Here is a 57671-nt window from a genome sequence, read left to right on the forward strand (position 1 = left end):
GCAACGACCGCGTGGGGTGGGCGACCGACGCGGGCGACGTGAACGGCGACGGGTACGCCGACCTGCTCGTGGGCGCGCCGACCAACGACACGGCGGGCACCGACTCCGGGGCGGCCTACCTCTTCTACGGACCGGTCAACCGGAGCGAAATCGACGTGTCCGAAGCCAACGTGACCTTCCGAGGGCGGGCGGGCGGCGAGCGCGCCGGGTTCTCGGTCGAAGTCGGCGACCTGAACGACGACAACTTCTCGGACGTGGTCGTCGGCGCGCCCCTCGCCGACGAGAACGGCCGTAATTCGGGCGCGGCCTACGTCGTCTACGGCGACGAGGAACTGCCCGAGCGCGTCGACCTGCAGTACGCTTCCGCGACGTTCTTCGGGGCCGAGAAGGGCGACCGCGCGGGGTGGTCGCTGGCGACGATGGAGAACGCGAGCAACGGGAGCGCGGGCCTGCTCGTCGGCGCGCCACAGCACGACGGCGTGGCGAAGGACTCGGGCGCGGCCTACCTCTCGTACATGCCCCGCGTCGGGACGTTCGACCTCGCGAGCGCGAACGTGACCTACCTCGGCGTGGCGAAAAACGACCTCGCCGGGACCGCCGTCGCTGCGCTCGACGCCGACGGCGACGAGGTCAGCGACGTGCTCGTCGGCGCGCGCGGGAACGACTCGCAGGCCGTGGACGCCGGGGCGGCGTACCTCCAGTACGGCCCGCAGTTCGAGGGGACCTCGCTGCTGGTGAACGCGCCGGTCACGTTCAGAGGGTCCGGTGAGGGCGACCAAGCCGGGTTCTCGGTCGCCAACGCGGGTGACCTGAACGGCGACGGCCGCGACGACGTGGTGGTGGGCGCGCCCTTCCACGACGTCCCGGCAAAGGACGCCGGGGCGGCCTACGTCGCCTACGGCGGCGACCTCTCGCGCTCGGTGAACCTCTCGACGGAGGCCGACGCGGCGCTCCCCGGCGAGTCGCGCAACGACTACGCCGGGTGGTCGGTCGCCGGCGCGGGCGACGTCAACGACGACGGGTACGCCGACCTGCTGGTCGGCGCGCCGTTCGACGACGGCACCTCGGAGAATACGACTGCGGGAGGCGATAGCGCGGAGGACGAGGGCGCGCAGAACGACAGCGCCCAGAACGACACCGCGGAGAACGCCACCGTCCGAGACGTGGGGTCGGCCTACCTGCTCTACGGTTCTCGAATCGCGGAGCGCCACTCGCTGACGGGTTCCCACGCCAAGTTCGAGGGCGAGTCCGAGGGCGACCTCGCGGGGTACGCGCTGGCGGGCGGCGACGCCAACAATGACGCGGCGACCGACCTGCTCGTAGGCGCGCCCTTCACCGACGGCAGCACGAACGTCGGGTCGGCGTACCTCGTGGCCGGCGACTGCCCGCAGAAGGCCGAGACCGGGACCGAGACGACGACCACGACCGAAACCACCACGACCGAGACGACGACTACCGAGACCACCACCGAGACGCCCGAACCTCTCCGGGTGCGGGTCTCGTTCGACTGTCGGCAGGTCACGGTCGCGGCCGAGCAGTACACGCAAGTCGTCCTGACGTTCGCCGACGGGAGCAAACAGACGTTCACGAGCATCTACAGCGGGACCAACACCTTCGCGGGTACCGGGTCGAACGCCGGCAAGGTCGTGAAGCAGGTCAAGGTGTTCAACGGGCCCGACCGGTTCGAAGTCCAGCGCAACGACACCAGCGGCTGTGAACCCGCGACGCAGGAACCCGACGAACCGTTCGCGCCGAAGATATTCTTCACGAGTTGCGAGAAGGCCGTGGTGCAGGCCGACGAGTTCCGGTCCGTGACGCTGGTGTTCGAGGACGGCGACCGCCAGACCTTCCGCGGGGACTTCCGGGACCGCGCGCAGTTCGTCGGCACCGGAGACAATCAGGGCGAGGTTCTGAAGGCCGTCGTCGTGAGGGGACCGGACGGCGAGTCGGTGACGCGCCGGAATCCGAGCTTCGAGGCCTGTGCGGGGCCGGACACGACCACTACCACGGAGACGACGACCACCACCACGACGGAGACGCCCGGACCGCTCGAACCCACCTACGACTTCGCCTGCACGAAGGTCGCAGTGGACGCCCACCGCTACGACTCGGTGACGCTGGTGTTCGAGGACGGCGACCGCCAGACCTTCCGCGGGCGGTTCCGAGGTCGAAACGTGTTCTTCGGGACCGGTGAGAACCGCGACGAAGTCATCGAGCGCGTCGTCGTGAGACGCGGCGACCGGACCGCCTCGCAGCGCAACCCCGACTTCGAGGAGTGCGTCGAGCGCGAGACGCCGACCACGACCACCACGACGACGCTGGAACTGCCGACGACCACCACTACCGAGACGACCACCACCACCACGACCACGGAGGAACCGGGGCCGCCGCCGAACGGGAAAGCGGCGAGTCCGTCCTGCGAGCGCCTCCGACTGTCGAACCCGACCACCGAGCGGTTGACCTTCTCGGTGACGGCGGAGTCCGGACTGACGCGCGTCGTCATCCTGAACCCGGGCCAGACCGAGACGTTCGCCATCCCGCCCGGCACCTACCGGGTGCAGGCGAAGGCGGGCGGACTGGTCGAACCGACCCGGCCCGCGACGGTCAACGGCGTCGAGATAGAGAACATCCGGGTCGAGGCGTGCCCGACGCCGACGACCACGACGACCACAGAGACCACTACCACGACGGAAACGGACACGACCACCACCACGGAGACGCCGACAACGACGGAGACGCCAACCACGACGGACACGACCACCACGACGACCGAGGAACCCGCGGAACCGACCACGACGACGACGGAAACCGCGACTACCACGACCGAAACCACCACGGCGACGGAAACGACGACCACCGAGACGACTACCACGACAACGACGACTGCCACCGCTACGACTACCACGACAACGACGACTGCCACCGCTACGACTACCACGACAACGACGACCACGACAGCGGAACCCCGACCGCCGAACCTGACGGCGCGCTCGGACGCGTGCGAGGAGTTGACCGTCGAGAACCCGAGCGACGAGAACGCGACGGTCAACGTGACCGGACCTGACGACTTCGCGCGGGAGTTCGCGGTCGGTCCCGGCGAGAACCGGACGCTGGCGAATCTGACGCCCGGCGACTACGAGGTTCGGGCGTGGGTGCCCGGCGGCGACCAGACGGCGGCCGACGACGAGACCGAGCGCCGGAACGCGACCGTCAACGGCGACGCGGCCGGGACGGTGAGCGTCGCCGACTGCCCGAACGTCGTGGTCTCCTCGGCGGACCCCGGGACCTTGAGCGTCGAGAACCCGACCGACCTGAACGTGACGGTCAACGTGACCGGGCCGGACGACTTCGCGCGGACGCTGGAATTGGTCCCCGGCGACGAGACGACGCTGGACGAGTTACCGCCGGGGAACTACTCGGTCCGAGCGCGGACCGGGTTCGTCGGCGAGGAACCCGGCAAGGCGACCGTCAACGACGGGGCGAACGTCACCGTGAGCGTGGCCGGCCGGCCGACCACGACCGAGACGACGACAACGACCGAGGCGACCACTGCCACGACCGAAACGACGGAGACCACGACCACAGCGACTACGACCACCGAGACGACTACAACGGAAACCACGACGACAATAGAGACTACGACCACCGAGACGACTACAACGGAAACCACGACGACAACAGAGACTACGACGACAACGGAGACCACCACCACCGAGACTACCACCACAGAGACCACCACCGAAACGACGACGGAAACGACCACCACGACGGCAGAACCGGAACCGGCCGCCGTGAACGTCGTGGCGACCAGTGAGGAGTGCGAAGCGCTCACTCTCGTCAACGAAGGCGAACGCGAGGTCACGGTCGAAGTCGTCGGACCCGACGGCTTCGAGGAGACGGTGACGGTCCCGCCCGGTCGAGTGCGCGAACTCTCGGACCTCCCGTCCGGCGAGTACGAGGTCCGGGCGACCGGCGAGGGCGTGACGATAAACGAAACTGAGAGCGCTGCGGTCGAAGTCGCGGACTGTCCGGCGGCCGCTGAACAGTCGCCGACCACGACCACTACTGAGACCACCACTACCACGGCTACTGAAACGACAACGACGACGGAAACGACCACGACAACCACCGAGACTACGACCACCAAAACCACCACCACCACGACGACGGAAACCACGACTACCGAGACGACCACCACCGAGTCTACGACCACCACGACGGAGACGACCACGACAACTACTGAAACGACTACCACAACGACGACCACCACGACCACCGAGACGGCGCCGACGCCGAAGGTCGAACCGCGGCCGGTCGCCGGATTCCCGAGGTGCGAGGACTTCGGGTTGGAGCGCGGCCTACTGTTGACCTACGAGGACGGTGAGTTCACCAGCGAGAACGCCACCCGAGTCGGGCCGAACACCTTCCAGTTCGAGGCGGGCGGCGATAGCTTCGAGATAGAGTTAGGGGTCGCCGAGCGCGACGACGACGGCCAACCCGTCGCGGTGACGTTCGACTCGACGCTCCGCACGGCCGCGGCCATCGTCTACGGCGGGCCGGGCGGGAACGTCTACGTCTTCCCCGAGGGCGTCTCGGCGCGAGCGGAACTCACCGCGCCCGACAACCCCGGCGGGAATCCGTTCCCCGTCGAGCAGTTCGCGGTGTGCTACGACCCCGGGACGCCGAACCGGGCCGAGAGCGTCGGCGAGTCGGCGGGGTCGGCCGACTTCCCGCTCGCCGGTCGGAGTGCGACCGCGCTGGTCGGGTGCGCCGCGGTCGGGATGCTGGTCGCACGACGGCGGCGGTAACTAGGCGGCGAACCTCCGGACGACGCGGTGGCGCTCGAAATTTGCCAAGGACGCGTTCCGTGCCGTTTGGGCAATCGCGACTATCAGGAAATCGGCGGGAGGACTCGACGGTGATTCCCACTGGCACGTCGGCGGTTCGATTCCGACTGGCGGGACGGCGACCGGGCGAAGTGACGGCGGAATCGAAGCTCTGTTCAGACAGACACGTCCGCATCTCGAATCAGGCGTCTGACGTGGCCGAGCGAGTAGGAGACGCCGTACTCGCGCTCGATGAGTTCCCGGACGAGTTCGGGCGTCCACGACGAGGCCTCGAAGTCGTAGGCGGCGGGCGAGTCCGCGAGCGCGTCGAACACCGCCTCGCGCTCGTCGGCGGCGAGTTCCGAGGGCCGGCCCGGCCGGTCGTCGTCCTCGACGGCCTCGGAGAGGGGTTTCTCGGCGATGCGGTCGAGCCAGTAGTAGAGCGTCGATTCCGGAACGTCGTACCGCTCCGAGAGGACCGAGACCGACACGCCGTCCTTGTACGCGATGGCCACCATCAGGCGCTTGGTGGCCTTCGCGCTCTCCGCCGCGTCGAGTTGGTCCTGCAGGGCCGAGAGCGGGACACCGTCGAGCTTGTCCATCGGGTAGAATTTTCATATTTCTTGTTATTAACTCTATCTGTTCTTATATGATTTCAGACTTGACTGTTCCGCCGACGGTGTGGACGACCACGTTGCCAGTTCCCCGGGGGTTTAGACAGTCGCCCTCGTACGGCCGGCCATGGAAGTCACCGACTACGAGTTGTTCGAGGTACCACCGAGATGGCTGTTCCTGCGCCTCGAAACCAGCGACGGGACCGTCGGGTGGGGCGAACCGGTAGTCGAGGGCCGGGCCCACACCGTCCGGGCCGCCGTCGAGGAGTTGCTCGACGGCTACCTGCTCGGCGAGGACCCCCTCAGAATCGAGGACCACTGGCAGGCGCTCTATCGCGGCGGGTTCTACCGGGGCGGCCCGGTCCTGATGTCCGCCATCGCAGGCATCGACCAAGCGCTCTGGGACATCAAGGGCAAGCACTTCGGCGCGCCGGTCTACGAACTCCTCGGCGGGAAAGCCCGCGACCGAATTCGGGTCTATCAGTGGATCGGCGGCGACCGGCCCGCGGACGTTGGCGAGGCCGCCCGCGAGCAGGTCGAGGCCGGATTCACGGCGCTGAAGATGAACGCGACGCCTGAACTGGAGCGCGTCGATTCGCCCGCGAAGATTCGGCAGGCCGAACAGCGACTCGCCGAGGTCCGCGAGGCGGTCGGCGAGGACGTGGACGTGGGCGTCGACTTCCACGGGCGAGTCGCCAAGCCGATGGCGAAGCGACTCGTCGCGGCGCTCGAGCCCTACGAACCGATGTTCGTCGAGGAACCGGTCCTGCCGGAACACAACGACGCGCTCCCCGAAATCGCGGCCCACACCACCACGCCAATCGCCACGGGCGAGCGTATGTACTCCCGGTGGGACTTCAAGGAGGTGTTCGAGTCGGGGGCCGTGGACGTGATTCAACCCGACCTGAGCCACGCCGGAGGAATCACCGAGGTCAAGAAGATAGCCTCGATGGCCGAGGCCTACGACGTGGCGCTCGCGCCCCACTGCCCGCTCGGCCCGGTCGCGCTGGCCTCCTGCGTGCAGGTGGACGCCTGCACGCCCAACGCCCTGATTCAGGAGCAGAGCCTCGACATCCACTACAACGAGACCAGCGACGTGCTGGACTACCTCGCCGACCCGTCGGTCTTCGAGTACGAGGACGGCTACGTCGAACTTCCCGAACGACCGGGTCTCGGCATCGACATCGACGAGGAGGTCGTCCGCGAGCGCGCCGGCGAGGTGAACTGGCACAACCCCGTCTGGCGACACGACGACGGGAGCGTCGCGGAGTGGTGAGATGGCGGCCCCGCTCGACGCGTTTCCGGACCTGACGGACGAGACCGACCGCGAACTCGTCGCGCGCCACCAGCGAGTCGTGAGGGAGTTGGAGGGCGTCGGCGTCGACGGCCTCGTCTACGAGTACCGGACCCAGTTCCACCGCGACCCGCTCGTGACCCAAGACCGGACGGCCTACTACCTCTCGGTCAGGAGCCACGTCTGGGAGGAGTTCGCCGACCGGATGGACCTGACCGACGACGAACTGGCGCGACTGAAGCGGTGTCACGCCGAGCAGTTCGCGGCGAGCGTCGGCGAGGCGGCGAGCGCGGACGCGATGATTCTGACGAAAGAATAGGTGCGTTATCTTGTAATTCCTGGCTTCAGATAGGAAGAACGGATTCGAACCGAAGGATAATCTGTCGTCAGGAGGCGACGATTTTCCGTCGCTAAATCGAGTATTTTTTATGACAGGGGCCGACTTAACCGGTATACCGATAGTGGGAGTCGGTGGCAGTAATCTACACTCATGAACTGGGATACCGAGGACTTCACGGAGCGTGCGCCGTCGCTCGACCGAGACGGGCGCGCGGCGTATCGGATAGTATCGAACGGGTTAGACGTCAGCACCGCGGTTATCGAGGCCGTGACCGAGGTGGCGGACTGCGACCGCCTCGCCGACGAGTGCATCCTGTACGACGTGGTGGACCCGGACGCGCTGAACCGCCTGTTCGAGAACCGGAGCGGCGGAACGGCGGGTGCGACCGGACGAATCGTCTTCGAACTCAACCGCTGTCGGGTCGAAGTGCGCGCGGACGGCAACCACGTCGTTTACGAACCCGACAACTCCGGCGACTCGTCGGCGTCCACCGCGCAGTCGGCGTGAAGTTCGGCCTTCTCCAGACGGGCGCGACGTTCGTTTCCTCCGGAACGGGCCCTGCCGTCGGATACCGCACGGGAACGGTCCGAATCAACACACGAAAAGGTAATCAAGGCGTGTTCGCATCCTCAGTTAAGGAGCGATTACCGAATGGCCGTCACCGACAACACGACGTTTTGGGAGATGTATCGCGACCTGCCCGTCCGCACGACGGTCGCGACCGTCGTCCCCGTCTTTCTCGCCTTCGCACAGTTACTCAACGGATACGTCCACGGGATTCCTCTCGTTCGAATCGCGGGGTTCACCGCCGGAATGGTCGTCGCCGCCGTGCTGGTGACTCAGTACCACCTCGTGGAGTACAACCGCGAGGAACTCCAGCGCGAGGTCTTCGGCGACGAGTGAGCGCCGAGTGAGTCCGCTCACGACTCGGGGTCGTGGCGCTCGAACCACTCGGTCAGTTCGCCGAGGCGGTGAGTCGCCCGGTCGGGGTCGCCGATGTTGTGGTGTTCGTCGGGGTAGACGACCAGTCTGGCGGGGACGCCTTGCTTCTTGACGCTGACGTAGAGTTGCTCGCTCTGGGAGGGCGGACACCGCCAGTCCTCGCCGCCCGCGGTGACGAGCAGGGGCGTCTCCACGTCTCCCACGTCGAGGATGCTCGACGCGGCGTCGTAGCCCTCCTCGTTCTCCCACGGCAGGCCGAAGTCGTTCTCCCACCAGACGTGACTGTCGTCGGTCCCGAACGCCGACCGGAAGTCGTAGACGCCGTGTTCGGCCGCGGCGGCCGCGAACCGGTCGGTCTCGGCGACGAGGTATCCCGTGGTGATACCGCCGTAGGAGAACCCGGTGGCGAACAGTCGGTCGGAGTCGGCCCAGTCGCGGGCGACCAGTTCCTCGACGCCCGCCAGCACGTCGGCGGTCTCGCGGGGACCCCACTCGCCGCGAATCTGCTCGCTGAACTCGCGGCCGTACGAGGAACTGCCGCGGTAGTTGGTCCGGAGGACGACGTACCCCCGGCCGGTCCAGTAGGAGAAGTCGAACGAGAACGTCGGGGCGTCGTAGGAGATAGGACCGCCGTGGATGGACGCGACGACCGGGCGCGGGTCGGGGTCCTCGGGGTCGAAGTCGTCGGGCAGGTACGCCAGCGTCTCGATTTCGTCGCCCTCCGAGTCGACGGTGACGCGGCGACACTCGGGCGTCCGGCGGTCCGCGAGCAGGTCGTCGTTGAGCGCGGTGAGGCGAGTGGGGTCGGCGTTGTCTCCGAGACGTCCGGCGTCGAGGGCGTGGAGGTCCTTGCCACGTTCGGGCTCTGCGAGCGCGACGACTGCGCGACCCCCGCGGAGGTCGAACCCCTCGACGGTGCGGTCTCTGCCCTGTGCCTCGAACGTCCGCTCGGGGTCCCCGTCCTCGCCGAACCTGACGAGGCGAGTCAGACCCTCGTCGCCGACCGCGGCGTAGACGTCGTCGCCGTGCCACCCCAACGCGCCGTACCGGGCGACCGTCCGGTCGAGGTCGCCCGACCGGGACTCGTAGCGCTCGTCCCCGGACTCGCCGGTCGCGTCGGCGACGTACACTTCGGACGGACGATACCAGTTCTCGGGGTCGCTGCCGACGAACGCGAGGCGGTCGCCGTCGGGATGCCAGCGCGGTCGGCCGGCGGTCAGGTCCGAGTCGGTCAGTTTGTGCAGGTCCGACCCGTCGGGCGAGACGGTGTAGAGGTCCATCACGTAGTTGTCGTCGGGGCGCTCGGTCCGATTCGAGAGGAACGCGATGCGGTCACCCGAGGGCGACCACGCGGGACTCAGGCCGGTCGCGGGTTCACGCGCGCCGCCGCCGTAGGCGTCGTCGAGGCGGGTCGTCTCGCGGGTCTCGCAGTCCACGACGAACAGGTAGGTCCTCACGTCGTCCAACCAGCCGTGACCGTCGAACTTGTGCTGGAGGCGTTCGGTCTCTATCGGTCCGTCGTCCTCCCGGCGACTTTCGAGGTACTCGCGCTGGTCCTCGGTGGGGTCGCGGGCCGCGACGACGAGGCGGTCGCCCTCCGGCCCCCAGTCGAAGCCTCGCGCGCCCTCCTCGAAGTCGGTTATCTGGCGGGCGTCACCCCCGCGTTCGAGGTCGAACGCCCAGATTTGGGGCTTCGGTTCGTCGTCGGTTCCGTTTTCGCCGTCCGCGTCTTCGCCATCGCGGTTTTCCGCGTCGGCGTCGTCGCGCGTCACCGCGATTTCGGCGTCGGTGTCGCGGGCCGCCGAGAACGCGAGTTTCGAACCGTCGGGACTCCACGAGGGCGCGCTGGCGTCGGAGGCCCGCGAGAGGCGATGCGGGTCGCGCGAACCGTCGGTCGGCGCGACGAACAGCGAACTCCGGCGCTCGTCGTCGGCGCGGTCGAACTCGTCGGCGACGAACGCGACGCGTTCGCCGTCGGGCGAGACGGCGAGGTCGGTCACGAGCGTCAGGTCGTAGAAGTCTTCGACTTCGAAGGGGTCGCTCATGCCGAAAGCGTTGCGGGCCGCCGACTTGAGCGTGTGGGCACCGGAAAGGCGGAAGACAGCGGCCGGTGGAGAGAGCAGAAGGGACAGCGGAGGGTGAGCGGAAGAGTCCGCCGATAGCAGTAGAAATCGGGGTCCGAGGAACGCGAACGATGACAGGGGACTGCATCGCGAGGAGTTTACCATCCGGTAAGATTATTGTTCTCGCTCCGTATAGTCGATACTGGCATCGAGAGGATGCCCGGGAGTGGACGAGAGGCCACGCCACTAGTTCACAATCGAGGTATTCTACGGCGTTCCGTCCGCTCCTTCGAGGGGACCGGCAGAAACGGTGAGAGAGAGCATCGGCCGAGCGTAGACTCAGTCGTGCTGACTCAGTTCGAGCGAGTCGAGAATGAACTGGTCGATGGCTTGGCGCGCCTCTTCGGGTGCGTCCTCGTGACCGAGGGAAATCCGTCGCTCCCGGGAGGCGTGAATCACGTCGGTGATAAGTTGCCCCATCCGCTCGGCGTCCACCTCGCGGAAAACACCGTCCTCGATTCCGTCCTCGATAACGTCCACGATGCTCCCCCGTATCCGCTCGTAGTGGCTGTTGAACAGTTCTCGATGCCGGTCGTCGTTCTGAGCGTACGCGTACAGTTCGTGGTACACCCTCATCCGGTCCCAGTGCGTGAACTCGTCGAACTCGGGACCGAACAGACACTGGTCGATGCGCGCGTCGAGTTCCGACCGCGGGTCAGCCTCTTCCTCGACCTCGACACTCCCCTCGTACTGTTCGATGATGTACTCCAAGAACGAGGAGAGCAGGTCGTACTTCCCGTCGAAGTGGTAGTGAATCACTTGCCGGGACATCTCCATCTCCTCGCCGATGTCGCGCACTCGCAGGTCCTTGTACCCGTGCTTGCTCAGTGCGCGAAAGGTCGCCTCCATGATTACCTCGCGAGTGTCTTTGGAGTCGACCTCCGCGCTCGGTTCACTCATGCTACGGTCCACTTGACGGGGGTGACTCATATCGGTTTCTCCCTGCGAGACCTGCGAGCGTCGTACTCGACTCGGCGAAGCGGGTTTCGGTAACGAGCGACCGAGTGAGACGAAACGAGAAACCGGAAGGCCGCTCTCGCGTTTCCATCGAGGAGCGAGCGCACGACGGGGTTGGAGGCCCGTTGGGAGAGGCTACAGTTCGGGAACGTCGGACGGCATATCGAAATCGTGGTAGTACTCGCCTTTCTCCTTCGAGAGGATGTCGAGGACGGCGGCCGCGCCGTCGCCGGCCGCGATGACGGCCTGCCACTTCTCCGCCCGCCCCATCGCGCCGGTCGCGTACACGCCCTCGACCGTCGTCTCCATATCGACGTTCACGTCGACCACGTCCTCGTCGGTGAACTCGCACCCGAGTTCTTCGGCGAGGCTTCGGTCGCCGCCGGTAGCGAGGACGACGTACTCCGCAGTGTACTCGTCTTCGGCGGTCGTGACGGAGAATCCGTCGCCCGTCTGCTCGACGCCAGTTACTTCCTCCTCGCGAAGCGTCGCGCCGCGGTCGCGGACCTGACCGCGAGTTACTTCGAGGAACTCGTCGCCGCTGATGCTTCGAACCGCGGGGTAGTTGAAGAGGTGGGCCTTGTGCATCCACGACTCGTCTGTGTCGAACACGACGGTGTCGAGGTCGTTCTTCGCGGCGTACAGTGCAGCACTCAGTCCGGCGGGACCGCCACCGATGATCGCTACGTCTACCATACTCGACGCAACGAACGACCCCTAAAAGTATCTTACCATCTGGTAAAATCAGGTTCCGTCGGGCGTTCGTCGTACAGTAGTCCTTCTGAGAGCCTCGATGTGAGGGACAGTTACAGCACCACCGGGCCGCGTTGTCGGATGGGTTCACGGTGAGGGCGACCGGTGACGACGACGACGCGGAGAGCGTTCTCGCTCCGGAGTTCGACGTTTCGAGCCTCGGTCATCGGGAGGACGTCGCCCTCGGTGAACGCGTTCCCATCGACCATACCGTCGCCGGCGACGCCGTAGAGGAACCCCGACCATCCGTCGGGAATCGACCGCGACCAGACGTCGGACACGGTGACGTCGAGGTACTCCATCGGCGTGGAGAGTTCGACCGGTGACCCGTCGCCGACGACTGTGGTCACAGTCGCGCCGTCCTGCGTCTCCGTGGGGAGTTGCTCGGCGTCCGCGTCCACGTAGTTCGGTTCGACGTCCTTCCGTTCGCGCGGGAGATTCACCCAGAGTTGTAGTCCATTGCAGGCGCGACCGTCGGCAGAGAACTCGGAGTGTCGGATACCGCTCCCGGTAGTTATCCTCATCGCGTCGCCCTCGTACGCGGTGTTGGAGACGCCCAGCGAGTCCTCGTGGTCCATTCCGCCGTCGAGAATGTACGAGACGATTTCGAATCCCCGGTGGTGGTGCATCGGGAACCCGTCGTCGGGGTCGATGTAGAACCGCTCGAACAGGACGAACGGGTCGAGGTGAGACGGATAAGTACTCGTCGGGAAGGCGCGGTTCGAGTTTACGCCGGGTCCGTGTCGAACCGTCTCTCCAGAAATGGGGCTACGGAGGTCCTCTCCCGTTCGGTCGAACTGACTCATATCTGTGCTTAGTTTACCAGGCGGTAAAACCCATCGAAGTCGGCGATTCCGCCGCTCCGTCTCGTAGCACGCTTTCGGTCGGGGGAGCGGAGAATCGGCCCGGAGTTAATTTTTCTACCGCCTGTCGGGGAACTGCGAACCGGAAGCCCTCTCCGTGTTCGCGTCCCTTTTACATCGTTCTACCGTTTGGTAAAACGCACATGACCAACGACCTCTCGATCGACGCCGATTGGAACGCACTCTACATCGACGGTGAGTGGGTTCCGGCCCAGAGCGACGAGACCATCACCGTCGAAGACCCCTCCACCCGCGAAGCGGTCACGGAGGTTCCGTCGGCGACCGAATCAGACGTCGACGCCGCCTACGAGTCGGCCGCGGACGCACAGACCGAGTGGGGAGACCAACCGCCCGCACGGCGACAGGAGGTCGTCCAACAGTTCCTCCAAGCCCTTCAGGAACACAGCGACGAGGTTATCGACCTCCTGAGCCACGAGGTCGGCGGGTCCCGCATCATGGGCGAAACGTCCGTCCAAATCGCGTCGGACCACGCCAGCGAGGCCGCGACGCTACCGCGTCGGATGAAGGGCGAACACGCCGACTCGAACATCCCCGGCAAAGAGAACGTCGTCCAGCGCGGACCGAAGGGCGTCGTCACGGTCATCTCGCCGTGGAACTTCCCGCTCAACCTCTCGATGCGAGCGGTCGCCCCCGCCATCGCCGCCGGGAACAGCGTCGTCCTGAAGCCCTCTACGGAGTCACCGATTACCGGAGGCCTGCTGTTCGGGAAACTCTTCGAGGAGACGGACCTCCCCGACGGCGTACTGAACGTCGTGACGGGACGCGGGTCCGACATCGGGGACCGCGTCGCAAGTCATCCCGAGAGCGACGTCGTCTCCTTCACCGGTTCGACGGAGGTCGGCCGACACGTCGCGGGGCTCGCGGCCCAGAATCTCGCCGTTCCCGCCATGGAACTGGGCGGCAACAACGCCTTCGTCGTCACCGACGACGCCGACATCGACCGAGCCATCGACGGTGCGACCTTCGGGTCGTTCGTCCACCAAGGGCAGGTCTGCATCTCCATCAACCGCCACATCGTCCACGAGGACGTGTACGACGAGTACGTCAAGCGCCTCACCGAGCGCGCGGAGTCGCTTCCCGTCGGGAGCGCCCACGAGGAAGACACCGTCGTCGGTCCGATTATCAACGAGTCACAGCGCGACGAGATGCTGGACTACGTCGAGAAGACCGTCGAGGCGGGTGCCACCCTCGAAACCGGCGGGGAGACCGTCGACGTGGACGGTGCCGGCGACTCGTTGGTCGTCGGACCGACGGTCCTCTCGGACGTGGAAAACGACATGGCCGCGGCCTGCAACGAACACTTCGGCCCGATTGCCCCGGTCATTCCGTTCTCGGACGTCGACGAGGCAGTCGAAATCGCGAACGACACCGAGTACGGCCTGTCGGGTGCCGTCCACGCCGGCGACCTCGGAACCGGAAAGCGAATCGCCGAGCGGATGGAGACGGGGAACGTCCACGTCAACGACCAACCTATCAACGACGAGGCGCACGTTCCCTTCAGCGGAACCGGCGCGTCCGGCATGGGGACGTACAACAGCGACGCGTTCCTCGAAGAAATCACCGAGATGAAGTGGATTTCGCTCCAGCGCGAACCCCGCGACTATCCCTTCTAGGGAAGTCGAGGGAAGCCAATCACTCGGTTTCGGCAGGGGTCGGTCATAGAGCCGTCGTCTTCGCGCGTGTCGTCTACGCGCGATTCGCTCAGGTCGTGCGCGGTTCGCGGAGGTCCTGCGCGGTTCGCTCAGGTCGTGGTCGAGGTGGACACGACGTAGACGCCGAGAGCCATGACGAGTCCACCGACGACGAAACCCGGCCCGATGGCCTCACCGAGCAAGACTGCTCCGAAGAAGGCCCCGACGAACGGTTGGACGAAGAAGAAGACAGCGACCGTCCCCGCGTCGACGTACTCCAGTCCCTTGTACCAGAGGTACCACGCGGCCGCCGTGCTGGCGACGCCGAGGTAGAGGACCGCACCGGCGACGGGGATCGAGAGCGTCGCGTCGGCGAGAGCGCGGTGGGTCAGCGCGAGTTCCGCCGCGGCGAGAACCCCGAGCATCGGCACCGCGGCGACCGTCGAGTAGGTCGCGGTCTCCAGCGCCGAGTAGGCCCGGACGAGCGACTTCCCGTAGACGGTGTAGCCGGCCCACGCGAAACTGGCCGCGAGGAGGGCCGCGACCCCGACGGCGTTCCCGGTCGAGACGCGGTCCACGTCGTACCGACCCGCGAGGACCAGCAGGGTGCCGACCGACGCGAGCGCCATCCCCGCGGCCTTCCGGCGAGTCAGGGGTTCCGACAGCACCGCGACTCCGAGCAGGAGGGTGAACACGGGCGTCAACACCGTCAGGAGCGCGCCCTGACTCGCGTTCGTGAGGTCGGTGCCGACGAACTGCGTGACGATGGTGAGCGTGACCCACCCGCCGAGCGCCAGAAATCCGCGTCGGTCGCTCGCCGAGAAGTCGCGGTCCGGGTAGGTCCGCCGGACCACCGCGAGCAGGGTCGCGGCCCCGAGCGCGACCCGGAGGAAACCGAGCGTGACGGGGGGAATAGAGGCGAATCCCCACTTGCTCACGACGTACATCCCGCCCCAGAGGGAGGCCGCCGCGAGCGGTGCGAGCGCGGCGGTCGGTGTCCTCGCCATACGTGAGCGTCCCTGCGTACGGCGGGTATTTGAGTGTTCACGACTCCGGACGAGCGTTCCGAGCGCGAAGCCAGTATTGCACGCCACCTACAAAATAGTTAAAGCCGTGGAGCGACAACTTCGACGCGATGAGCGAAGACAAACTCGAATCTATCCGCGAGCGAAAGCGAGACGACCTCCTCGGAGCGCAAAACGAGGAGGGCGACGGAACTGGCGTTACGCCCGAGAGCGACGCCAGCGCCGAGTCCGAACCGGCACCGACCGAACCCGTTCACGTCGAGAGCGTCGAACAGTTCTCCGACGTGACCACTCGATACGACGTGACGCTGGTCGACTTCTACGCGGACTGGTGCGGACCCTGCAACATGCTCGAACCGACGGTGGAAGCCATCGCGCGGGACACCGACGCCGCGGTGGCGAAGGTAGACATCGACGAGCATCAGGGTCTCGCCGCGCAGTACGGCGTCCGGAGCGTGCCGACCCTACTGCTGTTCGCCGACGGCGAGCAGGTCGAGCAGATAGTCGGCGTGCAGGACGAGGCGACCCTGACGAAGTTGGTCGAGCGACACGGCTGAGCAGTACTTCGGTTCTCGATTCTGGCGGCGACCGTTTCGGAGTCTTGTCCGTTTTGGGCACGACTCATAGTCGTTAAGGGGTTCGGCCACCGATTCGGAAACCATGGGCTTTCACACCTTCGACCCCGCGTCGGCCGACAAACTCGAAGACGAGTCGCGGTACCGGTACCTCTCGCGCGAGGAGTTGGTGGTCGCGCTCGCACTCGACGCCGACGGGAGCGACGCCGTCGCCGACTTCGGGAGCGGGACCGGGTTCTACACCGACGACGTGGCCCCGTTCGCGGGCGAGGTCCGGGCCGTGGACGTGCAGGAGGAGATGCACGAACGCTACCGCGAGAAGGGAGTCCCCGAGAACGTCTCGCTGGTGACCGCGGACGTGGACGACCTCCCGTTCGGCGACGACGAACTCGACGCCGCCTTCTCGACCATGACGTTCCACGAGTTCGCGGGGAGCGGCGGTGGCCAAGACAGCGATGGTGAGAACGGAAACGGCGAAAGCGGAAGCGCCGAAAGCGAAAACGGCGGGAGCGGAGACGACGGGAACGGGGCGGAGGCCGAAATCGCGCGCGTCCTCCGAGACGGCGGCCGCTTCGTCGTCGCCGACTGGACCGCGAACGGCGACGGCGAGAGCGGTCCGCCGGTCGGCGAGCGGTACGACCGCGACGAGGCGGTCCGACTGCTCGAAGAGGCGGGATTCGAGGTCGTTCGGGCCGACGAGCGACCCGAGACGTTCCTCGTCGTCGCCGAGCGCTGATTCCGAGCTAGGTCTCGAATCGTTCGCACCGTTCCTCGAAAAGGAGAGGGAGCGAAACAGGAGGAAGAAAGAGGGGGAGAGGGAAAGAGGACGAGAAGGAGGAAAAGGGAGTAGAGAGGGCAGAAGTAGAGGAGGAGAGAGAAGAAGGGGAGAACCGAGACGACCACACGCAAAACTAAGTCCGTGGCGCTCGTGTCGGGCGTTCGCAACTATGGGGGAACGGAATCCGGGAGACGGAGGCTCGGAACGGACGCGAGACGGCGACGGTTCCGAGCGCGGAGAGCGCGGAGCGGTCGGACGGACCCGAGCGCACGAGCGCACGAGCGCCCTGTCGCGCGTCGGCGAGGCGGTCGGCGAGACCCTCGGCCGAGTCTCCCTGCGGCGAAGGTGGGTCGGCGGAAACCGGCCGTGGCGGGTCTCGGCGTCGGCGTTTCCGAGTGCAGGGACGCTCGAAGAGCGCGCGCGATTTCTGATTCGGTTCGCGGTGCTGGCACCGTCGAGTCACAACACCCAGCCATGGCTGTTCACCGTGGACGAGGGCGAAGTTCGGTTGTTCGCCGACCTAGACCGGTGGCTCAGCGTCGCGGACCACGACAAGCGCGAGTTGTACCTCAGCCTCGGGGCCGCGCTGGAGAACCTGCTCGTCGCGGCCGAACACTTCGGACTGGGCCACGAGGTGACGTATCTGCCGGGGAGCGACGGCACCCACGCCGCGACGGTTCGACTGTCGGAGTCGCCGTCGGCGGACAGCGACTCCGGGAAACAGTCCGCCGAGGTTCGGAGCGAACACGGCGAAGTGCCGAACGAACACGACGAAGTGCCGAGCGGGTACCGGGGTTCACGACTGTTCACCGCGATTCCTCACCGCCGGACCAGTCGTGGACGATTCCGCGACAAATCGATACCGACGGCGGACCTCCGGGCGCTCGAACGTCACTGCGTCGAGGACGACGTGTCGCTCCAGTTGGTCGCGGACCCCGAGACGCTGGAGAGCATCGCGGACCTGACCGCTCGCGCGAATCGGCGACTGTACGCCGACTACGCCTACCGGCGGGAACTCGGTCGGTGGGTCGGTCGCGGCGCGTTCGGCGACTTGTGGCCCGTCGCGAAGGTCGGGAAAGTCGCGGTCACCTATCTGAATCTCGGTCGCCAGCGCGCCCGGAAGGACGGGCGGGCGATACGCGAGGCCCCCGTCGTCGCCTTCCTCCGGACCGACGGCGACGACCGCCGGTCCCGGATTCGGGCCGGACAGGCGTACGAGCGCCTGAGTCTGCTGGCGACGGCGCTCGGCGTCGGTAACCACCCGGTGAGCGCGCTGCTCGAGGTCGAGAACCTGCGTCGGGAGTTGACCGACCTGCTCGGTCGGTCCGACCGGCCAGTCCAGCACTTCTTCCGACTCGGGTACCCCGAGCGAGCGGGCGACTCGCGACTGTCGCCGCGGCGTCCGGCCGAAGCGGTGGTGGTCGATTGAGACGAGTCGTCCCCTGCACGAGACGAGCGGTCGCGACGAGGAGTCGAACCCCGGTGTTTCCGCTGTCTTTCGAGGTTTCGGGAACGGGATTGAGTGGCGTACGCGGGCCCAGCGAGCGAGACGGCGTTCGAAACTTGTCCGTTCGGCAAGAAATCAACCCCACAGTTTCCGCTGTTTCGCGTTCTGCCGTTTGGGAGTCGGTACGACGGTATGGCGGGACGAAAATTGAGGTTCGGCACGGTGGAAACGAGGAAATCAGCGCGACGAGACGACGATTCGGAACTGACTCTGGACACCACCATTTCCGTTGTCTCTACCTCGGCCGACAGGCACTGCTTGGCGGATTCCGTGATAGATGGTTTCGGGAGTCTGGCCGATGATTCCGCCGTGAACTTTGCGAGACAGTTGACGCGTGCGGCGTGAGCAGCGAGAAAATGTGGGACACAGCGGATATGATAAAATCCGGCCAGTGTCTTTTTTCATCCTACACTCACCCCACTGTTTCCGTTGTTTTAGCATTCGGGGGAAGGTTCGGAGGATTTCGGCCAAGTAGCGGATTTCGAACGGCCGATTTGTTCCGTCTGCGACACACCCACCCCATCGTTTCCGCTGTTTTGGCGAAGAGAGAGAAGGAGGGTAGGGGTGACAGAAAGCCAGCGGGCGGAAAATGGAGGCGAATAAACCGGTAGCCCTCCCTCCGAGTCGATTTTCGATTGTGACGCGCAGGGAGAACACGATACGCTGTTCGGACGAGAAGTGGCGAATGACCCGGTGAACTTCTCTCACACGCTAGGAAGAAGCTACATTACCTTCCGCCATCTCTATAGTCTATTTCGCCTATTTGTACTACGGATATGGTTTCATCGTTACCTGTATAAAACTTTCCTTTCTAAAGAGTGTCTGCGGTCACCCCTCCTCCCTTGTCGAAAGACACCGGAAACGGTGGGGTGAGTGTGTGTTTAAGTCAATCGGGACTCCGGAAACGACGCCACCGACCGGAACGACCGAGACACAAAAGGCTTCGGGACAGAAGAAACAACGGACGCCCCAGTAACCACGTGGGTTTATAACTTCGTCCGTCAAACGACTCCACACCGACAATGTCATCGTTCAGTTTCGACCGGGACAACTCTCTCTACAAGAACCGCGACGCCCTGTTGGAGGAGTACACCCCGGACAACCTCGTCGGCCGGGACGAGGAGTTGGAGGAGTACCACGCCGCTCTCCAACCCATCATCAACGGCGAGGCCCCGTCGAATATCTTCCTCTACGGCAAGAGCGGCGTGGGCAAGACCGCGGCCACCCGTTTTCTGCTCAATCGGCTTCAAGACGACGCCGCCAAATACGACGACATCTCGCTCAACGTCATCGAGATCAACTGCGACGGTCTCAACTCCAGCTATCAGGTCGCCGTCCGACTCGTGAACACGCTCCGGGACCCGTCCGAACAGATCAGCAACACCGGGTATCCCCAAGCACAGGTCTACAGCTTCCTCTGGGAGGAACTCGACAAAATCGGCGGCACGGTCATCGTGGTCCTCGACGAGGTCGACCACATCAACGACAACTCCATCCTCTACCAGATTCCGCGCGCTCGGAGCAACGGCTACCTCGAAGACGCGAAAATCGGTCTCATCGGTATCTCCAACGACCTCTCGTTCCGCGACTCGCTTTCCGCCAAAGTGCGCTCCTCGCTCTGCGAGAAGGAGGTCTCGTTCCCGCCCTACGACGCGACCGAGCTCCAGAAGGTCCTCAGCCAACGCGAACAGGTGGCGTTCCACGACGGGGCGCTCGCCGAGGACGTGATTCCGCTCTGTGCGGCGTACGGCGCGCAGGACGCCGGTGACGCCCGACAGGCGCTCGACCTCCTGCTCGAAGCGGGCGACTTGGCCAGGAAAGAAGCCGTCGAGCAGGTCACGGACGACCACGTCCAAGAGGCCCGCGAGAAACTCGAACGCGACCGAATCATGGAGGGCGTCGCCGACCTGACCGAACACGCCCGACTCGTCCTCTACGCGCTCACGTCGCTCGAAGCCGAGGACGAGACGCCCGCTCGCTCGCGGGACATCCGCCCGCGCTACGAACAGCTCTGCAACCACGTCGGCACCGAACCGCTCACCAGCCGCCGGATGCGCGACCACCTCGCCGACCTCGCGATGCTCGGGGTCATCTCCTCGACGGAGAAGAACGAGGGCATGTCCGGGGGCAAGTACCGCAAGCACGCTCTGAAGCAGGACCTCCAACTCGTCGTCACCGCGCTCGAAGACACCATCGAGTTCGCGGGCGTCCACGAGAGCATCCGTCCGTACTACCAGACTACCTTCGAGGACGCCGAGAGCTAACGCTAATACTCCGGCGTCATCGACGATTGACGCTTCTGAGTAGCCGAGGGTTGATGTTCTGAGAAACTGGGGAACGACACGCCCGGACGTCAAAACGTGACTCTTCCGAAGCGCCAAACCCTACCCCCGCCCGTTTCTCTCGGCCTACCCCACCGTTTCCGCTGTCTTTGCTCCGACGAGTCGTGTCTCGACTTCGACCGATTTTGCGACTATCCGGCGCTCCCGTGGCTTCAGTCCGCCCATCGCGGTCACTCCGATTTCGGCAACACCGGAGTTTCCGCTGTCTCGACGGTGAAATCTGACCGCGACGACACCGATATTTCCGCTGTTCTGGCGAACGTCCCCTCGAACGCCTACCCCGTCGTTTCCGCTGTCTTTTACGCACGAGCGTCTATCGTGCGGACGAAATCGACGGGAACGAATGAACGGTGCGCTACCAAGGAGTTACCGGTCGCCGAGACGGACAAACAGCGGAAACGCCGGGGTCGGTTCGGACCTCGATTCGGGGGAACGACAGCGGAAACCGCGGGGTCGAACGAAGAACGCGGACCTTCGACGACTCGCGGCGAATCGCGTCACCCATGTGAGAACGGTTATGAAACGACGGAAAAAGGGGACGACCGTCGCGTCGAGTTCGACCGCTGTACTGGGTTTGGCCGCTGTACTGAGTTTGACCTCTGTACTGGGCTTGACCGCTACTACTGGTCGTGTTCGACTTCTAGAATCCGGGAGTCACACTCCGAACAACTGACTGCCACCACGTCCATCGTTCGACAGCAGGACTCGACCGTCTCCTGTTCCATCTGGACCGCACCGCCACACTCGGGGCACGTTTCCAGAAAGATGCGCAGGCCGCTCAGGACGCGACTCTGGTTCGTGACCGTCAGGTCGTCCCAGTCGGCGTAGCGGTCCTCCAGCACCGTCGCGGCCGCGAGGTCGGCGACGAGCGCCGCGCGGGACTCCCACTGCCCGAGGCGGCCGTTGTCGTACTGAGCGACCATCGCCTCGTCGTGTTCCTCGAAGGTGAGTTTGTCCTCGTCGACGTCGAGGACGCTACTCAGGAGGCTCTTCTCGGAACCGTCTTCTTTGATGGAGTCCATGTTGTCGCGCCACTCGGTGCGGAACGATTCGGAGAGACAGAGGTCGTCCATCTGCTCGCAGGGTTCGACCGCGCCGGCGTCGGCCAGCACCGCCTCGGGTTCGCGCTCCTCCTCGCCGACTTCGACCTGTTCGTCTTCGAGTTTGTCGAACTTCGCCAGCACCCAGTCGGGGAAGTACCGCTTGGTGAGCGTCGGGGTCCCCGGCACGAGGTAGCCGCGGAGGTAGATAGCCGCCAGCGACAGGGCGAACGCCACCGCCCCGCCGACCGGCGTGAGGACGTACGAGACCATCGCGCTCCCTACCGCTGCGATGACGACGTTGACGATGGTACACGGCGTACACCGGTTCTCGCCCGTGTACTCCGGTTGGCGGAATCGGTCCAGTAGCCCCGTCGATTGAGTACTCATATGTTTAGTTGCTTGTTTAATACCTATATATCTATTGCTGAAGTAAGTGGACAGCTTCGGAGGGTTCCGCTCGACGGCCAACTAGTCTTCTCGCTGCTGGCGCTGAACCTCCGTGTACCTCCCAGCGCTGAATCGCTGTCTTTCTCCGAACGCAGAAACCGGTTCACTCCTCGCCGAGCGCGGAAATCTCGTGCCACGGCGACACGTCTTCGACCGCGCGCTGGAGTCGCAGCGTCACCGCACCGCCGTCGGTGTGGTAGTCCTCGAAGGCGAGTTCGCCGCCGAACTTGCCGACTATCCAGTGGGAAAGCCAGAGTCCGAGACCGCTCCCGTGGTGGAGCGCGGTCTCCTCGCCCTCGGTCAGCACCTCGCGTTCGTCCTCCGGGATGCCCGGCCCGTCGTCCAAGACCGTCACCTCGACCCACTCGCCGTCGTCGCCCGTGGCGGAGACGGTGACTCGCACCGACGGCCGGTCGTCGTTGTGTTCGATGGCGTTCTCGACGACCTCGCCGATTGCCGCTTCCAGCGTCTTGTCGGCGTAGACCCGCGCGCTCTCCGGGAGGGTCGTCGCTATCTCGGCGTCGGGGTACGACTGGCGGAACTCCTCGCAGGTCCGCTCGACGCAGTCGGTCACGTCGATCTGCTTCTTCGTTCGGTCTTCGCGGTCGAGCGTCTTGCCGACCTCGCGGGCCTTTTCGCTTATCTCGATGAGTTCGCTCGCCTTCTGTTCGATGACGCGGGCCTCCCCGGCGGCGGGCGGGAACTCCTCGCCGATGTTCTGTGCGCGACCCAACACGACGTTGAGGTCGTTTCGGAGGTTGTGCCGGAGGATGCGATTGAACACCTGCAGGCGCTGTTCGCGCCGGACGAGTTCCTTGCGAGTCTGGACCGAGTCGATGGCGTACGCGACGTTGTTCCCGAACTTCGAGAGGACGCGGCGCTCGGTCTCGCCGAAGGCGTGACGGGCGTCCGACCAGACGCTCAGGACGCCGTAGGCCCGGTCCTCGTAGACGAGCGGAATCGCGGCGACCGCGTAGCGCTCGCCCTTTCCGTCGGCGTTCAACCCGAAGCCTTCTTCGAGCGTCGTGGCACGCTCGACCTGCACGGACCGTGTTTCGACCGCTTCGCGGACCGGCACGCGGTCGCCCGCTTCGCGGTCGTCCACCTCGCGGCCGTCCTCCGCGGGACCGCCCTCGGCGCCGGCGGCGCTCTCGCGGTCGGGGTCGAGGACCACGGCGTCGAGATACCGTTGTTCGACCCCGGCCGACACCTGCGGGCGGACCGCGGCCGCGTCCTCGTCCACCTTGCCGACCCACGCGAGGACGTAGGGGTCGGAGTCGGCGAGTTGGCCGCAGACGGTCTCCTCGATGTCCTCGCGAGAGGACGCCCGTAAGACCGCTTGGCTCACGTCCCAGATGAGGTCGTTGACCGCTATCTGGCGGTCGGCCAATCGCTCGGCCCGCCGTCGCGTGACGGCGTTCTCGATGCGGTTTGCCAACACTGCGAACTGGTCTTTTCCCTCGCCTTTCTGGAGGTAGTCGGTGACGCCCGCCGAGACGGCCTCGCTGGCTATCCGTTCGTTTCCGCCGCCGGTCAGCAGGACGAACGGCACGTCGGGATAGCTCTCGCGAACCGCGTCCAGAAACTCCAAGCCGTCCATCCCCGGCATCTCGTAGTCGCTGACGATGCAGTCGAACTCCTCGGCGTCGAGCCGTTCGAGGCCCTCGCGTGCGCTCCCCACCGTGTGTACGCTCATGCCGTAGTCGTCGCTGAGGACGTCGGCGGTGACGCTGGCGAAAAAGTCGTTGTCCTCGACGTGCAGGACACGGTGGCGCGCGTCTGCCATTCTACGTCCTGCCGGTTTCGCCGCTCCCTAATAAATGGTTTCGTTCTTTTAACTTTAGCCGCTCAAATATCAGAATTGATGCCCGCGTATCAGACGTGATTACGCATCCGAAAACGACGGACTCAATCTCTCTCCGGCGGTTCCGGCACGTGGCCGGTCGAAGGTACCGTTCCTCCGACAGGAGACGCCCACGACACGGCGTTGGCGAGCACTTTCTGTATCTCCGGCTGGTGATATATCGGGTACGTCTCGTGACCCGGTCGGAAGTAGAAGACGCGCCCCGCCCCGCGGCGGTAACAGCATCCGCTCCGGAACACCTCGCCGCCCTCGAACCAACTGTTGAACACGAGCGTGTCCGGGGCGGGCACGTCGAACCGCTCGCCGTACATCTCGGCCTCGGGAACTTCGATGGACTCCTCGACGCCCTCGGCGATGGGGTGGCCGGGTTCGACCAACCAGAGGCGCTCCTTCTCGCCCTCGTCGCGCCACTTCAAGTCGCAGGTGGTTCCCATCAGACGCTTGAAAATCTTCGAGAAGTGGCCCGAGTGGAGGACCAGCAGGCCCATCCCCGAGAGGACTCGCTCGTGGACGCGTTCGACCACCTCGTCTTCGACCTCGTCGTGGGCCTCGTGACCCCACCACGTCAGCACGTCGGTGTCGTCCAGCACGGACTCGGTCAGTCCGTGTTCGGGTTCGTCCAGCGTCGCGGTCCGGGTGTCGAACCCCTCGTCGGCGAGGAATCCGGCGATGGTCTCGTGGATACCGTCGGGGTAAACTTCGCGGGCCTCGTCGTCCTCGCGTTCGTGGCGGTACTCGTTCCAGACTGTGACTGTCGTCACGGGTCAGTCCTCCGTGGTCGCGCCCGTCACCGGTGATTCGTCGCCCTCGTCGCCGTACTCGAACATCGCGTCGAGGTCCGGGTCGGACTCCACGAGTTCGTACCTGCCCTCGCCGTCGCTACGCTCTACGACGCCCTCCCGTTCGAGGTGGTCGAGGTGCGCCCACGCCTCGCCCGGTCCGTGCATGATGTGGATGTTCGACAACTCGCCGAAGAGGTCGGCGCTGACGGTCCACGCGTCGGGGGCGTCTCGCTCGCGGAGGACCGACAGTACGCGCTCGGTTCGCTCGCGGTGGTGGACCGCGATTTCGCGCGCTCGCCCCGCGGGGTCCTTGATGGAGTCGCGGTGCCCCGGCCACGCGCGGTCGTAGTCCGCTTCGACGATACGAGCGAGCGAGTCGAGGTAGGTCCCCAGCGGATCCTCGACCCGCGGGTCCGCGCCGCCGACGTTCGGGGTGTACTTCGGCAGGAGCGCGTCGCCCGAGAGGAGGTGGGTCTCGCCGTCCTCCGCGAACTCGAACCCGGTCAGGCCGGCGGCGTGGCCCGGAAGGTGGACCGCGCGCAACTCGACGCCGCCGAGGTCGAACGTCTCGCCGTCGGTGAACGTCTCGACGGTCGGCGAGTCGCCCTGAATCTCGTCGTGGAGTCCGAGGAATTCGAGCAGTTCGGTCGCCTTCTCGTCGGGCACTCCCCACCGCTCGAAGAGGTCGCGCTCCTCGATTTCGGCCCTGTGGTTCGCCCCGTCGCCCGTGACCATCGGCGCGTCGTCCTCGTGGACGTACACGGTCGCGCCGCTCTCGTCCTGAATCTCGCCCGCGAGTCCGGCGTGGTCGTGGTGCCAGTGGGTCAGCAGAATCAGGTCGAGGTCGGCGAACTCCCGGCCGTACTCCGCGAGTCCGTCACGCAACTGTTCGCGGGCCTCGTCGGTGGCGACGCCGGTGTCCACCAGCGCGGTGGGTCCCGACTCGCGGTCGAACAGGTAGGCGTCGTTCTGGCCCTCGAAGACGGTGTTCCCGAGCTGAATCCGTTTCACGTTCGTACTCCGGTCCTTCGGGATAAGTCGTTTTCTCTCTCGGAGTTCTCTCCGGGCGCGCCCGCAGTGAGGAGTTTTATTACTCCCGTAGTAAAAGTTTATCCGGAACGTTTATGATAGATACCGGACGCCCTTCGAGTACGCGATGAGCGAACGACTGGAGCGACGGGAGCAGGACGCCGACCCGGTGAACTGGACGCGAACCGACGGCGGCGTCGAAATCTACGACGAGACGAACCCCGACGCGTGGGTGCGAATGGAGTTCGTCAGCGGTATCGACCCGGAGAAGCGCCTCTACGGCGTCTGTGACGACTGCGGACTTGTCACGGCACAGCGCGCGCTTCCCTCCGCGAACATGACCTGCGGCGACTGCGGCGCGGAGTTCGGTGAGGAGTAGGTCGCGAGTCGTCGCGCCGACCCGACTCTTCTACAGCAGTCGGTCGATGAACGACTGAAACTCGGCCCCTTCCGAGACCGATTCGAGGCTGTCGAGTGCGTCCTTGTCCTCGTTGCGGTTCTGCTCCAACAGGTCCACCACCTCGTCGTCGACGTCGATGGCGTCCGCGAGCGCCAGCAGTCCCTCGTAGGCCGTAATCTCGAGGCGCTCGGCCTTCCTGCCGATGTGGTTGTAGAGGGCGTTCTGGACCGCCACCGCGTCGGCCTCCGAATCGGCTTGGCGCTTCTCCTCTCGGAGCGCGTCGAACGTCGGCACGTTCCGTTCGTGCGGTTCGAGGTCCAGCAGGTCGAAGACGCGTTCGAGTCGCTCGACGTGGGTCTCGGTCTGCTCGCGGTGGTGGGAGAATCCCTCCACGAGGTTCGACTCGGTCGCGCTGGTCTGGAGTTCGTCGAGCATGTCGGTCAACTGCCGCTCGGCGTAGTAGATTCCCTGCAGTTCGTACGTGAACAGGTCCTCGGGCGTGTCGAGAGCCATTTCCCCACGTATAACCCGTTCACGTCCTTAGCTGTTGTTGCGGATTTCTCCCCCGCATCTCGGGCGCGTCTCGCGTTTCTACGCCGACGACTCGCGGTTCGAGACCAACGACTCACGTTTCGACGCGAACGCTCGTGGTTCGAGACCGACGACTCGCGTTCCGACGCCAGCGTTTTCACGAATGCCGTCGTCGGAGGTTCCATGGCCGACTCGAAGTCGCAGACCGCGCTGAAAGTCGGGGGTATCGTGGTCGGGGCGCTCGTCGCGTTCGTCGTCGTCGTGCCGCTTCTGCCGGTCGTCCTCGAGTTCGCGGTGGGAATCTTCCGGGGGTTCTTCGACGCTATCGTCCCCGGCGGACGGACGTACGAGTAGCCCGCAAACCGATTTTGGAGGGGGACGACCGAACTGGCTACTCGTGCTGTGCCTGACGCGATTCCAGTACTGGACGATTGGCACTGGCTCCCGCCTCTCCGCACTACTCACTCAACCCACGACCCGACCCAACCCGACGACCACCGACACAAACGATAATCCACTGATACAGCCAACATTTATTTCTAAAACGTGTCTAAATATTGCTCGAACTTACTCTCCACCGGACCCCCGACTCAGCAGTGCTCCGACGACCACACCGAGACCAAACAGCGCGAGCGACCGCCGCCGCCGGTCCGCGAACCGCACGAACTTCGTTCCGTCGTCGGAGATTACGAGCGCACCGACCGGCGTGGCGGCCGCACCGCCGCCGCCACCGCCGCCAGTGCCGCCCTCGCTACCGCCGTCGGTCGTCTCCGCGTCGTGACTCTCGCCGTATCCGCCGCCGAACCCGAACGCGACGCGTGCGACGGGAACGACCGTTCGGTCGCCGCGTTCTACCGGGTCGCCGAAGACCGACCGGACGTTCGCGCTCTCCTGTAATCGCTCTACGATGGACTCTATCTGCGTGACGCTCATCGGTGTTTCTCCGTAGACTGGTCCGACGCCGAGGAACTAAGAGGCTCGCTCCGTCCCGAATTTCGACGCGAACGCTCACCGGACTTCGTAGGTGTCGTGTTCCGCGAGGAACCGGCCGAGGTCGGCGGTCTGGCGGTAGTCGGTCGCCCGCAGGTCCGACAGCGACGAGGCGAGTCGCTCCCCGTCGCCCGCTTCCCACTCGGTCGGTTCGCGCACGGGAACCACCAGAAAACCGCGGCCCGGCACGTGGTCGCCGTGCAGGTCGGCCATCCGGTCGCCGTCGCTCACCGCCTCGCCGTCCGTCGAGTCGCCCGCCGCGTCGAGTAGCGCCTCCCGCGCCGCGTAGGTCCGCAGGACGTGGCGGGTCGCACGTTCGCCGACCGGCAGGAGGACGTGGGCCGCGATGGCGCGCAACTCGGCGTCGAAGAACGGTTCGAGTCGGTCGTAGTCGTCCTCGGTCGGAGCGCTCCCCTCGGGCAGACAGCACGCGTGGCGATAGCTCAGGAAGAGGTCGGCGACCGCCGGTTCGTCGCTGTAGGCGTCGCCGACGAGTCCGACCTCGTTCAGGACCGGTTGGAGGCGCTCGCCCGCGACGCTCCCGGTGAACGGAACGCCGGTCTCTCGTCCGCCGTGGACGCCCGGATAGTCGCCGACGAGGTGGAAGTCGGCGTTGGCGTCGCCGTAGCCGAAGACCGAACTGACGCCCGAGTCGCACTCGTGGCGACAGGGCGGGCGCATGCCGAACGGATTGCTCGTTCTGTCCGTGACGTTCTTCACGGGGCCGAGTAGTACGCTGGCGGTTAAGTCCGCCCCGGTTTCGGTAGGCGTTACGCGTCGTCCGTTCGCACTCGCTCGTCGGCGTCACCGCGCCGGGTCGAGCAACTGCACCGGATGCCGGGTCGGGCGCCCGAGCAGGGAGTCGAGTTGCTCCAGACAGGAGGTTCCGCTCGCGACGACGAGGCGGTCTGCGGCGTCGGGCGCGGTGAACTGGTCGCGCAACTGCTCGCCGACGGCCACGCTCAACTCGTAGTACTCGGACTTGTAGCCGAAGCTCCCGGCCATGCCGCAACACTCCACGTCGGACGTGACCACGTCGTAGCCCGCCGCCTCCAGCACCGCCGTCGTGTACGGTTCGAGGTCGAGCGTCCGCTGTTGGCAGTGGCTGTGGTACGCGACTTCCGCGCCGCCGCCCGCCGTCAGCGCGTCCGCGTCGCCCGCGCCCTCCTCGCCGAGCAGGCCGTAGACGTACTCTAACACCTCGTAGCTCCCGTCGGCGAGCGCCGCGCGGCGCTCGCCGTCGAGGAACTTCTCGTACTCGCGCTCGAACATGGCGAGGTCGCTCGGTTCGATTACCACCACGTCGCGTCCCGTCTGGATGTGGTCGAGGAGCGCGGGCGCGACTTCCTCGGCGCGGCGCTCCGCGGTGGCTATCATCCCTTGCGAGAGCGGCGCGCGACCCGACGAGGCAACCTCGGGAACCCTGACCCCGACGCCCAACGCCTCCAGCACTCGGACCGCGGCCTTCCCGCGTTCGACCTGCACGTGGTTCGTGTAGAGGTCGGGGTAGAGGACCGCCTCGCGCTCGGCCGCCGAGGGCGAAACTCGGGACCCGCCGCGGGCCTCGAACCAGTCCACGAGCGTCTGCGACCGGAACTCCGGCAACTCGCGCCGCCGGTCGATGCCCAGCACGCGCTCCATCGCCCAGCGGACCGGGGGCGCGTCGGCCAGCCAGTTCGACGCCGGAGCCAGCGCCGACCCGATCTTCGCCACTGTCTCGAAGTTGCCGAAGAACCGCTTCTGAAGGCTCAGACCTCCCGGTTCCTCGTCGGGCGTCAGCCCCTCCACCAGCCAGTCGAACTCGCCGTCCCCGATTTCCTCGCCGCCCTCGCCCCGATTGATGCGGTCCCGGACCACCGTGTTTATCCACGGGATGTCGATTCTGACCGGGCACTGGTTCACGCAGCGCGAACACCCCGTGCAGAGGTCGTTGAACTCCGCGGCGGTGTCGAGTCCCTCGACGCCCGCCTCCCACCCGGTGGCGATGCCCCCGGAGTAGGTCTCGCCGCCGAAGGCGTGGCCGCCGACCGACTGGAAGTTGGCGCAGGAGTTCGCGCAGGCCGAACACCGGATGCAGTAGAGCGTCTCGCGCAACTGGTCGTCCTCGCGCATCGCCGTCCGACCGTTGTCGACGAGGACGAGGTGAAACTCCCGGTCGTCGCTCCCTGCCTCCGAGAGCGGCGTCTCGTCGTCCTCGAAATCGACGGTCGGCGAATCGACCGGCGGGGTGAACAGCGAGACGTAGGAGGTGATGTCCTGCCCGGTCCCCGAACGACCGATCAACTCCACGAACGGTTGGAGGTCGGCGACCGACGGAATCAGTTTCTCGACGCCCGCGACGGCGACGTGCGTATCGGTCGCCTGAATCGTCTTGCGGGCGTTGCCCTCGCTGGTGACGAGCGCCAACGTGCCCGACTCGGCCGCGACGAAGTTCGCGCCGGTCATCCCGACTTCGGCCTCCTCGATGCGCTCGCCGAGGTACTCGCGGGCGAACCGGGTCAGTTCCTCGGCGGTTTCGAGGGGTTCGTCCAACTCGAAGTGCGCGTCGAACAGGTCGGCGATTCCCTCGCGGGACTTGTGGATGGCGGGCGCGACGATGTGACTCGGGGCGTCGTCGGCGACCTGCAGGACGAACTCCCCGAGGTCGGTCTCCCAGACCTCCGCGCCCCGCGCTTCGAGGTGTTCGTTGACCTCGATTTCCTCGGTGGTCATCGACTTGCTCTTGACCACCGTCTCGGCGTCCCGGTCCTCGACGACTTCCGCGACGTATCGGTTCGCGTCGGCGGCGTCGTCGGCGAGATAGACCGTGCCGCCGTTGGCCTCGACGCTCTCGCGGACTTGCGCTATCAGTTCCGGCAGGCGCTCGATTGCGTCCTCTTTGATGGCCCGCGCCTCGGCTTTCAGCTCCTCGTAGTCGTCGAGTCCGGCGACCGACTCGTACCGGCCGTCGTTGAATCCGCGGGTGTTCTCGGCGACCGACGCGCCCTCCTCGGCGAGCAACCGGCGGATTTCGGCGGCCTTCGCCTTCCGTGATTCGGAACTCATCTGTCTTCCAGCACGATTACGTGGACTTCTCTCGGGCCGTGCGCGCCCGTCACGAGTGCGCCCATGTCGGCCGTCGCGCTCGGACCCGTGGCGATTACGGCATCGTCTTTTCCGTCTTCGACCGCCCCCGCGAGTCGGTCGAACGCGGCGGGCATGTCCGCCACGAGGTCGCTCGCGGCGAGGACCGCGACGTGACGCTCGGGGTAGAGGCTCACCGGTTCGACGCCCGACGGGTCGGGCCGCAGGACGACCGACCCGTAGTCGGCGACGGCGAACGCGGCCGGGGTGACGCCGGTCGCCGCGGCGTCGAGTTCCGCCGGCGTCGGGTCCGCGTTCACGTCGGTCTCGTCGAGCGACACGCCCTCGTACGGGAGTTCGACGCCGACCGCGGGGTCGTCCGCGGCCTCGACGACTGCGGCGTCGAACTCGGCGGCCGTCGTCCGCGATTGCGTCACGCCGAGGTCCCGAAGCGAATCCTCGAACTGGTCCGCTACGTCTGCGCTCATGACTCGACGTTGCGACGCGGCCACATTAAACGTTCCACGGGGTCGCGGGGGCGGACCGACCACGGATTTATGCGCTCCACCTGCTAACGGACCTGTATGGCCATTCGACCGAACGACTCCCCCGACCCCGCCGACCGCGGGGACTACGACTACCGGAACGAGGAGGTGGCGCGCCCCGACCTGATGGCCGCCCTCGACGCGCGCGTCGAGGGCGACGTCCGGTTCGACACCTACACCCGGCAGTTGTACGCGACCGACGCCAGCATCTACGAGAAGACACCCATCGGCGTCGTCTTCCCGACCGACACCGACGACGTGGCCTCGGTCGTCGCGTACTGCGCCGACGAGGAGATTCCGGTGCTGCCGCGGGGCGGCGGCACGAGTCTCGCCGGCCAGACCGTCAACGAGGCGGTGGTCCTCGACTTCACCCGACACATGGACGGTCTCGTGTCCTTCGACGCCGACGCGGCGGTCGCCCGCGCCCAACCCGGCATCACGCTCGGCGAACTGAACGCCGAACTCGCGCCCCGCGACCTGAAGTTCGCGCCCGACCCCGCGTGGGGCGACAAGAGCGTCCTCGGCGGAGCCATCGGCAACAACTCGACCGGCGCGCACTCGCTGAAGTACGGCAAGACCGACGCCTACGTCGAGGAGTGCGAGGTCGTCCTCGCCGACGGCACCGTGACGACCTTCGGCGAGGTCGAAGTCGAGACGCTCCGGGAGGGGGGCGACCCCGAGGGCGACCTCGAAGCCCGCATCTACGCCGAAGTCGCCCGAATCCTCGACGAGGAGAGCGAAGAAATCGAGGCGCGGTACCCCGACCTGAAGCGCAACGTCTCCGGGTACAATCTGGACGCGCTCGTCGAGGACGCCCGCGAGGGGAGCGAGGCAGGCGAGGGGACCGTCAACCTCGCCAAACTGGTGGCGGGGAGCGAGGGCACGCTCGCGGTCGTCACCGAGGCGACGGTGTCGCTCGAACCCGTGCCCGAGACGAAGGCGGTCGCGCTCCTGACCTACGCCGACGTTCTCGACGCGATGGAGGACGTCGAACCCATACTCGACCACGACCCTGCCGCGGTCGAGGTGATGGACGACGTGCTGTTGGACCTCGCGGCCGAGACCGACGAGTTCGCCGACGTGGTCGGGATGCTCCCCGACGGGACCGACTCGGTCCTCCTCGTGGAGTTCTACGCCGAGGACGACGCGGCGGGCCGCCGGAAGGTCGCGGACCTCGTGGCCGACCGAGTGCCGGACGCGACCACCGAGGCCGACCCGAGCGACGGCGCGACCGGAATCACCGACGCGCCCCGAAACGCGCTGGGGGCGATGGAGGCCCACGACGCCGACGAACGCGCCCGGTTCTGGAAGATGCGCAAGTCCGGGCTTCCCATTCTGCTGTCGAGAACCTCGGACGCCAAACACATCTCGTTCATCGAGGACACCGCCATCCCGGCCGGGAACCTGCCGGAGTTCGTCGCCGACTTCCACGACATCCTCGACGCCCACGACACGTTCGCCAGTTACTACGCCCACGCCGGTCCCGGCGTCCTCCACATCCGACCGCTGGTGAACACGAAGACCGAGGGCGGCGTCGAGACGATGGAGTCCATCGCCGACGCCGTGACCGACCTCGTCGTGAAGTACGGCGGGTCGGTCTCGGGCGAACACGGCGACGGTCGCGCTCGGACCCAGTGGAACCGGAAACTCTACGGTGACGACCTCTGGCGCACGTTCCGCGAGTTGAAGACCGCGTTCGACCCCGACTGGCTACTCAACCCCGGGCAGGTCTGTGGCTACGTCGAGTCCGAGCAGTTGCCGCCCGACGCGCCGGAGCGCGCAGCCGCCGCCGACATGACCGAGAACCTGCGGTTCGACCCCGAGTACGACTTCGACGCGGGGTTCGACCCCGAACTCGACTGGGAGAACGAGAACGGCTTTCAGGGGATGGTCGAACTCTGTCACGGCTGTGCCGGTTGTCGCGGCGACCAAGAGACCACCGGCGGCGTGATGTGTCCGACCTACCGGGCGGCCGACGAGGAGATGACTTCGACCCGCGGCCGGGCGAACATGCTCCGGCAGGCGATGAGCGGGGACCTGCCGGAGGACGAACTGTTCACCGACGAGTTCGTCGACGAGGTGCTGGACCTCTGTATCGGGTGCAAGGGGTGCAAGCACGACTGCCCGAGCGGGGTCGACATGGCGAAACTGAAGGCCGAAGTCGAACACGAACACCACCAGCGCGAGGGCGCGGGCCTCCGCAGTCGGCTGTTCGCCCGGACCGAGACCCTGCTCTCGGTCGGGAGCGCCTTGGCACCCCTCTCGAACTGGGCGACGAAGCTCCCCGGCGCGCGCACCGCGATGGAGAAACTCGTGGGCATCGCCAGCGAGCGGAGCCTCCCCGAGTTCCACCGCGAGACGCTCCGTGACTGGTACGCCGACCGGGGTCCCCGGGTCCCGGCCGACGAGGCCGACCGCAGGGCGATGCTCGTCGCCGACCCGTACACGAACTACGCCCACCCCGAGGTCGGGAAGGCGGCGGTCCGGGCGCTCGAAGCCGCGAACGTCCACGTCCGCATCCCGAACGACGTGACCGACAGCGGTCGCCCCGCGTTCTCGAAGAGCCTCGTGGACGAGGCGCGCGAGACGGCCAGCGAGAACGTCCGAAAGCTCGCGCCCCGAATCGAGGACGGTTGGGACCTCGTGGTCGCCGAACCCTCCGACGCGGTGATGTTCCAGTCGGACTACCTCGACCTGCTCGGGGACGGCCCGCTCGCGGCCGACGCCGAGACGGTCGCTCGGAACGCCTACGGCGTCTGCGAGTACCTCGACGCGTTCCGACTCGACGAGAACGCCGCGTTCGACGCGCCCGACGAGGCGCTGACCTACCACGGCCACTGCCACCAGAAGGCGACCAAGAAGGACCACCACGCGGTCGGCGTCCTCCGGCGCGCGGGCTACGACGTGGACCCCCTCGACTCGGGATGCTGTGGCATGGCCGGGAGCTTCGGCTACGAGGCCGAACACTACTCGATGAGCGAGGCCATCGGCGAAATCCTGTTCGAGCAGGTGGACGACAGCGACGGCGAGACGGTCGTGGCGCCGGGCGCGTCCTGCCGCACGCAACTCGGCGACCGGGACGCGCGGGACGCGGAGCCACCCCATCCCGTCGAGAAACTGGCCGAAGCGGTCGCCGAGTGACGGCGGGTCGGCCCCGACGCTACGCGACTTGAACTCTGGCGCCGCCGCAAAAATCCGCGCTCGCCCGCCGAAAGCAGGAAATCGTCGGCTCTCGCGGAGGGGTCGGCTCTCGCGGAGGGGTCGGCTCTCGCGGAGGGGTCGACTCTCGCGGAGGGGTCGGCTCTCGCGGAGGGGTCGGCTCTCGCGGAGGGGTCGACTCTCGCGGAGGGGTCGACTCTCGCGAGGAGGTCGCTACTCTTCCTCGCCGCTGTTCTTGATGTCGTTCAACTGGTCGAGGAGTTCGTCCTGCGAGGCGTCGGAGTCGAACGAAATCTCCCCTTCGTGGGAGTTCTCGTGGACGTTGACGGCGTCTTCCTCGTCGAAATCGCTCTCTTGGTCCTTCTGCTCGGACTCGTCGTAGCTACCAAAACCCATGTTCTAACGGATTCCGCACGCACGCTAAAATCAATCGATGTTCGCCGGTCGGAGGCGGACTCCGAGGGGCCGCGTCTCAGCTCCCGTTGACCTCCAGCACGCGCCCCGCCGCGATGGTCTGGCCCATGTCTCGGACCGCGAAACTCCCCAACTCGGGAATCTCCGAGGAGGGTTCGATAGAGAGCGGCTTCTGGGGCCGGACCGTGATGACGGCGGCGTCGCCGCTCTGGATGAAGTCTGGGTTCTCCTCCTCGACTTCCCCGGAGGAGGCGTCTATCTTCTGGTCGATGGACTCGATGGTACACGCGACCTGCGCGGTGTGGGCGTGGAAGACCGGCGTGTACCCGTCCGTGATGACGCTCGGGTGCTGCATCACGACGATTTGAGCCGTGAAGGTCTCGGCGACCGACGGCGGGTCGTCGGCCGGGCCGCACACGTCGCCGCGGTGGATGTCGTCCTTGCCGATGCCCCGCACGTTGAACCCGACGTTGTCGCCGGGTTCGGCCCGCGGGACCTCCTCGTGGTGCATCTCGATGGTCTTGACCTCGCCGCCCACGTCGGAGGGCTGGAAGGAGACGTTGTCGCCGGTGTTCAGCAGGCCCGTCTCGACGCGGCCGACCGGGACCGTCCCGATGCCCGAGATGGTGTACACGTCCTGAATCGGGAGTCGGAGCGGCGCGTCCGTGGGCGGTTCGGGTTCTTCGAGGCCGTTGAGCGCCTCCAGAACGAGTTCGCCGTCGTACCACTCCATGTTACCGCTCCGCTCGACGACGTTGTCGCCCTCCAGCGCGGAGATTGGGATGAAACTGGCGTCCTCGGTGGCGAACCGGACCTGATTCAGCAGGTCCTCGACTTCGGTGACGACCTCCCGGTAGCGACTCTCCTCGTAGTCCACCCGGTCCATCTTGTTGACGCCGACGATGAGTTCGTTGATGCCGAGGGTGCGGGCGAGGAAGACGTGTTCTTGAGTCTGGGGCGCGACGCCGTCGTCGGCCGCGACGACCAGCACCGCGTTGTCGGCCTGACTCGCCCCGGTAATCATGTTCTTGACGAAGTCGCGGTGGCCCGGCGTGTCCACGATGGTGAAGTAGTACTCGTCGGTCTGGAACTCCTGATGGGCGATGTCGATGGTGACGCCGCGCTCGCGCTCCTCGGCGAGGTTGTCCATCACGTACGCGAACTCGAAGCCGCCCTTGCCCTTCTCCTCGGCTTCCTCCTTGTGCTGTTCGATGATGTGCTCCGGTACGCTCCCCGTCTCGTAGAGCAGTCGCCCCACGAGCGTCGATTTCCCGTGGTCAACGTGGCCGATGATGGCCAAGTTCTGGTGCGGTTTCTCTGGCATGGTAACTCTCCCCGTGTGACTCTAGGTGTCGTCTCGCAGAGTCAATATAGCTTCCGACGACCGACCCTCATCTCACGTCCGGCGCGTACCACGCCAGCGCGACACCCAGCACTGCGACGACGCCCGCGACCAAGAACGCCGGTCGGTAGCCCGCGGCGTCGATTATCGCGCCGCCCGCAATCGGCGCGACGAAGGCCCCGAGCAGGCCCACGCTGGTCAGCAGCGAGATGGCCGTGGTCCTGACCGCGGGCGCGACCACCTCCGGGACGTAGGTGTAGAGCAGGCCGATGGAGAGTTGGACCGCGAACCCCGCGACGACGACCAGCGCGACCGCACCGGCGACCCCCGAGACGGCGACGAACCCGACCACGGCGGGCGCGGCCGCGACGAACGCCAGCAGGACGACCGGGCGGCGCTGCCCGCCGAAGAGTCGGTCCGAGACGAGTCCGGCGCTGGTCCGCGAGACGACGCCGACGGCGGGGAACACCGCGGTCAGGAGACCGCTGACCGCGAGCGAGACGCCGAGGCTGTCGTTCAGATAGCTCGGGAGCCAACTGTTGAGGAACAGGTACAGCGAGAACGCCAGAAAGGACAGGCCGTAGAGCGTCCACGCCGCCCCGTTGGTGAACAGGTCGCCGACCTCCTCGCGCGACGGCGTCGCGGTCTCGACGCCGATGCGCCGTCCCTTCGTCGCCACCAGGAAGACGGCGACGCCGACCACCGCGATGGCCGCGAAGACCGGCAGCGTGGCGGCCCACCCGAAGGGGTCGGCGAGCAGGGGACTGCCGAACTGGCCGAGCGCGAACCCGACCGGCGCGCTCGCGGTGAACACCCCGACAGCGGTCGCGCGGACGTCCGGCCCGACGGCCTGCCCGACCAGATTCGTGCCCGCGTTCCAGACCACGACGTAGGAGAACCCGCCCAGAATTCGGGAGGCGACCAGCCACCAGTACGCGCCCGCCGTCGCGGCGACCCAACCCCACGCGCCGGCGACCAAGAGCGCGAGCGCCGCGACGGCGACCGCGCGCCGGACGCGAACCCGGTCGAGGACGACCCCGACCGGGACGCTGGTGACGACCGCGGTCAGGTACATCACGCTGACCAGCCACGACCCCGCGGTCGGCCCGACCCCGAGCGAGTCCCGGACGAGCGGAAGGACGCTGGCGGGCGCGATTTCGTACGCGCCCGCCGCGGCCGAGAGCGTGAAGAGTCCGGCGACGAGGCCGACGGTTCCGCGGCGCGCGCCGGAGGCGTCTGAGTCGTCGGTCACGACGCCCTGTTTTCAGGACAGGTATAAAACTCCGGCTTTGGCGGAAATCTCGGCGCGGGTCCCGCCGCTACTCGCTCTCGGCGGCTTGCCGCCACGCCAAGAGGGCGAACCCGACGAGGAAGAACCCGACCGAAATCGGCATGCCGAGCGAGAACAGCGACGCCGGCACTCCCGGCGGTTGAACCTCGGCGATGACGGCCAACAGCCACCCGGAGAACACGACGGTCCCGGCGTTCGTCCACGTTCGCCAGTGGGCGAGACGCCGGACCGACCACCGGCGGTTTGCGAGTCGTCGCACGAACCGAACTCCGGCCCTCTCTTCCTTATACGTGTCGGAAAACTAACCCTCGCGCTCACTGCTGGATAAGTGTAAGAACTCAAACAAAAATGCTGTTCAGACAACACTTTTTCCGGAGTCGGGCGAAGTCGTCCCATGGCGACTCAGACCTCCCCCGCGAGGGTGATTCGATGACCGTCTGGCGGACCGCCGACCCGGACGCTCGACTGACCGACGCCGACGAACTGGGACCGCCCGAGGAGACGACGCCCGCCGACGCGCAGGCCGCGGTTAACTTCGTCGTCTTCGACCCAGAATGGCTCCCCGAGGACTGTCGGGTCGAGTCGGTCACGCGCCGCCCCGAGCGACCGCCGGGCCGCCCGGCCGACGCGTCTGTCGAGGCGGCGAACCAGACGCCCCACAGCGAGGGCAACCCCTGTAGCCTCCGTACGGTCGTCGCGGGCGAGGACCGCCGACTCAGACTCAAGCAGTTCTGCTACGATTGGGCGCCGCCCGCCGCGAGCGTCGCGCCGCTCTGGCGCACCCCCGAGCCGACGCCCTTCGACTGCGGCGACGCGGTGGGATGGCTCGGCACCGACTACAAGGACAACCGCGGCGCGTGCGTCCAGCGCGACCGGACCCAAATCGAACTATCGGTCACGGCTGGCGAGTTCTCGGACGAGGAGCTAATCGGTCTCCTCGACGGCCTGACGCCCGCCGACCCCGCGGGGGCCAACCGCGTCCGGCGGGTCCCGTTCCACCGATTGAACTACTGGGCGCGCTACAAGGTCCGGCCGCCGGTGGTTCCCCACGGTCTGTGGGACTACGCGCCCGAGCATCCCTACGAGGAGAGCCTCGTCCTCTCGCCGGTCGCGCTCCGCGAGCGCTCGCCGGTCCCCGCGCTCCTCCCGACGGGCGACCGGTTCGTCCTCGACTCGGCGCTCGCGTTCACCGAAGCCGACGCGGTGGAGGCGGTGTTCCGCCACCGGGCGAACGCGAGCGACCACCTCTGGCTGACGGCCGCCGACGCGGGGAGTCCGCTCGCGCCGTCGCTCCCGCCGGAGGCGTCCGACCAGTCGGCCGAGGCCCGGGAGGCAATCGACCTGCGCGAGACGACGGTTCACTGCGCCGCCCTGACCGAGGAGCGGGGCGCGTGGGAAGCGCTCTGGGAGGAAGACGGCGTTCGCTACGCGGTCTGGGCCGGAGCGTCCCAAGAGTTAGACGGTCGAGCGTTCCGGAGCGTCGTGGACTCGCTGGAAGCGCCCTGAGGCGGCGGCTCTCGGCACTACTCGTAGGCGCTCTCGATGCGCTCGAACTGGTCGTCCGACAGCGACACGTCCGTCGCGCCGAGATTCTCCTCCAGTTGGTCGGGCGTCCGCGCGCCGACGATGGGAATGCATTGGAACTCGCGCTGGTCGGCCAACCACCGGAGCGAGACCTGCGCGGGCGTGGCGTCGGTCTCGTCGGCGACGCTCCGAACCTCGTCCAGCACGTCCCACTGGCGCTCGTCGAACCGGTTCTTCCAGTCGTAGAGGTCGCCGCGCGACCCCTCCGGACCGTCGCCGTCGCGCTCGTACTTGCCGGTGAGAAAGCCGCCTTCGAGCGGCGAGTAGGGACAGACCGCGAGGTCGCGGTCGGCGCACACGTCGAGGTACTCCGCCACCGGGTCGCGGTAGGCCGCGTTGAACCGGGGTTGGGTCACCTCGAAGCGTTCGAGTCCCTCCACGTCGCTGGTCCAGAGCGCCTTAGTCAGCTTCCACGCCGACATCGAACTCGCGGCGAGGTAGTTGACTTTCCCCTCGCGCACGAGGTCGTTCAGCGTCCGGAGGGTCTCCTCGACGGGCGTCTCCTCGTCCCAGCGGTGGATGTAGTACACGTCGAGGTAGTCGGTGCCGAGGCGTTCGAGCGTGCCCTCTATCTGGTTCCGGATGTGCTTGCGCGAGAGGCCCCGGTCGTTCGGGCCGTCGCCGACGCCGAAGTAGACCTTCGAGGCCAGCACGAAGTCCTCGCGGTCGTAGTCCGAGAGCCAGTCGCCGATCCACTCCTCGGCGGTGCCGTTGGGGTCGCCGTAGACGTTCGCGGTGTCGAGGAAGTTGATTCCAGCGTCCCACGCGGCGTCGAGCAGGTCGAACGCGGTCGAGCGGTCGGTCTCGACGGTGCCGTCGGTCTCCTTGGCGAAGCGCCACGTGCCGAAGCAGAGTTCCGAGACTTTCGTGCCGGTGGACCCGAGTCGGACGTACTCCATGTTCTCCGTGTCGGTGTTTCCGTCCTTAGTTCTGTGCGTGGAGTCGGCGCGGGCGAACTGGTGGGCCTGGCGCGAGAACGTCCGTTCCGGGGCTCGGAGCGCCTTCGGCGGTTCAGCGGACGTTTCGGAACTCGAACTGCGCCCCGCCGGCCTCGCTCTCGGTCACGGACACGTCCCACTCGTACACCTCGGCCAACTCCCGGACGAACGCAAGCCCCAATCCGGTACCTCCCTGCTCGGCCGCGGTCGTGTAGCCGATTTCGAAGATGTCGTTCCGCTGGTCGGCCGGGATTCCGACGCCGTCGTCGGCCACGTAGAACCCGCCGGCAGTCCGCTCCGCTCCCTGCCGAGCCTCGTCCTCGCTCCGCTCGGACGAGACGCCGACCGACCCGTCCGTCGAGTCGCCGCCCGCGGAGTCGGTCGGGAGTTCGCCCACCGTGACGGTGAGGTCGCTGCCGCCGTGTTCGACGGCGTTCTCGAACAGGTTCTGGAACAGGTGGCGGACGTACGTCTCGTCGGCCTGAATCGTCCGGTCGAGCGTCACCTCCAGCGTCGCGTCCGGGGCCTCGACCTCTTCCCACGCGTCCCGCGCCACGTCCGCCAGCGGGACCGGGGCCTGCTCGTCGACCGCCTCGCGGCCCCGCGCCAACACCAACAGCACGTCTATCATGTCCTCGATGCGGTCGAACGCCTCGGTGACGTAGTCGACCGCCTCCGGCGCTTCGTCGGTCGGCAGTTGGCGACCGTATATCTGGCCGATGGTGACGGGGTTGCGCAACTCGTGGGCGAGCATGCTCGCGAAACTGTCCAAGCGGTCGTTCTGGTGTTGCAGGCGGCGCTCGCGGTCGGTTCGCTTGAACGCGGCTTCCGCGGTCGCCGCGACGAGTTCGACGAGGTTCCGCATCTTCCCGTCGAACGACTCCTGCTCACCCACACCGACGGCGAGGACGCCGTACTCGCCGAGCGGAACCAGCATCGTCCGGTGGGTACCGCTCTCTCCCGACGGCGCGACCGAGTCGGTGAACTGGGTTTCGCCTCGTTCGAAACTCGTCCAGATGGGAGAGTCCGCACCCGCGCTGACAGTGACCGGTCGGCCCGCGCCCGCGTCGCCCCGGGACGACGCCGCTATCGGTTCGAGGGCGTTCTCGGCGGTATCGAAGGCGTACACGACCGCGTCGGCCAACGAGATGTCGTCGGTGAGGGTCCCGACGATGATGTCGCCGATTTCCGTCTGGGTCTCGGTCCGGAGCAACTCCCGCGTCGATTCCTGCAACGCGGTCAGCGTCTGCTCGCGTTCCTTGCGCCTGATAGCCGCTATCGCGTGGCTTATCGTCTCGCCCAACTCGCTCAGCACGGCGATTTTGCGCTGGTCGAACGCCGACTCGTGGTCGGCGTACACGGTCAGGACGCCGTACTCGACCTCGTCGTAGAGGAGCGGGACCGAAATCGCCGACTCGAAGCCTTCGGCGAGCGACGCCTGTCGCCACGGTTCGCCGTCCGAGTCCCTCTGCAGTCGCTGGACGGGTTGGACCGACCCGGTTCGGAGCGCGAGCGCCCCGACGCCCTTCTCCGTCTCCTTGGCGTCGTCGGTGTTCGCGTTCCGGACCGTCTCCAGATACTCGTCGTCGACCCCGGCCCACGTTCGGGGCGTGATGTCCTCGTAGTCCTCGGTGAACTCGCCGACCCACGCGGCCGAGTAGGTGGTCGAGGACGCCAACCGATTGCACACCGCCTGCTCGATTTCCTCGCGCGTGGTCGCCGTGACGAGCGCTTGGTCGATGTCCCGGATGACAGTGTTTATCTGGTTGAGTTCGTCCAACTCGTCGCGCTGTGCGCGGAGTCGCTGCTCGTACTCGTGGCGCTCGGTCATGTCCCGCGTGACCTTCGCGAACCCGCGGACCTCTCCTTCGTCGTCGTAGAGCGCCGTGATGATGACGTTCGCCCAGAACGTGGTCCCGTCCTTCCGGACGCGCTTGCCCTCGTCTTCGACTCGCCCCTGCTCGGCGGCGACGCTGAGGTTCTGTTCGGGCCGACCCGCCTCGCGATCCTCGTCGGTGTAGAACGCCGAGAAGTGTTGGCCGACGATTTCGGCCTCGTCGTAGCCCTTGAGTTGCTTCGCGCCGTCGTTCCACGTCTGGACGATACCGTCGGCGTCGAGCAGGAAGATGGCGTAGTCTTTGACCTCGCGCACGAGCGTCTCGAACCGCTCTTTCTCCTTTCGGAGTCGCTGCTCGTACTCGTGGCGATCGGTCATGTCCCGCGTGACCTTGATGAACCCTTGGAGTTCGCCGTCGTCGTCCCGAATCGCCGTAATCGTGACGCTCGCCCAGAACGTGGTCCCGTCTTTCCGGACGCGCCACCCCTCGTCGGTGACCCGCCCGTTCTCGACGGCCCTCTCGATGTTCCGTTGGGGGACGCCCGCCTCGCGGTCCTCGTCGGTGTAGAAGTTGGAGAAGTGTTGGCCGAGGATGTCGGCCTCGTCGTAGCCCTTGAGTTGCTTCGCGCCCTCGTTCCACGTCTGGACGCGGCCCTCGCGGTCGAGGACGAAAATCGCGTAGTCGGTGACCGCCTCGACGAGGTTGCGGAACTGCGCTTGGTCGAGCGCGGCCTCCGAACTCTCCTCGACGGTCTCCGAGGACTCGGGCGGTCGCCACCAGACGCGCTCGCCCGTCCCGACCGTCTTGGCTTCGAGCGCACCCCGGCCGACCAGTTCGTCGAGTTCGTCGGCGACCGTCTCGGGGGTGCGGCCGAGTTCGTCGGCGATTTCGCTCGCCGTCAGCGGCGTTCCGGGGACGTCAACTCGCGTAAACACGTCGAATACATCGTCGAACGTGTCCGGCGACGACGGCCCTGACGTTTCCATAACTATTCGTCGTACGCCGTCCGTATAAATAGCCCCTTTCGAAAGCACCTCTCGGCGGGACCGGGGTCGAGAACCGCGCGACGGTCGCCGCGACCCACCGATTTAACCCCGACCCGCGGAAACACGAACCCATGAAGGCCGCGGTGTTACGGGAGTACGGCGAACCGCTCGAAATCGAGGACGTATCCGACCCGCGACTCGCGGAACACGGTCTCGTCGTCGAGACCGAAGCCTGCGGCATCTGCCGGAGCGACTGGCACGCGTGGCAGGGCCACGGCGAGTGGGCCGACGACCGGGTTCCGAAGGGCCAGATCCTGGGCCACGAACCCGCCGGACGGGTCGTCGCCGTCGGCGACTCGGTCGACCGATTCCGGGAGGGCGACCGAGTCGCGGTCCCGTTCAACCTCGGGCGGGGCGACTGCGACCACTGTCGGAACGGCCGGGGCAACGTCTGCGAGGACGGACTGGCGCTCGGGTTCGAGGCCGACGCGCCCGGCGCGTTCGCCGAGCGAGTCCACGTGCCCTACGCCGATTACAACGCCGTGGAACTCCCCGACGGCGTCTCGCCCGTCGAGATGGCCGGACTCGGGTGCAGATTCGCTACCGCGTACCACGGACTGGCCCACCGGGCGGACCTGACGCCCGGTGACTGGGTCGCGGTCCACGGATGCGGCGGGGTCGGCCTCTCGGCGGTCCACGTCGCGGACGCGCTCGGCGCGAACGTCGTCGCGGTCGATTTGGACGACGAGAAACTGACGAAGGCCCGCGAACTCGGCGCGGACGAGACCGTGAACGCCGGGCGCGTCGCTGACGTGCCCGGGCGCGTCCGGAGCGCGACGGACGGAGGTGCCAACGTCTCGGTGGACGCGCTGGGCGTCGCCGAGACCTGCCGGAACTCGGTCGCCTGCCTCCGGAAGCGGGGCCAGCACCTCCAACTCGGCCTGACGACCGACGAGGAGCGCGGCGAGGTGTCGCTCCCGACCGACGCCATGACGATGAACGAGGTGACGTTCCTCGGTTCCCGGGGGATGCCGCCGACGCGCTACGGCGAACTCCTCCGCATGCTCGACCGCGGCACGGTCTCGCCCGCGGCGCTGGTGACGAACGAGGTCGGACTCGACGACGTGCCCGACCGCCTCGCCGCGATGAGCGACTACGGCACGGTCGGCATCGAAGTCGTCACCGAGTTCTGAGTCGGTTCCCCGTCGCGTCTCTGTCCTCCACGTCGCTAATCTGTCGTACCGCGTCGCCACTCTGTCACGTCCCGCCGCGGACGCGGAGTAACTACCCGATAACAAAATACGGCGCTCTCCCTAGCGTTCGTAGCCGGAAATGAGAAGAGAGCAATCGAAACCGACGCGGCGGGCGGTGCTGTCTGCCGTCGGCGCGAGTCTCGCGGCCGGTGGGTTCGGGGTCGGGACCGACGCGACCGCAGCGAAACGCGCGGAGAGCCAGTACGTCCTCGTACAGGGCGACGAGTGCGTGCCGATACGGCCGCTCCGCGGCCAACTGCCGGTCGAGACGGTGTACGAGTATCAGCTCCCGGAGAAGTACGTCAGCGATGTCAACGGCGCGTCCGCGGGAGATACCGCGCGGTACGGGTCGGCGGGGACGACCGACTTCCAGCGACCGCAGACGAGCGTCGCCTTCCTCTATCGGGGTCCGAAGGGTCTGAGCCTCGTGGTCGTCCACGGCAGTCTCGACGCCTCGGAGGGCGGGAGCGTGACGTTCCGCATCTCGGGGCTGCCCGCGAGCGGCGAGTGGGTCGTCAGAGACGACTTCTACCGCGACCCCGACGGAGAGATAGCGTCCTCGAACTACGACCGGTGGCGTCTCGACGGCACCGAACACCGAATCGACTGGACGTGGGGGAGCGGCGGAACCGACGGCGGTGCGTTTCGGGGCCTCGGCGACGACTTCGCGGTGACCGTCGACCCGGCGTTCAACGACGAGGCCGCGCTCTCCGGGAAGCATTACGAGGGGAGCATCACCGACTGGGAGTTCCTCTCCGGGTCCGCGAGCGTCTCGAAGCGCGTCTCGCTCGATATGACGGAACCGATACGAATCGCGACCGGTGGCTGTGAGTCCGGGAGTGACGACCAGCAGGGCGGGAGCGGAAACGGCGGGGATGGCGGCGGTGGAGGAGACGGAGACGGCGAGAATGGTGGCAGTGGGGGAGGAGACGGCGAGGACGAAGAAAGCGGCGAGAGCGGCGGTGAGTACGCGGTCTGTCACCGGCCGCCGGGCAACCCGGACAACGCACACACGATTCACGTGGGAAGCGAGTCGGCCGTCGAGTCGCACCTCGAACACGGCGATTCGCGGGGTCCCTGTTCCGAGGACGGGTAGGAACCGGGCCGAGAACTGGCTAACTCGATGTTAAAAAATTCTATCCGTTTGTCAAAGATAGCTCTAGCGTTGTCAGTCGGCGTTTCGCTCACTCTCTCCGGCGCCGGCGAAGTCACCGCGCAGGTAGAAGTGGACGAACAGGCCCGCAAAACCTAGCAGTCCCAACCCGAGCGCCAACGCCAGCGGACGGGACTTTCCGCGGCGCTCGCGGTCACGATAGACGTAGATAGCGACCGGCGGTCCGAGGACGAGGAGCGTCAGGCCGACGCGAACCAGTGGCCACGGCAGATTCGTCATGGGTCGGAAATTCGCGCAGGCCGACGTATAAGTTCGTAGTAGCCGAGGGACGCCGCTTCGGGGTCTACGGACGAATTTCAGCAGCTTGAGGTTCCGTCGGACCGAACCCGACGTAACTACCCGATGACCGAGGAAGTCCGCTCGATAGCGAGACGCGAACTGGGAGCGGTCCCGGACGAGGTGGCACGGGTAGCGGAGGGACTGCTCCACGAGACCTATCGAATCAGTTGCGACGGCGAGACCTACGTCCTCCAGTTTTCGTCGGACGCCGACGAGAGTCGGGTCGATTCGCTGCGGCGCGGCGCGCGCTGCTACGACCTGCTCCGGGACTCTGAGATTCCGGTTCCGGACGTCGTAGCGGAGCGTCCGGCGTCGGACGACGGCAGACGGTACTTGCTCGTCGAACGGATTCCGGGGCAAACGGCTGAGCGCGACATCACTCTGAATCGCGTCCGGAACGCCGGTCGCTACTTGGCGAAGATACACGAGTTCCGTACCTTCGAGGAATCGGGATGGATTCGCTTCGAGAACCGACGGCCGAACGTTCGCGGATTCGAGGAGGGTGGGCTGGCGCACCGGATACGGCGGACATTGACGGAGGACGCGGCGGTCCTTGACTTCGACCGGTCGTACTCCGGCCACGCCCAGCGTGACCTCGTGAAGGCGGCCAGCTGCTTCTGGATGCACGACCCGTGTAGCGATTGGAACGTGCGAGCGAAACTCTACGAGGGGTATCGAGACGTGGCCGAAGTCGGTGACGATTTCGAAGCGAACGAACCGCTCTACAGAGCCGAGACGCTCGTCGGTACGGTCGCGGGTCTCGTGCGACTGAACGAACTCTCCGAATACGAGGCGGAGTTCTACTCCGAGCGCATCCTCGAAGCGGTCGAACGGCTCGAAGTTACCTGACCTTCCCAGGATTACCGAACTGAGTCCTTCGGATGCAGACCACCGGCCGCCCGACCCTACAAACTCTGGAGAATCTGTGGGTTAGGCCTCGTATACCACAAATAAGCCGGATATAACTTTGATTCTCTTCCTCGTTGCCTGGAGTATGGACAGCGAGAACTCCCGACGGCAGTTCCTCCAACGGAGCGTCGTCGCCGCTGGCGTCGCACCGCTGCTCGGCGGTCCGGTCTCGGCGGCGACCGACCTCCCGAAGACCCTCCGAATCGAGAGCGACGGCGGCGGGTTCGCGGCCTACGAGGTGACGGTCAGCGGCGACCTCCGACAGCGAGACGGCGGCGACCGGGTCTCCGGCAGTCGCGCCGCAGGTAACGTCGGCCCGGAGCGCGGTGCCGACACGTTCCGGTACTCCGGCGAAATCACCGGTCTCGTCCTCGCGGGTCCGGCGACCGTCGCGCGAGACGGCACGCGGGTGAACCCCTCGTCGTTCCCGCGCCCGGCCGGGTCGCTCGCGAGCGGCGACTTCGACGCCGGGTCGGGCACCGACCGACTCCGCATCGAGAGCGACGGCGGCGGCGTCGCGGCCTACGAGTTCGCGGCCGGCGGGTCGGTCCGTCAGCGCGACGACGGCGATACGGTGGCCGAGTCGCGCGCGGTCGGCCACGTCGGCCCGGAGGGCGGTGCCGACGAGTTTGACGTCGACGGACCGATAACCGCGTTCGCGCTCGCGGGTCCGGCCACGGTCTCGCTGAACGGGAGCGAGGTGACGCCCTCTCGGTCCTCTCCGACCGTCTCGCGCGGCGGTCCGAAACAGACCGTCGCGGTCCGGCCCGACACCCGGATGCTGTTCGAGACCGCGGTCAGCGACTACCCCGGCGACTACGTCACGGCCGAGTGGTACGTGGACGGCGAGCGGCGGGTCGGCCCGGACCTGTTCTACAACAACCTCGGGTCCGGTAGTCGCGCGACGTTCACTCACCGCTTCGAGTCGGCGGGCACCCACCGAGTTCGCTCGGAGGTCTACCGCGAGGGCGAGGCGTCCAGAGAGGGCGACGACCCCATCGACGCGGTCGAGTGGACGGTCGAGGTCGGGTCCGACGGGCATCGAGCGCCGATAGTCGAGTGCGAGAACCCCGACGCCAGCATCCTCAGGACGGCTTACGAGACGACCGAGAACGTCGAGTTCGAGGTCGCCGCGACCGACCCCGACGGAGAACTCGACCGCGTGGTCTGGTGGATACCGCAGGCCGACGACGTTCACGCCGTCTCGTCTGTCGAGGGCGACTACGACACCGCGAGCGTCACCTACGACATCGACCCCGGTCTCCCCTTCGGCGCGTACGCCATCGACAGACGGGGAGCGATTTCGCAGTTCCGCGGGTGGCGCATCGAGAGGAAGTGAGGGAAAGCGGTGAGTGAGTCTCTGCGTAAACGAAAACGCAAATGCAAACGTAAACGAAACGAGAGCGACCCCCGAGACGACCGGCGCGGCGTCGCAGTCCGAACGCTAGCGGCGCCGAATCCTGCCGACGCGACAGGGACAAAATTATAACCCGACTCCCCGCAACAAGCGGATATGGCCGATCTCCTGCCCTCCAGTCCCGACCCCTCCGCCGGAGACGGGGGCGAACCCAAAGTCGTCGGCGTGGACAGCGACGACGCCGACGACCTGCTCGCGGCCCTCCAGTCCGAGACGGCCCGCGACCTGCTCGCGGCGCTGTACGACGACCCGGCGACGCCCTCCGAACTCGCCGAGACCGCCGACACCTCCATCCAGAACGTCCGGTATCACCTCGAACGACTGACCGACGCCGACCTCGTGGAAGTCGCCGACACCGTCTACTCCGAGAAGGGCCGCGAGATGAAGGTGTACGCGCCCGCCGCGAAACCGCTCGTCGTCTTCGCCGGCGGCGACGACGAGGTGCCCGGACTCGAATCCGCGCTCTCCCGACTGCTCGGCGGACTCGGCGTTCTCGGCCTGTCGAGTCTCCTCGTCCAGCGGTTCTTCGGCGGACCGAACGCGGTCGGCGACTCGCTCGTCGAACGGGAGTGGAGCGGGCAGTCGCTGGCCGAGACGACCGCCGGAGAGAACCTGACCGCGCCCAGCGTGACCCTCGACGCCGCGACGACTCGGCCGGAGGCCACGCGGACCGCGGCCGACGGAGTCGATACGAAAGCCGAGGCGACTCGAACCACGGTCGAGGAGGTCCAGACGGGCGCGACTCCGAACGAGGCCGTCACGGAGGCGACCCGAACCGTCACCGAGGAGGCGGCGACCACGGTGGCTACCTCGGGGTCGACCGGCGGTCTCCCGCCGGGGGTGGTCTTCTTCGCGGGCGGACTCGCGGTCTTGCTCGCACTCGGAGTCGCGTGGTACGTGCGCGCCCGGTGACGAGCCCTGCACGCCCAGTGACCGTGCTCCGTCCCCGGTGTCGGACGTGCGACGCTGCCGAGCGCGACCCCGCAGACGTCCGCGCGAGGCCGCCGCCCTCCCGCGACGCGCCGAATTCGATTCCGACCCCGCGGAGCTAAATTTTCGGGTTACTTTCCCGCACGTGGGGAAAAACGGTGGGTCTTTAATACGATGCCGCGTGAAATACGGATATGGAACAACTGCTCGAGAGTCGGGAGACCGGCACTGACGACGTAGACCTTTCCCGCGGCGCGGACGACTTCGACTCCCTGCTCTTCTGTGGCCGATGCGGGGAGCGATTTCAGGCCGCGGAGGCCACCGACGACGGGTGGTACTATCGATGTCCGAACGAGGACTGCGACGCCGAGGGTATCCACGAGGACCTCTACCCGGTGAAAGACGTTCTCCCGTCGACACACTGAACCCCCGGCCGGACCCGCGGCGTCACCACGTCGCCACGGCCCTCACGGGCGACCCGTCGGCGTCCACCAGCGCGAGCGGGTAGGCTAGCAGTTCGAATCGGTCCGGTACCTCTCCGAGTCCGGTCAGGTTCTCCACCACGAACAGTCCGCTCCCGAGCAGTTCCCGATGGGCGGGCACGCCGTCCGGTTCGCTCGTCCCGTCTGATTCTTCCGTTTCGTTCGGTTTCTCCGTTCCAGCAGACGCTCCCATTTCGCCCGATTCCTCCGCTCCAGTCAATTTTCCGGTCCCGACCGATTCGCTCGTACTCTCCCCCTCCTCCGTGCCGGTCTCGCTCGGCGACGGGTCGGGACTCAGCGCGTCGAGACCGACGTGCCACCCGCGGTCGGCACAGGTCGCCGCCGCCTCCGCGGTCAGGTACGGGTGGTCGAAGTACCGGTCGGTGCCCCAGTGGGCGTCCCACCCGGTCCGGAGGACCAGCATCTCGGTCTCGGCGTCCCCTCCGCTCTTCGGCCCGGGAATCACCTCCGGGCCGATGGGGTCGCGCGCTCCCAGTCCAGTGCAGTCCACGAGTTGCGCGTCGAAGACGAACTCCTCGACGCCGAACGCGTCTAGATTCTTTCCGTCGGGTTCGGTGTGACTCGGCGCGTCGACGTGGGTCCCCGAGTGACTCCCGAACCGTAACTCCGTCACGCGGTAGCCGTCGGAGTCGTGGGTCGCCGCGGGTGCGGATTCGACCGCCGGGTCGCCGGGGTAGACGGTGGCGTCGGCGTCGAGCGGTTGAGTGAGGTCGGCAGTAGAGCGGTCGCGGTCGGACATGATTCGCTCGACAGTAACGAGTGCACGCCTTTCATCTTCGGGGTCGCTTACCCCTCTCGGGGTCGCTCACGGGAGTGGTCGCGCTCTCCCGTCGGTTTCCTTTCCGGCGTCGCACCCCCGACGTGTGACAGAAATTAACGCGATACGCCTTTATCACCCCGCGGCTTACGCCTCCTTCACATGATGGCGACCACTCACGCGCTGTTCGGCGTCGTCCTCGCGACCGCGACGGCGACCGTCGCGCCCGAGTTCGCGCCGGTCGCGTTCGTCGCGGGGGTCGTCGGGAGCGTGTTCCCCGACCTCGACCTCTACGCGGGCCACCGCCGGACCCTCCACTTCCCGGTCTACTACGCGGTCGCCGCGCTCCCTGCAGTCGCGCTCGCGGTCGTCTCGCCGGTCGCCGAGACGGTCGCGCTCGCGCTGTTTCTCGCCGGAGCGGCGGCCCATTCGCTGATGGACGTGTTCGGCGGCGGTCTCGAACTCAAGCCGTGGCGCGCCGAGTCCGACCGGGCGGTCTACGACCACTACCGCGGGCGGTGGGTCGCGCCCCGGCGCTGGATTCGCTACGACGGCGCGCCCGAGGACCTGCTCGTCGCCGGGTTCTTCGCCGCGCCCGCCCTCGTCGTCTGGACCGGCCCGCCCCGGACTTTCGTCGCCGCGGTCCTGCTCGTCTCGGCGGGGTACGCGCTGGCCCGGAAACCCCTCGCGGCGCTGGTCGAGCGACTCGTTCCGGCCCTGCCGTCGGCCCTGCGGTCGCGCCTCCCCGAACGGTTTCGCGCCACCGCGGACCGGACGCCGCCGGCCCAGACCGGCGACTGACCGCCGGCCGGTCCTACATCAGCGCGTCGGCTATCCACGCTACGACCCCGAGACCGATGAGCGCGATGCCGAGCGTCGACGTGAACGGTTCGGGGAAGAAGAACAGGACGACGCCCGCGATTAGCACGAGTCCGATTAGCCCCTCGTCCAACCAAGTGCCGTCGTCGTCGTCCTCGCCGTACTCGTCTCCGGCGTACGCGTCGTTCTCGGCGTACGCGTTGCCGTACTCGTCGTCCGTGCCGTACGCATCGTCCACATATTCGTCGCGCCCGACCACGTCGTTATCGTCGGCGTACGCGTCGTCGCGAGTCCCCTCGTCGTACGTGTCGTCGTCGGTGTAACTGTGGTCGTCAGACACACCGATTAATTGGGGGAGCGACGCAGGTAGGACTTCTGGCAGGCCCGACGGGCCGCTAGTCGCGGTCGGCGGTCGCGTCGCGGTACTGCTCGCGCGAAATCGTGTAGCGGTGCAGGTCCCCGACCTCGCCGTCTCGGGGGAAGAAGTCCCGGAGGACGCCGTCGTGTTGGCCGCCGAACCGCTCGACGTACTTCTCTATCGCCCGTCGGGACCGCTCGTTGTCGGTTCGATGGGACGCGCCGACGAGTTCGAGGTCGAGTCGGTCGAACGCGAGTTCGAGCAGGGCGGCGGCGCGCTCGCCCGAGTACCCCCGGCCCCAGAACCGCCTGCGGAGCCAGACGCCGAGTTCGGCCGACCGACGGTCCCAGTCGAAGTCGAGGTTCGTCGTGCCCACGAGTTCGTCGCCGGAGTCGTCACGGGCGAAGATGGCGTAGGTCGCCTGCTCGCGGTCGTCCCACCGCTCCTCGACACTCACGAGGAAGTCGTGGGTGTCCTTCGGCGTCTCGTGGGGGTCCCACATCGCGTACTCGCTGACCTCGCTCATGTGCGGTGCCCCGGTGCGCATGTGCTGGTAGAGTTCCGCGGTCGGCACAGTGTCTCGCGAGAGACGCACGAATCGCAGGCGCTCGGTCTCGATTTCGTCGGGAAACACGTCCAGAATTGGATCTGCGGAGGGATGGGTGCTTCGGCTATCGATGCGCCCGGCCGACTCGCGACGTACGCTCGACCCGGTCGTGGGTCGGTCTCGCCGGGGTAAAATCCAGTTTGGGGGTAGTGGTGACGGGATACCAGCCCGGGACGCCAGACACTGACTACCAATCAGGTCCGCATTCGTACCTCGTTCTCGATAGTTATCAAGTTACGGCTTCGTACACTATCGATCATTCTAGGTAATTAACACTCACATTTGGCGGCTCGCGTCGCCACTTTCAGTTTCACTCCGCTTGGCTCACCGCTTTAGTGGTCTCTCCCGTTCATTCGAACATGGCCAGTTCAGCCGCACCCGCGGGGAACACGGAACTGTTCGACCGACTCTGCGCGGCCATCGCCCGCGAGCGAGGAGGTACCGACGTGTACCTGAAGGCCGCCCACCTGTTGCGCCGGGACAACGGCGCGTACTCGCTGGTCGGACTGGAGGAGGGCGGCGAGCGTGCGGTCTACCACTACGAGGGCGCGTTCACGTCGGTGATGCCCTTCGACGCAGAAGGCGTCCGACAGGACGAGGCCGAGACCCTCGCGCGCAACGAGAACGTCCGCGAGGGGCTACACGCGGTGTCGTACTCGTGGGTCCGCCCGGAGTACCGCGACCTGCTGGGGTGAACGCCCACCGGTCGCTCACGGTCCGCTCCCGCGTTCCGTCGCTGCCGCCCGTTCCCGCGCTCTCGAACACTCTCTGCGTTTCGACGAACCCCATTCTTATCCGTCAGTCCTGACAATGGCCGTCCATGGAGGACGACACCTACCTCTGTCCCGACTGTGGCTGGACCGGTAGCGAGGCGAAACTCGACGCGAGCGGCGACGGCCACTCGTGTCCCATCTGTCGCGCCAGCATCCGCGTCGACGGGTAGTCGCGGAGCGCGCTCGCGCCGGGGAACGCTCGGCGGTGCGACGGCTTCGACTCGCCGCCGTCCCCGAACCACCTACGACTAAGAGCCTCGCCGCTAACCCAACCCACTAATGAAACTCCAGAACTCGTTCATCGCCGCGAGCGGGGTGGGCGAGAAGACCGAGCGCAAACTCTGGCGGCAGGGCGTCACCCACTGGGACGACTTCGACGACGACCTGCTCGGCCCGAAGACCGGCCGGAACGTCCGGGAGTTCATCGACGCGGCCCGCGAGCGACTCGACGCCGGGGACGCCGACTTCTTCGGCGAGAACCTGCCGAGCGGGAGCCTCTGGCGGGCCTACGACAACTTCGCCGACGGCGTCTGCTTCTTCGACATCGAGACCACCGGACTCGACAGCGCGCGCCACGACGTGACCACGGTCAGCCTCCACCGCGGTGGCGACACCCGGACGTACGTGCAGGGCGAGGACCTCACCGCGGCGGCGCTCCGCGAGGAGTTCGCCGAGTCGAGCATGCTAGTCTCGTTCAACGGCAAGCGATTCGACCAGCCGTTCTTGGAGGACAGTTTCGACCTCGACGTGACCACGCCCCACCTCGATTTGATGTACACGTGCAAGCAAATCGGTCTCTCGGGCGGTCTGAAGAGCGTCGAGAAGGAGGTCGGCATCGACCGCTCGGACGACGACGTGGACGGCCGCGAGGCGGTCCGACTCTGGCACCGCTACGACCGCGACGAGGACGACGCCGCGCTCGACCGACTCGTGAAGTACAACCGCGAGGACGCCGAGAACCTGCGAGACCTGCTCGAACACGTCCACGAGAGTCTGCGGGCCGACGTGTTCGACCCGTACGTGCCCGAGGAAGCGACGAACTGAGGACCCGCCCGTCGACGCCGATTCGGGGGTTCTCCGCCGACCCGCGCTACCGCTCGGTCCACCGTCCTGCGCCGATTCCGTACAGCCGAGCGACGATTCCGTCGATGGTCCCTTCCAGCGCCGCGATTCGGTCGTCGAGTTCGTCGGCCTGCGCCCGGGTCTCCCGGTAGCGCGCCACGTCGTCGGCGACTCGCTCGGAGTCGGGCAGCGTCAGCGCCCGCAGGCGGTCGAGCAGGGAGTTGGTCGCGGTGGCGTGCTCGCGGAACCCCGCGAACCCCGCGCCGCGTTCGGCCGCGGCCGGGACGAACGCCTCGACCAGCGTACGCTCGGTCGGGTCGGGGTTCGGTATCCGCATCGCGGTCACGGAGTCGGTCTCGGCGTACCCCCAGCAATCGGTCTCGCGGTCGGTTTTGCGTCCGCTCTCGCGGTCCGCGCCCGCACCGTCCGAGGGCTTGTAACGCGCCGTCGCCGACAGCGCGAGCGCACCGGTCTCCTCCTCTCGGACCCGAACTTCGCCGAACCGAAGGTTCTCCCGGTCGGCGCTCGTCTCGGCGAGGACCGAGTCGCCGACGCCGCGAGCGGGGACGCACCGCTCGCCGAGGGTCGGCCCGGCCGCCGACTTCGCTCGCTGACCGAGGTAGTCCAGCACGTCGCAGTCGAGCGCGGTCCGCCGGTCGCGGGCCGCGCGGACGCGCTCCGTCAGGGTCGCTATCGCGGACTCGGGGCCCGGAGTCGGGTCTCCGAGTTCGCCTTCGACCCCGCGCTCCGCGAGGACTTCGGACACGTCGTCGGCGCCGACCGGCGCGTCCTCGGGGTCGGGCACCGGAATCCGCTCGGCGAACATCGGCTTGAACCGGAGGTAGTCGCCGCTGACGCGGGTGCCGCCGTACACCTGCCGGTAGTAGGTCGCCACCAACTCGGAGTTGAAGACCCCGAGCAGGTAGCGCAGCGAGCGGTCCGACTCCTCGCGTGACCGGACGACGTAGAGGGTGTTGAGCGCGTAGAACCCCGACTCGTCGTGGACCGCCGCGGGCCGGTCGCTGATGTCCCGGACGAGGAGTTTCTCGCCCTCGAAGACGTCCGGGCGCCGCAGGTCGGCGTACTCGCCGGGTCCGACCAGCGACTCGTCGTAGCGAATCCGCGACCCGTCCCAGTCGAGGCGGTATCGGTCGACCGATTTCCCGTCCACGACTTTCGGGCGGGAGTCGCGGCGCTCTCCGCCGTCGTCCTCGACCAGCAGTTTCTCGCGGACGTTCCCGGTGTGGACGCCCTCGGTCATCGTCGCGTGGTCGCCGAGGCGGTCGCACTCCGCCAGCGCGTCGGCCGCGAGGTCGGCGAAGTCGGGGGACACGCCGAGGGGAATCACCCGGCCGCCGAGCCGGTCCACGAGCGACCGGGGGACCGCGGTGGTCTCGGCGGCCGCGAGTCCCCGGTCCCCGTCCGGCCGACGGACGAGGATTTCGTCGTCTTCCTCGTCCGGGGCCGTCGCGTCGCCGTCGCCCGAGGTCGGCGCGTCGCCGTAGGTCACGACCACCGGATAGACGTCGGCGTCCGGGAACACGTCGAGGGCCGAGGCGTCGAGGACCTCCCGGAGTCCGTCGCGGTCGAGCAGGCGGTCCCGGAGCGCCCGCCCGTAGTCGGTCGTGGTCCACTTGTTCGGGACGACCAGCGAGACCCGGCGGCCGAGGTCGGCCGCGCGTTCCGCGAAGGGGACGTAGAGGTCGTAGGCGCCCCGCGCGGTGTCGTACTCCGCGCGGTAGTACTCCTTCGGGCCGTCGGGCAGCTTCCGACTCCTGACGTAGGGCGGGTTGCCGACCACGGCGTCGAACCCGGCCTCGTCCTCTGCCAGCGGCGACCCCTCGTCGTCGTAGAACGCCTCGGGGAAGGCGAGACCCCAGTGGAAGAAGTCGCGCTCGTCGGCGATTCGCTGGGCGTCGGCGAACCACGACCGGTCGGCGAGGTCGGCCCACCGCTCGGAGTCGGAGAGCGCCCGGCCGACGCGCTCGCGAGCGTCGTCGGGAACGTCGAGACCGAACCGCTCGGCGGTGCGGACGTTCGCCGTCGCGGCGAGTCGCCGCCGTCGGTCGTCTCGCCGAATCTCGTCGTACCGGCGCTCGGTCTCCTTCACGTCCGCGAGACTCTCGCTCTCGCCGGCGACGAACTCCCGGCGGGCGGCCGACAGGTCGCCCACGCCGTCCGCGCCCGCGGCCGTCTCGCGGGCCATCGCCTCGACTTCGGCCGCGTCGGTCCCGGCCAGCGCGTCGCCGCGTTCGAGGCGATGGTCGAGGAACGCCGGCGGCCTCCCGTCGGTCAGCGTCCGGAGCCACAGCGACATCTTCGCCAACTCGACCGCCGTGCCGTCGCTGTCCACGCCGTAGATGCACCGCCGGGCGACCCGCCTCCGCACTCGGTCGACGTCGGGCGGGTCGCCCGGTTCGGCCGCGTCGTCGTCGCTTCCGGTCTCCTCCGGGCGCTCGGCCATCGCGTTACGCGTCTGCGTCCGGTGGGCCTCCGAGATTGCCTTCGCGAGGTACTCGACCGTCTCGACGAGGAAGTGGCCGCTCCCCATCGCGGGGTCCAGCACCGAGAGGTCGAAGACGCGCTCGGCGAACTCGTCGGCGTAGTCGGGGCCCTCCGGGTTCAGGTCGCTCCGAATCTCGTCCAGCAGGGGTTCGAGCGCGCTCTCGACCGCGTACTCCACGACGAACTCGGGGGTGTAGTACGACCCCGTGGTCTTCCGCTCGCCGGTCCCGGTCGTCAGGTAGACGTCGCCGGGTTCGACGCGTTCGACGGCGGCCTCCGCGGGGGCGTCCTCGGCGGGGACCCACTCCTGCTCGCCGCCCTCCCGAACCGCCGCGAGCGGCCGGTCGGCGACGGCGAGGTCGTACTCCAGCAGGCCCTCGTAGATGCTGCCGAGGTGGCGCACGCCGAGCGACGAGTAGTCCACGAACGCCCGGCCGTCCCCGCGCGGACTCTCGCGACGGGCTAGCAGGTCCACGACTCGGGCGAGGTAGGTGTCGCCGACCGCACGTGAATCGAGGAACGCGGCCACTTCGCCCGCGTCGGGGTCCGACTCGAACAGGCCACCGTCGCACGCCGGTACGTAGAGGTCGTCGTCCGGGACGCCCGGCGACTCGCTCCCGCGGTCCACGAGCGCGAACAGGTCGTCGAGTCGGTCCCAGAGGGTCGTCTGCTGCGGCCGATAGGCGGGGTCCGGACTGTCGAGTTCGGCGGCGACGCGACGCTTGAGCGCGCTGAGGCTGTAGCGAGCGCGGTACCTCTCGTCGTCGGTGTCGAGCAGGTCACGGCCGTCGCTCTCGGCGTACAGCACGAAGACGAGGCGGTAGAGGTAGGTCAGCGACGCCTCGTAGACGGTGTCGAGGTCGTCCGCAGGTACGTCGTCAGCGTCCGCCACGAACCCCTGCGCGAGCAGTTCCAGCGCCTCGCGGACGTTCTCTCCGAGGTCCTCGCTCAGTTCCTCGGCGAAGGCGTTGCTCTCGCGGTAGACCCGCTCCACGAACGGGCGGTCCCCGGCGATACGGTTCGCGGGCGTCGCCTCGCTACCGGCGTCGCTCGCTCGTCGGTGGTCGTCTCCGCTTCGCTCTCCTCGCTCGCTCCGCCCGCTGTCCGCATCCCGGCCCCCGCCGAGAAACGCCTCGCGCCGGAAGAACAGGTAGAAGTACTTGAACGCCTCGCCGTCGCCGGTCTCCAGCAGGGCCGGCAAGTCTATCTCGTAGTACGAGTCGGGCTGATAGCCGGTCGGCCGGTAGTAGAGTCGCCACTTCCGGCCGTTCGTGAGGACGCCCCGGTCGAGTCCCGTCGCGTCGAGGGAGACGTGAATCCGATAACTCGGGTCGGTGCGCTCGCGGTCGGTGCTTCCGTCGAGCGACCGGTCCCACCGCTCCACGTCGGCGACAGCGAGCGCGTTCGCGTGGAACGACTGACCGCCGCGGCGGCGCTCGACGGCGTCCTCGCGGGCCTGCTCGCTCCCGAACAGGGCGTAATCCGGCC

At 67.1% G+C, this 57671-nt stretch carries 50 protein-coding genes (2 of these 50 only partly in view); 24 read left to right on the forward strand and 26 right to left on the reverse strand.

Features of this window, described 5'->3' with window-relative positions; all coding sequences use genetic code 11:
- Positions 1-4808, forward strand: partial view of a hypothetical protein gene (locus M0R89_RS19620; RefSeq protein WP_248652404.1) — the 3' portion only. Its footprint begins 493 nt before the window's first position; the window shows 4808 of its 5301 coding nt (coding positions 494-5301); its start codon lies beyond the left edge, outside the window; the stop codon is at positions 4806-4808.
- A gap of 194 nt (positions 4809-5002) precedes the next feature.
- Here M0R89_RS19620 and M0R89_RS19625 read toward each other — a convergent pair whose 3' ends face one another.
- Positions 5003-5428: a helix-turn-helix domain-containing protein gene (locus tag M0R89_RS19625; protein WP_248652405.1), complete on the reverse strand. Its 426-nt coding sequence runs from the start codon at positions 5426-5428 to the stop codon at positions 5003-5005.
- A 139-nt stretch (positions 5429-5567) separates the two neighbouring features.
- On the opposite strand from M0R89_RS19625, the gene dgoD reads away from it, so the two are divergent.
- The 4 genes from dgoD to M0R89_RS19645 all read left to right on the forward strand — a co-directional run bounded on the left by dgoD (position 5568) and on the right by M0R89_RS19645 (position 7977).
- Positions 5568-6716 (forward strand): galactonate dehydratase, encoded by a 1149-nt coding sequence (dgoD, locus tag M0R89_RS19630; RefSeq protein WP_248652406.1) that lies wholly within the window; start codon positions 5568-5570, stop codon positions 6714-6716.
- Between the two features lies 1 nt (position 6717).
- Positions 6718-7053, forward strand: coding sequence for a DUF8048 family protein (locus tag M0R89_RS19635; RefSeq protein WP_248652407.1), 336 nt, complete (start codon positions 6718-6720; stop codon positions 7051-7053).
- A gap of 171 nt (positions 7054-7224) precedes the next feature.
- Complete coding sequence (locus tag M0R89_RS19640; RefSeq protein ID WP_248652408.1) at positions 7225-7581, forward strand: HalOD1 output domain-containing protein; 357 nt, start codon at positions 7225-7227, stop codon at positions 7579-7581.
- A 144-nt stretch (positions 7582-7725) separates the two neighbouring features.
- Positions 7726-7977, forward strand: a complete 252-nt coding sequence (locus M0R89_RS19645; RefSeq protein ID WP_248652409.1) for a hypothetical protein — start codon at positions 7726-7728, stop codon at positions 7975-7977.
- A gap of 17 nt (positions 7978-7994) precedes the next feature.
- Here the strand turns inward: M0R89_RS19645 and M0R89_RS19650 are convergent, their stop codons facing one another.
- The 4 genes from M0R89_RS19650 to M0R89_RS19665 form a co-directional block, all read right to left on the reverse strand.
- On the reverse strand, positions 7995-10061 hold the full coding sequence (locus M0R89_RS19650) for a S9 family peptidase (protein ID WP_248652410.1): 2067 nt from the start codon (positions 10059-10061) through the stop codon (positions 7995-7997).
- Positions 10062-10418: 357 nt separating this feature from the next.
- Entirely contained in the window at positions 10419-11039 is a 621-nt protein-coding gene (locus M0R89_RS19655) for a TetR/AcrR family transcriptional regulator (protein ID WP_248652411.1), read from the reverse strand.
- Positions 11040-11231: 192 nt separating this feature from the next.
- Positions 11232-11792: an NAD(P)/FAD-dependent oxidoreductase gene (locus M0R89_RS19660; protein WP_248652412.1), complete on the reverse strand. Its 561-nt coding sequence runs from the start codon at positions 11790-11792 to the stop codon at positions 11232-11234.
- A 110-nt stretch (positions 11793-11902) separates the two neighbouring features.
- On the reverse strand, positions 11903-12655 hold the full coding sequence (locus tag M0R89_RS19665; protein ID WP_248652413.1) for a pirin family protein: 753 nt from the start codon (positions 12653-12655) through the stop codon (positions 11903-11905).
- Positions 12656-12855: 200 nt separating this feature from the next.
- On the opposite strand from M0R89_RS19665, the gene M0R89_RS19670 reads away from it, so the two are divergent.
- Complete coding sequence (locus M0R89_RS19670; protein WP_248652414.1) at positions 12856-14346, forward strand: aldehyde dehydrogenase family protein; 1491 nt, start codon at positions 12856-12858, stop codon at positions 14344-14346.
- Between the two features lie 128 nt (positions 14347-14474).
- On the opposite strand, the gene M0R89_RS19675 is transcribed toward M0R89_RS19670, so the two are convergent.
- Positions 14475-15371: a DMT family transporter gene (locus tag M0R89_RS19675; RefSeq protein ID WP_248652415.1), complete on the reverse strand. Its 897-nt coding sequence runs from the start codon at positions 15369-15371 to the stop codon at positions 14475-14477.
- Positions 15372-15499: 128 nt separating this feature from the next.
- Between M0R89_RS19675 and trxA the strand changes: the two genes are divergently transcribed.
- The 4 genes from trxA to M0R89_RS19695 all read left to right on the forward strand — a co-directional run bounded on the left by trxA (position 15500) and on the right by M0R89_RS19695 (position 20513).
- Positions 15500-15946 carry a thioredoxin gene (gene trxA / locus M0R89_RS19680; RefSeq protein ID WP_248652416.1) on the forward strand — a complete coding sequence of 149 codons (447 nt, stop codon included), beginning with the start codon at positions 15500-15502 and terminating at the stop codon, positions 15944-15946.
- A 103-nt stretch (positions 15947-16049) separates the two neighbouring features.
- Entirely contained in the window at positions 16050-16700 is a 651-nt protein-coding gene (locus tag M0R89_RS19685; RefSeq protein ID WP_248652417.1) for a class I SAM-dependent methyltransferase, read from the forward strand.
- Between the two features lie 211 nt (positions 16701-16911).
- Positions 16912-18171: an Acg family FMN-binding oxidoreductase gene (locus tag M0R89_RS19690; RefSeq protein WP_248652418.1), complete on the forward strand. Its 1260-nt coding sequence runs from the start codon at positions 16912-16914 to the stop codon at positions 18169-18171.
- A 1100-nt stretch (positions 18172-19271) separates the two neighbouring features.
- Positions 19272-20513 (forward strand): orc1/cdc6 family replication initiation protein, encoded by a 1242-nt coding sequence (locus M0R89_RS19695; RefSeq protein ID WP_248652419.1) that lies wholly within the window; start codon positions 19272-19274, stop codon positions 20511-20513.
- Positions 20514-21211: 698 nt separating this feature from the next.
- Here the strand turns inward: M0R89_RS19695 and M0R89_RS19700 are convergent.
- The 4 genes from M0R89_RS19700 to M0R89_RS19715 all read right to left on the reverse strand — a co-directional run bounded on the left by M0R89_RS19700 (position 21212) and on the right by M0R89_RS19715 (position 25738).
- On the reverse strand, positions 21212-22021 hold the full coding sequence (locus M0R89_RS19700; protein WP_248652420.1) for a DUF8054 domain-containing protein: 810 nt from the start codon (positions 22019-22021) through the stop codon (positions 21212-21214).
- A gap of 163 nt (positions 22022-22184) precedes the next feature.
- Positions 22185-23867, reverse strand: coding sequence for a hybrid sensor histidine kinase/response regulator (locus M0R89_RS19705; RefSeq protein ID WP_248652421.1), 1683 nt, complete (start codon positions 23865-23867; stop codon positions 22185-22187).
- Between the two features lie 122 nt (positions 23868-23989).
- A complete protein-coding gene (locus M0R89_RS19710) occupies positions 23990-24706 on the reverse strand; it encodes a ThuA domain-containing protein (protein ID WP_248652422.1) in 717 nt (238 codons plus the stop codon).
- Between the two features lie 3 nt (positions 24707-24709).
- Positions 24710-25738 (reverse strand): MBL fold metallo-hydrolase, encoded by a 1029-nt coding sequence (locus tag M0R89_RS19715; RefSeq protein WP_248652423.1) that lies wholly within the window; start codon positions 25736-25738, stop codon positions 24710-24712.
- 145 nt (positions 25739-25883) lie between these two features.
- On the opposite strand from M0R89_RS19715, the gene M0R89_RS19720 reads away from it, so the two are divergent.
- Complete coding sequence (locus M0R89_RS19720) at positions 25884-26135, forward strand: hypothetical protein (protein ID WP_248652424.1); 252 nt, start codon at positions 25884-25886, stop codon at positions 26133-26135.
- 30 nt (positions 26136-26165) lie between these two features.
- On the opposite strand, the gene M0R89_RS19725 is transcribed toward M0R89_RS19720, so the two are convergent.
- Positions 26166-26669: a YciE/YciF ferroxidase family protein gene (locus M0R89_RS19725; protein ID WP_248652425.1), complete on the reverse strand. Its 504-nt coding sequence runs from the start codon at positions 26667-26669 to the stop codon at positions 26166-26168.
- Between the two features lie 201 nt (positions 26670-26870).
- Between M0R89_RS19725 and M0R89_RS19730 the strand changes: the two genes are divergently transcribed.
- On the forward strand, positions 26871-27041 hold the full coding sequence (locus M0R89_RS19730; protein WP_248652426.1) for a hypothetical protein: 171 nt from the start codon (positions 26871-26873) through the stop codon (positions 27039-27041).
- Between the two features lie 213 nt (positions 27042-27254).
- Here M0R89_RS19730 and M0R89_RS19735 read toward each other — a convergent pair whose 3' ends face one another.
- The 4 genes from M0R89_RS19735 to M0R89_RS19750 form a co-directional block, all read right to left on the reverse strand.
- Positions 27255-27620 (reverse strand): GerW family sporulation protein, encoded by a 366-nt coding sequence (locus M0R89_RS19735; RefSeq protein WP_248652427.1) that lies wholly within the window; start codon positions 27618-27620, stop codon positions 27255-27257.
- Positions 27621-27695: 75 nt separating this feature from the next.
- Positions 27696-28397 carry a uracil-DNA glycosylase family protein gene (locus M0R89_RS19740; protein ID WP_248652428.1) on the reverse strand — a complete coding sequence of 234 codons (702 nt, stop codon included), beginning with the start codon at positions 28395-28397 and terminating at the stop codon, positions 27696-27698.
- An 84-nt stretch (positions 28398-28481) separates the two neighbouring features.
- Positions 28482-30722, reverse strand: coding sequence for an LUD domain-containing protein (locus tag M0R89_RS19745; RefSeq protein ID WP_248652429.1), 2241 nt, complete (start codon positions 30720-30722; stop codon positions 28482-28484).
- On the reverse strand, positions 30719-31228 hold the full coding sequence (locus M0R89_RS19750; protein WP_248652430.1) for a LutC/YkgG family protein: 510 nt from the start codon (positions 31226-31228) through the stop codon (positions 30719-30721). Before M0R89_RS19750 ends, M0R89_RS19745 begins: the two co-directional genes overlap by 4 nt.
- A 96-nt stretch (positions 31229-31324) precedes the next feature.
- On the opposite strand from M0R89_RS19750, the gene M0R89_RS19755 reads away from it, so the two are divergent.
- Positions 31325-34426, forward strand: a complete 3102-nt coding sequence (locus M0R89_RS19755) for an FAD-binding and (Fe-S)-binding domain-containing protein (RefSeq protein ID WP_248652431.1) — start codon at positions 31325-31327, stop codon at positions 34424-34426.
- Between the two features lie 231 nt (positions 34427-34657).
- Here the strand turns inward: M0R89_RS19755 and M0R89_RS19760 are convergent, their stop codons facing one another.
- From M0R89_RS19760 to M0R89_RS19775, 4 genes are all read right to left on the reverse strand, one after another.
- Positions 34658-34840: a DUF5786 family protein gene (locus M0R89_RS19760; RefSeq protein WP_248652432.1), complete on the reverse strand. Its 183-nt coding sequence runs from the start codon at positions 34838-34840 to the stop codon at positions 34658-34660.
- A 76-nt stretch (positions 34841-34916) separates the two neighbouring features.
- On the reverse strand, positions 34917-36182 hold the full coding sequence (gene tuf / locus M0R89_RS19765; RefSeq protein WP_248652433.1) for a translation elongation factor EF-1 subunit alpha: 1266 nt from the start codon (positions 36180-36182) through the stop codon (positions 34917-34919).
- 67 nt (positions 36183-36249) lie between these two features.
- Complete coding sequence (locus tag M0R89_RS19770) at positions 36250-37452, reverse strand: MFS transporter (protein WP_248652434.1); 1203 nt, start codon at positions 37450-37452, stop codon at positions 36250-36252.
- A gap of 67 nt (positions 37453-37519) precedes the next feature.
- Positions 37520-37750: a hypothetical protein gene (locus M0R89_RS19775; protein ID WP_248652435.1), complete on the reverse strand. Its 231-nt coding sequence runs from the start codon at positions 37748-37750 to the stop codon at positions 37520-37522.
- A 170-nt stretch (positions 37751-37920) separates the two neighbouring features.
- Here M0R89_RS19775 and M0R89_RS19780 point away from each other — a divergent pair, with 170 nt between their 5' ends.
- Positions 37921-38997, forward strand: a complete 1077-nt coding sequence (locus M0R89_RS19780; protein WP_248652436.1) for a hypothetical protein — start codon at positions 37921-37923, stop codon at positions 38995-38997.
- 17 nt (positions 38998-39014) lie between these two features.
- On the opposite strand, the gene M0R89_RS19785 is transcribed toward M0R89_RS19780, so the two are convergent.
- Together M0R89_RS19785 and M0R89_RS19790 are read right to left on the reverse strand one after the other, a co-directional pair.
- Positions 39015-39974, reverse strand: coding sequence for an aldo/keto reductase (locus M0R89_RS19785; RefSeq protein WP_248652437.1), 960 nt, complete (start codon positions 39972-39974; stop codon positions 39015-39017).
- A gap of 112 nt (positions 39975-40086) precedes the next feature.
- On the reverse strand, positions 40087-42837 hold the full coding sequence (locus M0R89_RS19790) for a PAS domain S-box protein (protein ID WP_248652438.1): 2751 nt from the start codon (positions 42835-42837) through the stop codon (positions 40087-40089).
- 131 nt (positions 42838-42968) lie between these two features.
- Here M0R89_RS19790 and M0R89_RS19795 point away from each other — a divergent pair, with 131 nt between their 5' ends.
- Entirely contained in the window at positions 42969-44030 is a 1062-nt protein-coding gene (locus M0R89_RS19795; protein ID WP_248652439.1) for a zinc-dependent alcohol dehydrogenase family protein, read from the forward strand.
- 139 nt (positions 44031-44169) lie between these two features.
- The gene (locus tag M0R89_RS19800) at positions 44170-45186 is read left to right on the forward strand and encodes a hypothetical protein (protein WP_248652440.1); all 1017 of its coding nucleotides are present in this window, start codon (positions 44170-44172) and stop codon (positions 45184-45186) included.
- Between the two features lie 72 nt (positions 45187-45258).
- Here M0R89_RS19800 and M0R89_RS19805 read toward each other — a convergent pair whose 3' ends face one another.
- Positions 45259-45483, reverse strand: coding sequence for a hypothetical protein (locus M0R89_RS19805; RefSeq protein WP_248652441.1), 225 nt, complete (start codon positions 45481-45483; stop codon positions 45259-45261).
- A gap of 123 nt (positions 45484-45606) precedes the next feature.
- On the opposite strand from M0R89_RS19805, the gene M0R89_RS19810 reads away from it, so the two are divergent.
- From M0R89_RS19810 to M0R89_RS19825, 4 genes are all read left to right on the forward strand, one after another.
- A complete protein-coding gene (locus M0R89_RS19810) occupies positions 45607-46392 on the forward strand; it encodes an aminoglycoside phosphotransferase family protein (RefSeq protein ID WP_248652442.1) in 786 nt (261 codons plus the stop codon).
- Between the two features lie 145 nt (positions 46393-46537).
- Positions 46538-47791 (forward strand): hypothetical protein, encoded by a 1254-nt coding sequence (locus M0R89_RS19815; RefSeq protein ID WP_248652443.1) that lies wholly within the window; start codon positions 46538-46540, stop codon positions 47789-47791.
- A gap of 174 nt (positions 47792-47965) precedes the next feature.
- Positions 47966-48781 (forward strand): ArsR/SmtB family transcription factor, encoded by an 816-nt coding sequence (locus M0R89_RS19820; protein ID WP_248652444.1) that lies wholly within the window; start codon positions 47966-47968, stop codon positions 48779-48781.
- Between the two features lie 212 nt (positions 48782-48993).
- Positions 48994-49224 (forward strand): recombinase zinc ribbon domain-containing protein, encoded by a 231-nt coding sequence (locus M0R89_RS19825; protein WP_248652445.1) that lies wholly within the window; start codon positions 48994-48996, stop codon positions 49222-49224.
- A 22-nt stretch (positions 49225-49246) separates the two neighbouring features.
- Here M0R89_RS19825 and M0R89_RS19830 read toward each other — a convergent pair whose 3' ends face one another.
- Positions 49247-50041 (reverse strand): cyclase family protein, encoded by a 795-nt coding sequence (locus M0R89_RS19830; protein WP_248652446.1) that lies wholly within the window; start codon positions 50039-50041, stop codon positions 49247-49249.
- Between the two features lie 180 nt (positions 50042-50221).
- On the opposite strand from M0R89_RS19830, the gene M0R89_RS19835 reads away from it, so the two are divergent.
- Complete coding sequence (locus M0R89_RS19835; RefSeq protein WP_248652447.1) at positions 50222-50860, forward strand: metal-dependent hydrolase; 639 nt, start codon at positions 50222-50224, stop codon at positions 50858-50860.
- A gap of 13 nt (positions 50861-50873) precedes the next feature.
- Here M0R89_RS19835 and M0R89_RS19840 read toward each other — a convergent pair whose 3' ends face one another.
- Positions 50874-51218, reverse strand: a complete 345-nt coding sequence (locus M0R89_RS19840; protein WP_248652448.1) for a DMT family transporter — start codon at positions 51216-51218, stop codon at positions 50874-50876.
- A gap of 55 nt (positions 51219-51273) precedes the next feature.
- Positions 51274-51870, reverse strand: coding sequence for a GNAT family N-acetyltransferase (locus M0R89_RS19845; RefSeq protein WP_248652449.1), 597 nt, complete (start codon positions 51868-51870; stop codon positions 51274-51276).
- A 332-nt stretch (positions 51871-52202) separates the two neighbouring features.
- Between M0R89_RS19845 and M0R89_RS19850 the strand changes: the two genes are divergently transcribed.
- From M0R89_RS19850 to M0R89_RS19855, 3 genes are all read left to right on the forward strand, one after another.
- Entirely contained in the window at positions 52203-52538 is a 336-nt protein-coding gene (locus tag M0R89_RS19850; RefSeq protein ID WP_248652450.1) for a hypothetical protein, read from the forward strand.
- 125 nt (positions 52539-52663) lie between these two features.
- The gene (locus M0R89_RS23345) at positions 52664-52786 is read left to right on the forward strand and encodes a hypothetical protein (RefSeq protein WP_256478568.1); all 123 of its coding nucleotides are present in this window, start codon (positions 52664-52666) and stop codon (positions 52784-52786) included.
- Between the two features lie 109 nt (positions 52787-52895).
- Positions 52896-53660: a ribonuclease H-like domain-containing protein gene (locus M0R89_RS19855; protein ID WP_248652451.1), complete on the forward strand. Its 765-nt coding sequence runs from the start codon at positions 52896-52898 to the stop codon at positions 53658-53660.
- Between the two features lie 46 nt (positions 53661-53706).
- Here M0R89_RS19855 and M0R89_RS19860 read toward each other — a convergent pair whose 3' ends face one another.
- Positions 53707-57671, reverse strand: the 3' portion of a protein-coding gene (locus M0R89_RS19860; protein WP_248652452.1) for an Eco57I restriction-modification methylase domain-containing protein. It continues 271 nt past the right edge of the window; the window shows 3965 of its 4236 coding nt (coding positions 272-4236); the start codon falls outside the window, past its right edge — the gene reads right to left on this strand; its stop codon occupies positions 53707-53709.

Origin of the sequence: Halorussus limi, from assembly GCF_023238205.1 — an archaeon.
In the GTDB taxonomy this organism is placed as follows: domain Archaea; phylum Halobacteriota; class Halobacteria; order Halobacteriales; family Haladaptataceae; genus Halorussus; species Halorussus limi.

What these genes read in the sequence shown, in the direction of transcription:
- M0R89_RS19830 (WP_248652446.1), bottom strand. Translation starts at nt 50,041, where the DNA reads ATGTCCGACCGCGACCGCTCTACTGCCGACCTCACTCAACCGCTCGAC.
- M0R89_RS19725 (WP_248652425.1), bottom strand. Translation starts at nt 26,669, where the DNA reads ATGGCTCTCGACACGCCCGAGGACCTGTTCACGTACGAACTGCAGGGA.
- M0R89_RS19810 (WP_248652442.1), top strand. Translation starts at nt 45,607, where the DNA reads ATGACCGAGGAAGTCCGCTCGATAGCGAGACGCGAACTGGGAGCGGTC.
- M0R89_RS19730 (WP_248652426.1), top strand. Translation starts at nt 26,871, where the DNA reads ATGGCCGACTCGAAGTCGCAGACCGCGCTGAAAGTCGGGGGTATCGTG.
- M0R89_RS19760 (WP_248652432.1), bottom strand. Translation starts at nt 34,840, where the DNA reads ATGGGTTTTGGTAGCTACGACGAGTCCGAGCAGAAGGACCAAGAGAGC.
- M0R89_RS19850 (WP_248652450.1), top strand. Translation starts at nt 52,203, where the DNA reads ATGGCCAGTTCAGCCGCACCCGCGGGGAACACGGAACTGTTCGACCGA.
- M0R89_RS19665 (WP_248652413.1), bottom strand. Translation starts at nt 12,655, where the DNA reads ATGAGTCAGTTCGACCGAACGGGAGAGGACCTCCGTAGCCCCATTTCT.
- M0R89_RS19755 (WP_248652431.1), top strand. Translation starts at nt 31,325, where the DNA reads ATGGCCATTCGACCGAACGACTCCCCCGACCCCGCCGACCGCGGGGAC.
- M0R89_RS19825 (WP_248652445.1), top strand. Translation starts at nt 48,994, where the DNA reads ATGGAACAACTGCTCGAGAGTCGGGAGACCGGCACTGACGACGTAGAC.
- M0R89_RS19660 (WP_248652412.1), bottom strand. Translation starts at nt 11,792, where the DNA reads ATGGTAGACGTAGCGATCATCGGTGGCGGTCCCGCCGGACTGAGTGCT.
- dgoD (WP_248652406.1), top strand. Translation starts at nt 5,568, where the DNA reads ATGGAAGTCACCGACTACGAGTTGTTCGAGGTACCACCGAGATGGCTG.
- M0R89_RS19700 (WP_248652420.1), bottom strand. Translation starts at nt 22,021, where the DNA reads ATGAGTACTCAATCGACGGGGCTACTGGACCGATTCCGCCAACCGGAG.
- M0R89_RS19720 (WP_248652424.1), top strand. Translation starts at nt 25,884, where the DNA reads ATGAGCGAACGACTGGAGCGACGGGAGCAGGACGCCGACCCGGTGAAC.
- M0R89_RS19790 (WP_248652438.1), bottom strand. Translation starts at nt 42,837, where the DNA reads ATGGAAACGTCAGGGCCGTCGTCGCCGGACACGTTCGACGATGTATTC.
- M0R89_RS19735 (WP_248652427.1), bottom strand. Translation starts at nt 27,620, where the DNA reads ATGAGCGTCACGCAGATAGAGTCCATCGTAGAGCGATTACAGGAGAGC.
- M0R89_RS19705 (WP_248652421.1), bottom strand. Translation starts at nt 23,867, where the DNA reads ATGGCAGACGCGCGCCACCGTGTCCTGCACGTCGAGGACAACGACTTT.
- M0R89_RS19625 (WP_248652405.1), bottom strand. Translation starts at nt 5,428, where the DNA reads ATGGACAAGCTCGACGGTGTCCCGCTCTCGGCCCTGCAGGACCAACTC.
- M0R89_RS19670 (WP_248652414.1), top strand. Translation starts at nt 12,856, where the DNA reads ATGACCAACGACCTCTCGATCGACGCCGATTGGAACGCACTCTACATC.
- M0R89_RS19695 (WP_248652419.1), top strand. Translation starts at nt 19,272, where the DNA reads ATGTCATCGTTCAGTTTCGACCGGGACAACTCTCTCTACAAGAACCGC.
- tuf (WP_248652433.1), bottom strand. Translation starts at nt 36,182, where the DNA reads ATGCCAGAGAAACCGCACCAGAACTTGGCCATCATCGGCCACGTTGAC.
- M0R89_RS19820 (WP_248652444.1), top strand. Translation starts at nt 47,966, where the DNA reads ATGGCCGATCTCCTGCCCTCCAGTCCCGACCCCTCCGCCGGAGACGGG.
- M0R89_RS19750 (WP_248652430.1), bottom strand. Translation starts at nt 31,228, where the DNA reads ATGAGCGCAGACGTAGCGGACCAGTTCGAGGATTCGCTTCGGGACCTC.
- trxA (WP_248652416.1), top strand. Translation starts at nt 15,500, where the DNA reads ATGAGCGAAGACAAACTCGAATCTATCCGCGAGCGAAAGCGAGACGAC.
- M0R89_RS19650 (WP_248652410.1), bottom strand. Translation starts at nt 10,061, where the DNA reads ATGAGCGACCCCTTCGAAGTCGAAGACTTCTACGACCTGACGCTCGTG.
- M0R89_RS19745 (WP_248652429.1), bottom strand. Translation starts at nt 30,722, where the DNA reads ATGAGTTCCGAATCACGGAAGGCGAAGGCCGCCGAAATCCGCCGGTTG.
- M0R89_RS19780 (WP_248652436.1), top strand. Translation starts at nt 37,921, where the DNA reads ATGACCGTCTGGCGGACCGCCGACCCGGACGCTCGACTGACCGACGCC.
- M0R89_RS19640 (WP_248652408.1), top strand. Translation starts at nt 7,225, where the DNA reads ATGAACTGGGATACCGAGGACTTCACGGAGCGTGCGCCGTCGCTCGAC.
- M0R89_RS19690 (WP_248652418.1), top strand. Translation starts at nt 16,912, where the DNA reads ATGGGGGAACGGAATCCGGGAGACGGAGGCTCGGAACGGACGCGAGAC.
- M0R89_RS19655 (WP_248652411.1), bottom strand. Translation starts at nt 11,039, where the DNA reads ATGAGTGAACCGAGCGCGGAGGTCGACTCCAAAGACACTCGCGAGGTA.
- M0R89_RS19815 (WP_248652443.1), top strand. Translation starts at nt 46,538, where the DNA reads ATGGACAGCGAGAACTCCCGACGGCAGTTCCTCCAACGGAGCGTCGTC.
- M0R89_RS19685 (WP_248652417.1), top strand. Translation starts at nt 16,050, where the DNA reads ATGGGCTTTCACACCTTCGACCCCGCGTCGGCCGACAAACTCGAAGAC.
- M0R89_RS19675 (WP_248652415.1), bottom strand. Translation starts at nt 15,371, where the DNA reads ATGGCGAGGACACCGACCGCCGCGCTCGCACCGCTCGCGGCGGCCTCC.
- M0R89_RS19645 (WP_248652409.1), top strand. Translation starts at nt 7,726, where the DNA reads ATGGCCGTCACCGACAACACGACGTTTTGGGAGATGTATCGCGACCTG.
- M0R89_RS19855 (WP_248652451.1), top strand. Translation starts at nt 52,896, where the DNA reads ATGAAACTCCAGAACTCGTTCATCGCCGCGAGCGGGGTGGGCGAGAAG.
- M0R89_RS19800 (WP_248652440.1), top strand. Translation starts at nt 44,170, where the DNA reads ATGAGAAGAGAGCAATCGAAACCGACGCGGCGGGCGGTGCTGTCTGCC.
- M0R89_RS19805 (WP_248652441.1), bottom strand. Translation starts at nt 45,483, where the DNA reads ATGACGAATCTGCCGTGGCCACTGGTTCGCGTCGGCCTGACGCTCCTC.
- M0R89_RS19635 (WP_248652407.1), top strand. Translation starts at nt 6,718, where the DNA reads ATGGCGGCCCCGCTCGACGCGTTTCCGGACCTGACGGACGAGACCGAC.
- M0R89_RS19835 (WP_248652447.1), top strand. Translation starts at nt 50,222, where the DNA reads ATGATGGCGACCACTCACGCGCTGTTCGGCGTCGTCCTCGCGACCGCG.
- M0R89_RS23345 (WP_256478568.1), top strand. Translation starts at nt 52,664, where the DNA reads ATGGAGGACGACACCTACCTCTGTCCCGACTGTGGCTGGACCGGTAGC.
- M0R89_RS19785 (WP_248652437.1), bottom strand. Translation starts at nt 39,974, where the DNA reads ATGGAGTACGTCCGACTCGGGTCCACCGGCACGAAAGTCTCGGAACTC.
- M0R89_RS19795 (WP_248652439.1), top strand. Translation starts at nt 42,969, where the DNA reads ATGAAGGCCGCGGTGTTACGGGAGTACGGCGAACCGCTCGAAATCGAG.